This is a genomic window from Streptomyces sp. NPDC049585 (assembly GCF_040675615.1).
Lineage (GTDB): Bacteria > Actinomycetota > Actinomycetes > Streptomycetales > Streptomycetaceae > Streptomyces > Streptomyces luteosporeus.
Genome location: NZ_JBFAPE010000006.1, coordinates 259,240 through 311,438 on the forward strand (window position 1 = coordinate 259,240; position 52,199 = coordinate 311,438).

The following is a 52,199-nucleotide window of genomic DNA, read 5'->3' on the forward strand; positions in this document are numbered from 1 at the left end:
ACGGCTTTGCCGAATGCGCTCGGCCAACGCTGGATCACCGAGTGGCACGGTGAGGGGAAGGGTAGTGGTCAGACCGATTCCACCTACTCCCTCGACGTACCAACCGTACTCCAGCTTCTGCGCCTTCAGGAGGCCATGATTCTCCAGCACTTCCACCATTCGCGCTGCAGTGGCCAACGTTGCTTCCAGACCGGGGATGGCAACATCATCGAATTCCCACCACCATGAGCCACATTCCCGTGGGGCACGAATCAAACGAGACATCGAACTTCCTTACGGGTAAACGTAACCGTCGCCGGGAACAGTGAGGGAGCCGTCCGTGAAGCGAAGATGGAACGCCGCATTGGACTTCCGGGCAGCAATCTCCACCTTCTTCAGCGCCTCCTCGGTGAGTGCAGCCATGGGCTGATGCACGTCAAGAATAGCCACCTTGTATTCAGCACCCGGAGGGGTCAGCTGCTTGGCGGCCTTGCGTACGGCCGAACTGATTCCCTCGATGTTCTGCACGTCCTTCAGCTGATACCCGTAACCGGGCGTGCCATCAGCCTTGAAGGTCGTCACATCCAGATCCAGACCGGTGACGTCATCCTTGATCTCGAAACCTATCTCGTTCGATTTGAGACCGCGCATCTCCAGATCGGTTGCATGCTCAAGAGCCATGGTAGCCGCCGGGCTCATGGTCTTGTCCTTGAACATCTTCAGAATCTCGTCGAAGTTGCGCACGCCGCTCAGGCGCCCACTACTGATGATTTCAGCAGCTCGGTCGCCGAAAGGAGACTTGCGCAGCTGCGTGAGGACCCGCTGCTGATCCGTCGCGTTGAGCTTGGCCCGGGCGAGCTCCTGGGTGACCGCGGCTTCACGCTCGGGGAGCATGGGCCCGCTTTCCCTGGCCGCCGTCTCGGTCCCCTCAGCATGCGGCACCGAAGGGCTCTGCTCGGCAGGATGATGCTGCCCGCCACCTGCGTTGTGGTCGCCTCCATTCGGCGCCCGCTCGTCTCCGCCGGGGGTGGAATCAGTCGCCTGCCCTTCTCCGGGCACATCATGGCCGTGATCGCCCGACGAGGGGTGGGAATCGCCGTGGTCGCCATGGCCACTGCCGTGGCCTCCGCCGCCGCCCTCGCCGTGGTGGGGCGGGTGGGAGCCGCCACCGCCGCCGCCGGACGAGCCGTGGGCGTGGGAGCCGGAGCCGCCGGTCGTCGGGTGGTCCGAGACGTGGCCGCCGCCCGTGTGAGGCGTGGTGTTCGGGCCGTGGTCGGCGCCGCCGCCCGACGGGTGGGCGCCGTCCGAGGGGTGGTGCATGTTGATCGGGTCGGTCGGCGCATGGCCGCCCGCGTGCTCCACGTGGCTGGGGCCGCCCGCGCCCTCCAGGACCTTCGCCGGCTCCTTGGCCGGGACCGTCTCGTGGGCAGGGACGTTCGGCAGGTCCGACTTGTGCGGCTCCTTGGGCGCGTCCGTGTCCTTCACGGGCTGGCCGTGCTCGTCGCGGATGACACCGTCGCCGCCCAGGACCCGGTGGTTGCCCTTGTGGTCCGTGTACGGCATGGAGTTCGGGTCGGGCTTGCCCGCGGGAGCGGTCTCCCCAGAGTGGGCCGGGGTGGAGGGCTTCTCGCCGGGGTTGCCGGCACCCTCGCCGGAGTGGGCGGGGTGCGACGGCGTCTCGCCGGAGTGCGGCGGGGTCGCCGGGGCCTCGTGCCCGTGGGAGGGAGTCGAGGGGGTCTCGCCCGTGTGCGAAGGAGTGGGCGGCGTCTCGTGCGGCGTCGACGGCGTACCGCCCGAGGCGGCCGGCGCCGGGTGGCTGTCGCCCCCGTGCGGCGGGGTCGACGGCGTTCCCGCCGCGTGGGTCTGCCCCGGGTGAGGGGCGTCCACATGCGACGGCGCCGGAGTGCCCGGGCCCGTGAGCGTCGGTTCGTGCATCTGCGGGACGGATATGTCGACCGGGTTGACGCCCTTCGCGCCCGGCAGGTCGCGACCCAGGTCGCCCAGGCCGGATCGGCTCTCCTTCAGACCGTTGAAGAAGTCGCCGACCTTGATCTTGGTGACGCCCGCCGCCTTGCCGACGTACGTCATCGGGTCGGCGATCTCGCCCACCTTGCCCACCGCGCTCAGGACCTTCGCGCCGGCGGCGAACTTGCCGACCTGGCCCGCCTTGCCGAGCTTGAGGGCCGAGCCCGAGCCGATGGTGACGGCGTTGAAGAGGACCGTTCCGAAGGCGCGGGAGGGGTCCTTGCCCCATTCGTCCCAGGCGACCATCGACTTGCCGAAGTTGCGCAGAGCCGCCTTCTGGCGGTCCGTGTCGCTGTGGTCCACCGGGCCGAACATCTTGTCCATGGCCCAGTCGTACGGCGTCATGATGTACGCGCTGACACCGCCGAAGACGTCGCCGATGCCCTTCCAGGTCTGCTTGAACTTGTCCCAGCCGCCGAAGCCGACCATGTCGCCGAGGCCCTTGATGGTGCCCCAGACGCCGTCGACGAAGAAGCCCTTCAGGGCGCCGCCGACGTTGTCCTTCGTCCACTCCCAGGCCGCCCGCCAACCCGTGTACTCACGCTTGTCGACCGTGCCCCACGGCGTCTCGGTGGCGCCCTTGAGGTCGCTTTCCCTGAAGCCGTACATGCCCGGCTTGTGCGAGCCGTCATCGGCGATGAAGTGCGTGCCGTCCTTCACCAACGCCGTGATCTTGTTCGCCGCGTCGCGCTCGGCCTCCTGGAACACCCGCCAGGTGGTACCCACCTCGTCGATCAGATGCTTGTTCTGATCGACTTTTTTCTGGTCCTTCTGCCAGTCGTCGTCATCCTTGTTCTCCTTGATGAACACCTCGGCTTCGTGCCGCAGCCGGTTCATCTTGTCGACCAATGGCTTCGCGGTCGTGGCGAAGGTCGACAGGGCACCACTGACGGTTTCGAGCTTCTTGGCGAAGTCGTCCGCCTTGTCCCGGACAGGGGCCGTGGTCGCGAGGAGTTCGGACGTGTGCGGGGTTTCGAAGGACGGGCCCAGGGCCTGGAAGGCGTTGTGGACGTCCTTGCCGGTACCGCGGATGCTGGACGCGGTCGTCTTGAGCGCCGCCGCCTGCGTCTCCAGTTCGTGGAGGTTGCCCGTGTACGTGGGTATCTTGCCGAGCTCGATCACTTCTTGGCGCCCTTCGGCATGAGCTCCTCAGGAGTCGGCGCCTGCAGGGCCGCATTCTCCTTGTTCTCGGCCATCTCCTGGTCGCCCTTCAGGTACGCCTCGGTGGCCTCCCGCGCGCCCTTGAGGGACTTGCCCGCACGAACGGGGATGAAGCGGAGCTCGTCCTGCGTGCCGTCCGCGAACTCCTTCAACGCCGCACCGATGGGGCCGACAAAACCGCCCTTGGGCGCCGTCGATCCGCCCAGGACCATCGTGCCCGCCGACGTCGCCGCACCCGACAAGTGCTCGCTGTAGGACGTGAACTCTTCCTCGAACTTACCGGCAACTTCACCGGTGTGACTCAAGGCGGCGCGCACGCCGTCCAGTTTGATGTCCCACTTGTCACCCACGCCGTTCCCTCCCCGTTCGTGCTACGTGCTACTGGCTGCTAGCCGATGGCGTCGACGGCGGCCTTCGCCTTGGCCAGCGTCGACTGCGCCGTACCGTCGTTCTTCTCCATCGTCGAGCGCAGGAGATGGATGATCTGCCGCACCTCGGTCGCCGCCTTGTTCCAGCGCACTTCCTTGTCGTGATACGCGTCCGAGACGCCATCTGCCTGGAAGTCCGCCATCGCCGCCTTCACCGCGCCATCACGCTCGGTCAGCACCGTCTCCAAGCGGGAGATGATGCCCTGCAGCGACCCCTGCACCTCAGTGGACGCGCCTACGTCGTAGCTGCGGCGGTCCGCACCTGCACCAGCCATGTCAGTGATCCCCCGTTTCCTTAGCGGCCCGAGAAGCGGGCCGCGTCGAAGTTCGCCGCCGCCATCTGCTGACGCGCGTTGTCCGCCGACTCCTGGTCACCCTGACCGAAGGAGGAGTCCATCCCCGACTGGCCGCCCAGAATCGCGCTCAGCGAGCTGTTCAGAGCCGCCGTCACCTCATCCGAATGCGCCTTGAACTGATCGAACGCCGCCTTGCCCGAACCGTTGAACTTCCCCTCCAACGGCTGCGCCGCCACGATCAGCTGGCGGATCAGTCCGCCGAGGTCATCGCTGGACCCCCGCGTCTTGGACACCAGGCCGGACAGCGTCGTATTGCCCATATCGAACTTCACGAGCACACACCCCCGTCTTCACTCACACCACTTGCCGACTCGAACATGTCTATCAACATCGTTGGCGTGACCACAAAGCACTTCGCTGCCTAGAGACACTCTGTTACGAACGTGTGGCAGTTGCCCCGCCGCCATCGAAGGCGCGCGACGGCGCCACGCCGGCTCCCTCACACCACACGCGCCCCTGTTGCGCCACGATCTCCCCTGCAACCACGTCCAGTTGAACTGCTGCCGGTCTATGCTCGTGCCCGGAGGCGCACATGGTGCGCCCCCTCTCTTGAGGACCGAGTTCCGGACGTTGCCTTCAGGACGCCCGGCTCGGGAGTCCTCCGGTGCATCCACCGGCTATGGGTGCGAGGTAGAGAGGGGGCGCCTATGGGGCGTCACCGCAAGGAGCAGCCGAAGCGGATCTCCCGGGTCACCGCCCGGGGCGTGGCGGAACGAGCTGTCAGGGCAGTACTCACTGCCCTGATCAGCTACGTCGTACGCGAGGGCCTGAATCAGGCCCTGGACCGTGAGGACGGTCCGCTGTCCCACCACAAACATGGGGCAGAGGACCGGTAGCTCCTCGGAAACCCACGGTGCGGTCTAGCCCCCCGCGCCGGGGGTTTCTGTTGAACAGAAAGCTAGCATCGCGGCCCTGCCCGCGCAGCAGGACCGTCCCCGCGTCACCCCACCGCCCCCGCCTCCGCGCGAGCGGCCGGCCGGCCGCAGCGGAATTCGAACCACACCTGCTTGCCCACCAGTTCCAGGTCGTCCCACACCCACCACACGCCCGAGGCGTGCGAGAGGCGACGCACGAGCGCCAGCCCGGGACTGCCGCCGCCGCCCCGCCACGGCAGCCTGTGCGGGTCGTCGTCGCGCACGGACACCCGTACGCGCCCCGGGTGTGCCGTGAGCTCCACGGTGAGCTCCCGTACGCGGGCGTGCCGCACGATGTTCGCGACCGTGTCGGAGACGCAGATGCGGGCGTTCTCGATCAGGCGGCGGTGGTCGGTCGCAACGAGCGCTGCCGTCATGAACTCCCTGGCCATACGGGCGGCTCCGGCGTTCGCCGGGGCGGTGAGCGTGTAGCGCTCCCCTTCCTCCTCCTTCACCGGTCCGCCCCGCTTCCCGATGCGAAGTTGATGCCGTGGGCCGTCAGTACGACGCGGTGCGTGCACTGGCAGCGGGGCGGGCGCGGGGGCCTCGCCCAGGCGGTGAGGCGGCGGATAAGGTTTCGCACGTCGACGCTCCTGAGTGGCGTTGGCCATGCCCCGGGGCCGGTTGCAGCGGTCGCCGGGGCGCTGTGTGCGCGAGCGTAGCAGTAGATGCCTATAGAACACCTAGACGTGAAAGAAATCGAAGACGTACGGATATTGCAGCGAAACGCATAGCTCACATAGCGTTCCGTTGTGATCGAATTCGCGCCTGACATTCCACGCTGGCGGCAGGTGGCCGAGGTCATCCGGCAGCGCATCAAGGACGGCACCTACCCGCCGCGCACGCGAGTGCCGTCGGTCGCCCAGCTCACGGAGGAGTTCGGCATCGCCGGCATGACGGCATACAAGGTGCTGCGCGCGCTGCGGGAGGAAGGGCTGACCTACACCGAGCCCGGCCTCGGGTCCTTCGTATCGAAGGATCTGCCCAAGTAGCTGGGGGCGGTTTTCTCCCCCACCCCGCCCTCCCCCAGCTACCGCTGGGGACCCCCATCCCGAAACCGGGGGCTTCGCCCCCGGACCCCGGGGTGGTTGCGGCCGGTGGGCCCGGGCTCACCCCGTCGGGAGCCCCAGGCCGTAGTACGTGATGTGGTACGGGCCTGCGTACTCCGCCTCGCCGCCCACTATGAGGTCCTGCGGGTCGCGGACGCCCGCCGCTCTTGCCGTCGTCACGATCATCTCCGCCAGTTCGTGGCCTCGCGGCTCCCCCGGGCCGCCGGCGTCCACGCACCAGTCGTCCCCGGCGGCTGCGCGGCCCCAGCCGAGCGTCTCGGGGTTCGGCTCCATGTCGTACGGCGGGAAGCAGGTGATCTCCAGGCGGTCGCTGCAGGAGATCTCGAACAGCAGCGGTGCGCCCTGGCCGGCGCCGCGGCCGTAGATCGGCATCCCAAGAGACAGGCCCAGCGCCGTCGTCTCCGCCGGGAAGGTGGACAGGAAGTCGGCCAGGGCGCGCGTCACTGTCTCCCAGCGCTGTGCGCGCCAGCCGCCGGGGAGGCCGAGGCCCGCGTTGGCGGGGCCGTTGCGGCTGCCGAAGAAGCCGCTGATCGCGTGTTCCTCGCCGTGGCCCTGGCGCCAGAACCAGTTCTCCACCGGGTCGGTCGGCTGCAGCACCAGCTCGGGGCCGGCGGCGCCCGCGCGCAGTTCGAGGGTGTTGGGCCGGCCGCGCCAGCGCAGGTACGGGGTGCCCCAGAGCGGACCGGAGTCGTAGAAGGGGCCCAGGTCGCCGTACACGCCCATGATCGACGCCTCGCCGAGCTCCGCCGTCAGCTCCTCCCTGGCCTCGGCGAAGGCGGCCGCCTGGGCAGCCGCGCCGGTGTCGGCAAGCCTCAGCACCGGTACGGCGAGCTCGACGTACGCCTCGCCGTCCACGTACCGCTCCTCGTACTGCCCCACCGGGCGCAGGCGGGCGTCGGGGCCGACGGCGGCCGCGAGGGCTCGGGCGCCGTCCTCCGTCCAGCCATCCGTGTCGGCCGCAAGGAGGCGCTTCGCCAGCTGTGCAATCGTCTCGTTCACACCGTGATCATGGCAGTGGGCACTGACAAACGGACGGCACCCCCCATTACGGTCGTCGCCTCTTGACTTCCGGCATATAAGGAGGAAACTGGCGATTACACCAGACAACCGGTGAGAGCCACACCCTCGGTGGAGACGTTCACCGATCGAGTGACCCGCATCTCGGCTCAACTGGCTAGGCCCCCGGAAGGGCACGTACGGGGAGACAGGGTTCTCGGCGACGACTGAGTGCTCGTGGAACCTGTGCGGAGCGCCGGGGGCTGTCGCATGTCCCCCGCCGTGCCCTCCGCCGTGCCCCCCGCCCACGGAACCTTCAGGACACCACCCCGTTCCGGTCCACCGTGAACTTGCCGCTCGCCGAGCCGTTGAAGGTGCCCTTCGTGATCCACTCGATCACCGCCGCCTGCAGCGTCTGGTGCGGCCCCGCCCACGACGTGCCCGCGGCCTGACCGTAGGCCGTCTGGCCCGAGGGGGGCATGCAGCGGCTGCCCGAGCAGCCCTCGTTCGGCAGGGCGTGGCTCGCGCACTTGATCTGGACCAGCACCTTGTTCGTCACGGACGCCGGCAGCACGTCGTAGATCCTCGTCGCCGTCGGCGGCGTGATCACGGCGTCGTCCGCGCCCTGCATCACCAGGGCCGGTACGGACAGCTGTCCGGCGACCTCGTCGTTCCAGCCGAAGGTGGAGAAGGTCGGCGACCGCATGAGGCCGTCGGGGTGGTTCGGGTCGGTGCCGCCCCACTTGCGGCCCGGGCCGCCGTCCGTCTGCATCAGCTCCTTCCACTGCTCGTCCAGGCTGCCCAGGATGACGTGACCGGAGCAGTCCGCTTCGCTGGTGCCGGCCTTCAGTGCGGCTCCGGCGTCGAGGGCCTGGCGCGTGCCGAGGACCAGGGGGAAGGTGACGAAGCCGCCCGAGGGCGTCGCCTCCTCCTTCGTCCCGCCGAAGAACGACGACACGAAGACGGCGCGGTCGACCTTGGCGACGTAGGCCGGGCTGTTGGGCAGGAGCGGGTTCGGGTTGGCCGCGTAGAGCGTGCGCCCGACGCGGTTGCCGCCGAGCGAGTAGCCGAGGAGGGTCACCTTGCCGCTTGTCGGCTTGGCCTTGGCGAGGGCGTCGTCGATGGCCTGGCGTACGTCGCGCACCCAGGTGTCGGTGGTCGCGAAGCGCATGCTGCTGGAGTGCGCGTAGCGCTTGCCCGCGAGCGGGTTCGTCGCGAGCCGGGTGCCCTGCTGGTCGAGCGGGAAGATGGGGTTGTGGGTGCGGTCGCAGCCTTCCGCGTACGGGCAGGTGGTGCTGCCCGAGGGGTACGCCCGCAGGCTCGCGTTGTGCGGGTCGTCCAGGCCCTTGGTGAACCGGGTGGATTCGCCGTAGCCGAGCAGGTCCGGCACGAAGGTGTCGATGCCGGCGCGGGCGAGGCCGCCCTGCAGGCTGAGTTTGTTGCCGTCCTGGTCCTTGCCCTTGAGGTCGAAGGCCGGTGACCCGGAGATCGCACGGCCGTGGATGAGGACGGCGGCCCGCGCCGGTGTGCCGGAGCAGCGGCCGTGCTCGTACACCGGCTGGACGCGGTGCATGTGCAGCTTCGCCGCCTGGCCGTTGAACTGCGGGTCCGGCATCGCACCGGACTGCACCGTGAAGTCGAGCGTGTAGTCACTGGTGGTGATGTCGGTCGGTTCCTTGTCGCAGGGGGCCGCGCTCCACAGGCGGTCCGCGGCCACCAGGCCGCCGAGGCCGGCCGCGCCCAGCGCCAGGCAGACGCCGATCACCAGCCACCGGCGGCCCGCGGCCGTTCCGGGGCGCCACCACCGGGCGGCGCCGTGGCCTGTACCGCTGCCGTCGCTCTCCGGGCTGCTGCCGTCCACCACGCTTCTCCTCACCGGTCCGCTGCACGGGTCTGCCTGCAGCGTCCTTCAGCAGTGCGGAAGGCGCACGGCGGGTTCGGCCGAACAGCCCAGCGGCCGTGTCGTCAGAGCTGCCCGGGCGACGCGGCGACCAGGGTCGCGAGCAGCTCCCGCAGCCGCTCCCGTACGGCCGGGTCGGTGACGGTGCCGTCCGGGCCGACCGTCTCCCGGCCGACCGGCAGCTGGACGCAGGCCTGGTCCACGATCGCGGCACCGGTGTAGCCGAGGACCGTACGCAACGTGGCCGACGCTCCCCCGCCGCGCCCGGGCGGCGCCACGTTCAGCCAGGCGACCGGCTTGTCGCAGATCTCGGTGTCGCCGACGGTCCAGTCGAGCAGGTTCTTGAACGCCCCGGGCAGGGTGCCCGCGTACTCGGGCGTGCAGATCAGTACGGCGGTGGCCGACGCGACGGCCGCGCGCATCTCCGCGACGGGCGCGGGCAGCGGGTCGTGGTCGTCGTCGGGGTTGAAGTGCGGGAGGGAGGCGAGGCCTTCGTACAGGACGGTGCGTATGCCCTCCGGCGCGACGGCCTGTGCGGTGCGCAGTGCGGTCTCGTTGGAGGAGCCGGCGCGCAAGCTGCCGGAGATCAGGAGGACTTCGGATGTCGGCATTCGCACAACGTAGCCGGTCGGCCGTCCGTCATTCGCGGCAGATCAGCAGCAGTGCCCTGTCGTCGTTGACGTCCTTGGCGACCGCCTCGATCAGGTGCCACGCGGCCCCGTGGAAACCGGACTTGACGTAGCGGTCGGCTTCCCCGGTGAGGCGGTCCATGCCCTCGGTCAGCTCGCGCTCGTTGGTCTCGACGAGGCCGTCGGTGAAGAGCATGAGGACGTCGCCGGGGCGCAGGGTGCCCTTGACCGGGTCGAACTGGGCGCCGTCGTAGACGCCCAGCAGCGGGCCCTCGGCGGACTTCTCCTCCCAGCGGCCGGAGCCGGCGTTGAGCTGGAGGGCGGGCAGGTGGCCGGCGGAGAGCAGTTCGTAGTCGCCGGTGTCGAGGTCGAGGACGAGGTGGATGGACGTGGCGAAGCCCTCGTCCCAGTCCTGGCGCAGGAGGTAGCCGTTGGCGGCGGGCAGGAAGGCGTGCGGCGGCAGGGAGCCGAGGAGGCCGCCGAACGCGCCGGACAGCAGCAGGGCGCGCGAGGCGGCGTCCATGCCCTTGCCGGAGACGTCGGTCAGGACGACTTCCAGGGTGCGGCCGCCGTTCGTGCGCGCGGCGACGACGAAGTCGCCGGAGAAGGACTGGCCGCCCGCAGGGCGCAGCGCCATCTCCCGGTGCCAGCCGCGCGGCAGTTTGGGCAGCTTGCTCTGCACGCGGATGCGTTCGCGCAGGTCGAAGAGCATGGTGCCGCCGCGCCGCCACGGCACGCCGACCCGACTGCGGAACTGCGCGATGAGCAGGCCGAAGAACCCGATCGCCGCGACGACGAGGATGGTGCCGGGGGTGACCCGGTCCGCGCCGCGGTGGCCGGGGTCGTCCAGCAGCGCCGACTCGACGATCAGGGCCGAGGCGGCGGCCGCGTACAGGCCGAGCAGGCTGGCCGGACGCAGCAGCAGGCCGCCGGCGACGATGGGCAGGACGAGGGCCGCCGGGGCGCACCATTCGGGCTGGCAGACGGTGCCCCAGGCGAGGGCGGGTACGGACAGCAGCAGCGCGGTCAGGGCGACGGAGTCGGAGCCGTCGCCCCGGAAATAGTCGACACCTGCCTTGCGCACGCTCGTGCGGACCCGGTGCAGTGCTTTGCGCATCCGGGCCGTCGGGGTCTCCGCACCGCCAGTCATTGCTTCGGGACCTTATCCACCCATTCGGCGGTGCGTCGATTCGCGCCGCGCCGAGCGGGCTGCCGTGGGGAACGCCGTGCGCGCACCCGGAGAGCAACCATATGCGACATTCGTTCGCCTGCACGGGGATGTGGCGTGGGGCATGGCTATGACGACGGAGCAGCGCCTACTGCGCCCGTCCGAGCGCGGCACGCGGGGCCCGAACGGGGCGGTGGTACGGGCGCAGTGGGCGCCGCCGACACCACGGGGCACTCCTGTCTCGTTCGCAACACAGGGAGCGGGGGCGGGGCTTGCCGGTGCCCGGGGTCGCGCGCAGCGGAAAGGGGCGGTGGAGTGCGCGATGCGTGCGCCCCTGTCGCCGCCTGCTTCTTTTGTGCCTTCTCAACTGCCCCCGGGGGCTGTGCGTCACGCCGGCTGGCAGCGCGGGCACCAGAAGAGGTTGCGGGCCGCGTGCTCCGCGATGCGCACCTCGGTGCTGCAGATGTGGCACGGCAGGCCGGTGCGGCGGTAGACGTACACCTCACCGCCGTGATCGTCCACGCGCGGCGGGCGGCCCATCGCCTCCGGCGTGTGCTCGGGGCGCACGGTGTCGATGCGGTTGTTGCGGACGCCCTCGCGCATCAGGACCACCAGGTCCGCCCAGATCGCGTCCCACTCGGCGCGGGTGAGGTCACGGCCGGCGCGGTACGGGTCGATGCCGTGCCGGAAGAGGACCTCGGCGCGGTAGACGTTGCCGACGCCCGCGACGACCTTCTGGTCCATCAGCAGGGCCGCGATGCTCGTACGGCTGCGGGACAGGCGCCGCCAGGCGCGGTCGGGGTCGTCGCCCTCGCGCAGCGGGTCCGGGCCGAGGCGGCCGTGTATCGCCTGCTTCTCGGCATCGGTGATCAGCGCGCAGGTGGTGGGGCCACGGAGGTCGGCGTACGAGGTGGCGTTCGCCAGGCGCAGGCGGACGGTGTCGGTGGGCGGCGGCATGGCGCCGGCCGGGCCCCAGGTGTACTTGCCGAACAGGCCGAGGTGGATGTGGATCCAGCCGAGGTCGGCGAAGCCGAGGAAGAGGTGCTTGCCGTGGGCTTCGGCCTCTTCCAGGACCCGGCGGTCCAGGAGGGCGGCGCTGTCGGAGAACTTGCCCTGGGGGCTGGTGACGCGGACCTCGCGGTCGGCGAAGGCGTCGTTGTGGTCCGCGGCCAGGCGGTGGATCGTGTGCCCTTCGGGCATGTGGCGTCGTCCTTCGTCGTCAGCCGCGGGCCGGTGGGAGCGGCCCGCCCACCCGTCACCCCGAAACGTCGGCGGGTGGGCGGGGGGACTCGGCTCAGTCCTGCTGGGGGTGGTGGGCCGGGATCTCCGGCAGGTCGCCGGTCTCCTCGTAGCGGGACAGCATCGCGATGCGACGCGTGTGACGCTCGTCACCCGAGTACGGCGTGGCCAGGAAGATCTCGACGAACTTCGTCGCCTCGTCCTGCGAGTGCATCCGGGCGCCGATGCTGACGACGTTGGCGTTGTTGTGCTCGCGGCCGAGGGCCGCGGTCTGCTCGCTCCAGGCGAGGGCGCAGCGGACGCCCTTCACCTTGTTCGCGGCGATCTGCTCGCCGTTGCCCGAGCCGCCGATGACGATGCCGAGGCTGTCCTCGTCGGCGGCGGTGCGCTCGGCGGCGCGGAGGCAGAAGGGGGGGTAGTCGTCCTGGGCGTCGTAGATGTGGGGCCCGCAGTCGACGGGCTCGTGGCCCTGGGCCGTGAGCCACTCGACGAGGTGGTTCTTCAGTTCGTAGCCGGCATGGTCGGAGCCGAGGTACACGCGCATGCGTCCGAGTGTGGCACGAGCCGGGGCGCCCGGAGGTCACCGGGGCTGGTGACGCTGAGTGAATACAACGAAATGGATTCGGGTCTTCCGAAAGACGGCTTCGAAAAGTTCTAATGCGTTGGCTCGTAACCCGAGAACCAAAGGAACAACCCGAAGGAACGTGCACATGAGCGCGACACCGCCGACCACGACGAAGGCGACGACGGCCGGTCACCCCGGCCACGCCCCCGCGTCGGGCGAGGACGGCCTCAAGGCCGGCCTCAAGAACCGGCACCTGTCCATGATCGCCATTGGCGGTGTCATCGGCGCCGGCCTCTTCGTGGGTTCCGCGTCCGGTATCGCCGCCGCCGGCCCCGGCATTCTGATCTCGTACGCCCTGGTGGGCGCGATGGTCGTCTTCGTCATGCGGATGCTCGGCGAGATGGCCGCCGCGAACCCGACCTCCGGCTCCTTCTCGGCCTACGCCGACCGTGCGCTCGGCCGCTGGGCCGGCTTCACGATCGGCTGGCTGTACTGGTTCTTCTGGGTCGTGGTGCTGGCGGTCGAGGCGACCGCGGGCGCGAAGATCCTCGAGGGCTGGGTCCCGGCCGTGCCGCAGTGGGCCTGGGCGCTGATCGTGATGATCGTGCTCACCGCCACCAACCTGGCCTCGGTCAGCTCCTACGGTGAATTCGAGTTCTGGTTCGCGGGCATCAAGGTCGTCGCGATCGCGGCGTTCATCATCGTCGGCGGCCTGGCCGTCTTCGGTGTGCTGCCGGGTTCGGACAACCCGGGCGCGGGCTTCGACTTCCTCACCTCGCACGGCGGGTTCCTGCCGCACGGCCCCGGCGCCATCCTCACCGGTGTGCTGATGGTCGTCTTCTCCTTCATGGGCAGCGAGATCGTCACGCTCGCCGCCGGTGAGTCCGAGGACCCGCAGCGCGCGGTCTCGCAGGCCACCAACAGCGTGATCTGGCGCATCGGCGTCTTCTACCTGGGTTCGATCCTGGTCGTGGTCAGCCTGCTGCCGTGGGACTCCAAGGCGATCGCGGAGAAGGGCAGCTACGTCGCCGCCCTCGACTCGATCGGCATTCCGCACGCCGGCCAGATCATGAACGTCATCGTGCTCACCGCCGTGCTGTCCTGCCTGAACTCCGGTCTGTACACCGCCTCCCGCATGGCCTTCTCGCTCGGTCAGCGCGGCGACGCGCCGAAGGCCTTCGCGAAGACCAATTCCCGCAGCGTGCCGCAGGCGGCCATCATCGGCTCGGTGATCTTCGGCTTCGTGTCGGTGTTCTTCAACTACATGTGGCCGGACACGGTCTTCAAGTTCCTGCTGAACGCCTCCGGCGCGGTCGCCCTGTTCGTGTGGCTCGCCATCTGCTTCACGCAGCTGAAGATGCGCGGGATCATCCTGCGCGAGGACCCGTCGAAGCTGCGCGTGAAGATGTGGCTCTTCCCGTACCTGACCTGGGCGACCATCGCGATGATCGTCTTCGTCCTCGGCTACATGGTCGTCGACGGCGGCGACAACCGCGAGCAGGTGCTGCTCTCCACGCTGGTCGGTGCCGTGGTCCTGGGCATCGGTGTGGTGCTGGACAAGCGCCGCAAGGCCCTGAAGCAGTAGTCGCTCCACCGCGTACTGCGCTCCACCGCGTACTGAAGGAGTCGTTCCGCCCGGCGTTCAGCCGGTGCGGAACGACTCCTTCACGTTTTCGTAGACGTCCAGCGCGGTGGACTCGGCCGGATCGGCGTACCAGACGTTGACCTGGTACGTCCGGCCGCCGTTGGTGAAGCCCAGCTGCCGGCCGTGGTGCGGCTGGTCGCCCTGGAGGAACGCGTACTCCCACACCACCGCCGGGTTCCCGGCGAACGTGGTGCGCTCCAGCCTGATCTTGCGGTAGCCCGGCGTGCCGTGGAACCCCTCCTCGAAGCGCTGCCAGTGGGTCAGCAGGTCCTCCGTCGTACGGCCCTGCTTGGCGGAGAGCTCGATCGTGCCGTCCTTGGCGGTGTACGTGACGTCGCTCGGGCTCTGCTGCGTACGGTTCCAGTCCGCGGGGGGCGCCCAGCTGAAGCCGTCCTCCGTGCGCCGCCCCGGCGAGGGCGCGGCGGAGGCCGCCCCCTTGCTGCGCGACGGGCCCGGCGTCGACGCCCCGGAGGTCGCAGCGGACGCCGTCTCCGAGGCCGTCGCCGAGGGGGTGGTGCCGTCGGCCCCCCGCGTGCCCGGGCCCCCGGCTCCCTGCACGGCCAGGACCAGCGCGACCACCGCCGCCGCGGCCACCACGGCCCCCGTCGCCAGCAGGACCCTGCGCCGCCCCGGCCGGTCGGCCGCCACGGGCTGCACGGGCTGCACGGGCAGGACGGGCGGTCCCGGCGAGGGCGGGGACGGAGGCGCGGGCGGGGGCGGCGGCGGGGCCGGGGGCTGCCGGGCGACGACGGTGGGCAGCGGCTCGGCCAGGACCGCCAGGGCCTCCTCCACCGCGTCCAGGGCCGGCCGCCGGGCGGGCTCCTTCAGCAGCAGGCCGGCCAGCAGCTCGGCCAGCGGGCCCGCGGCGGCCGGGATCACCGGCTCCTCGTAGAGCACGGCGTGCAGCGTGGCCATGGTCGTGGCCCGGGAGAAGGGCGACTGACCGGCGACCGCCGCGCACAGCGTGGCGCCCAGCGACCACAGGTCCGACGGCGGGCCCTGCACCCGGCCCTCGATGCGCTCGGGCGCCATGTAGTCCGGCGAGCCGACGAGCATGCCGGCCATGGTCAGGGCGGCCGCGTCCTGCATGGAGGCGATGCCGAAGTCGGTGAGCACGATCCGCCCGCGGGCGGTGAGCAGGACGTTGCCGGGCTTGATGTCCCGGTGCAGCACGCCGACGGCGTGCACGGCGCGCAGGGCGCGGACCAGGCCCAGGCCGATGCGGGCGGCCTCGCGCGGGTCGCGGGGGCCGTCGCGGCCCAGCACCCGGTCCAGGGAGCGGCCGTCGACCAGCTCCATGACGATCCACAGCCGGCCGTCCTCCTCGGCCACGTCGTAGACCCGGACCACGTTGGGGTGGTCGATGCGGGCGGTGGCCCGGGCCTCGCGCAGGCTGCGCTCGCGCTGCACCGCGCTCTCCTCGCCGACCAGCTCGCCGACGCGGATCTCCTTGGCCGCCACGCTGCGGCCCAGGATCTCGTCGGTGGCGCGCCATACCCGCCCCATTCCACCGCGCCCGATCAATTCCAGGAGCCGGTAGCGACCCACCACCAGTCGCCCCTGCATCTCGCCGCTCGAATTCCCCACCAGGCCCGCCCCCATTGCGGAATTCATTTTCCGCACCTTCGGACATCGGAATCTTGTGGTACCTATTCAAATACTTCTGCGGGGAGTGGAGATAGGGGGGAGCGAAAATGTTCCTGAGTATCAGCAGGGCCCGGCGCCGGTGGTCGCCGGCGCCGGTGGTGGCGGTGGTGGCACTCCTGCTGCCGCTGGTCGCACCGGCGGCATGGGCGGCGTCCGGCGCGGAGCCGACGCCCGGCAGCAGCCAGGGCGGCAGCCCCGGGCCGAGCGCCCCGGCGGGCTACCGGATCAGCACGGAACTGCCCGGTCGGATATCCGTGGACAAAAAATCGGGGAACACCAGTCTGATGGCCACCGTGCGCAATGCGGGACCGAAGGACGCATCCGACGTACGACTGAAGGTGGTGGGTTTCAAGGGAATGCGGATACGTTCCGTCGAGGGCTGTTCCGCCATTGCCGCGGGAGAACTTCCCGAGGGTTCGAACAGCGGGTACTCCTGTGCCGTCGGAAAGCTCGCGGCCGGCGCCAGCCGCAGCTACCGGGTCTCGGCGTCCTTCGACCTGAAGGACCAGGGACAGATCTGCCTGCCGGTGACCCTGGGGGACACGAAGACGCTGCTGTGGCAGCAGGGGCCTGTGCACTTCGGCACCACGGACACCAGCCCGGACGCGCCCGACACCCCGCTGCTGCTCGGCCAGAAGAACGTGCCGAACGGGGCGGCCGCCTCGTCGCCCGCGTCATCGCCCGCGGCGTCCCCGAGCCGGACTGCGGCGCCGAGCCCGACGTCGCCCGCGAGCCCCACTGTGTCCGCCTCGCCGTCGAAGGGCGGCGGCAGCGCCCCCACGCCGGGCGGCTCGTCCGGCCCGACCTCCGGGGGGTCCTACGGCGCGGACGACGGCGAGCTCGCGCACACGGGCGGCTCGGCCGCCGGGCTTGGCGTGCTGGCAGCGGCCGCGGTGGCCCTGCTCGCCGCCGGGTGCGGGATCTTCTGGCTGACGGCCCGCAGGGCCGGACGGCACTGACGCCGTACGTCCGGCTTCCGAACGACAGCGGCCGGGCCCGTACCTCGTTCCCGAGGTACGGGCCCGGCCCGTGATCGCGTGCGGCTCAGCCGCGGCGGCCCAGGAGCTTCCAGGCCGTCGGCAGGGCGCCCATGGCCAGGGCGGCCTTCAGGGCGTCACCGATCAGGAACGGCGTCAGGCCGGCCGCCACCGCCTGCTGCAGCGACATGTGCGTGGCCAGCGCGAGGTAGGGGACGCCGACCGCGTAGATGATCGCGGAGCCCAGCGCCATCGTGCCCGCGGTGCGCAGCACCGAGCGGTCGGCGCCGCGGCGGGCGAGGGCGCCGACGACGGTGGCGGCGAGCAGCATGCCGAGGACGTAGCCGAAGGACGGGAATGCCGCGCCCGAGCGGGCCTCGGCGAACCAGGGCATGCCCGCCATGCCGGCGACGGCGTACAGCGCGAGGGAGAGGAAGCCGCGGCGGGCGCCGAGGGCGGTGCCCACCAGGAGCGCGGCGAAGGTCTGGCCGCTGACCGGGACCGGCGAGCCCGGCACGGGCACGGCGATCTGGGCGGTCAGGCCGGTCAGGGCGGCACCGCCGACGACGAGGGCGGCGTCCCGGACCCGGGCGCGGCCGGCGGAGGTGGCCGGGAGCAGGTCGGCGAGGACCGTACCGGTCCGGGTGACTGGGGCAACGGCGGTGGCCATCGGTACTCCGCAAGATCTTCGGGGACGGTGGGACACGCCGACGTTAGCCCAGCGTCATGCCGCGGGCACCGGGTGGCAGCGACAAAGGCGGGCCGCCCGTGCTGTCGGGTTCCGAGCGCGCGTACGCACCCAGGTGGCGACAAGCCAGGGGATAACGCCGTAAAACGTGATGCTCGTCACGAGAAAAGGGCTCGGGCTTGGCCCGGGGCGGCTGCCCGGGAGACCCTGTCCCCACGCGTTGCGCGCGTTTGCGCTCTTGCACCTGCGCACAGAGCCCGCCGGCGCACACACCGAAAGATCCAGCTCCATGCACGATGCACCGCCTGTTGCAGAGCCGCTCGCCGGCGAGCGGGAACCGCTGGCCGGGGGACTCAAGCAGCGCCACCTGACGATGCTGGGGCTCGGCGGCGTCATCGGCGCCGGCCTGTTCGTGGGCTCGGGCGCCGGCATCGCCGTCGCAGGGCCCGGCATCATCATCTCCTACCTGCTCGCGGGCGCCCTGGCCATGCTGGTCATGCGGATGCTCGGCGAGCTGTCGGCGGCCATGCCGGCGTCCGGATCGTTCTCGGTGCACGCCGAGCGGGCGCTGGGCCGCTGGGCGGGCTTCTCGGTGGGCTGGCTGTACTGGTTCCTGCTCGTGGTGGTGCTCGCCGTCGAGGCGACGGCCGCGGCGCAGATCGCACACGGCTGGGCGCCGGCGGTCCCGCAATGGGGCTGGGTGCTGATTTTCATGATTGTCTTTACGGCTGCCAACCTCGCAGCTGTAAAGAACTTCGGTGAATTCGAGTTCTGGTTCGCGGCCTTGAAGGTCGGCGCGATCGTGCTGTTCCTCGGCCTCGGACTCCTCGCGATCCTCGGTCTGCTGCCCGACACCAAGGCCGTGGGAATGACCAATCTCACGGGACAGGGCGGCTTCCTTCCGCACGGTTGGAGCGGTGTCGTCTCCGGCGTGCTGGCGGTCGTCTTCGCCTTCGGCGGCCTGGAAGTGCTCACCATCGCCGCGGCCGAGTCCGACGACCCGGCGCGCGCGGTGGGCCGGGCGGTGCGCAGCGCGATGTGGCGGATCCTCTTCTTCTACATCGGCTCGATGCTGGTCATCGTGACCCTGCTGCCCTGGTCGTCGCTGAAGCCGGGGCAGAGCCCGTACGTCGCCGTGCTGGACCACCTCGGGGTGCCGGCGGCCGGGCAGATCATGAACGTGGTCGTCTTCGTGGCCCTGCTCTCGGCGCTCAACGCCAATCTCTACGGCTCCTCGCGCATGGTCTTCTCGCTCGCCGAGCGCGGCGAGGCGCCGCGGGCGCTGCTGAAGGTCTCGCGGGGCGGGGTGCCCTGGCGGGCCGTCCTGGCGTCGGTGGCGTTCGGTTTCGCCTCGGTCGTGCTCAACCTGGAATGGCCGGATTCGATCTTCCGGTATCTCCTCAACGCCGTCGGCTCGGTGCTGCTGTTCGTCTGGGGCCTGATCGCGGCCTCCGAGCTGCGGCTGCGCCCGCGCATCGAGCGCGAGATGCCCGACCGGCTCGCCCTGCGCATGTGGGGCTTCCCCTATCTGACCTGGGCGGCGCTGGTCGCCATGGGTGGGGTGCTGGTGCTGATGCTCACCGACGACGAGGCCCGGCCGCAGCTGATGTGGTCCGCCGCGGCGACGGGCGCGGTGGTGCTCGTGGCGCTCCTGCGCGAGGTGCGGCTGCGCCGGACGGCCCGGCACACCGGCTGACCTGCTGAGGATTTTTCGTTTCTGCCGAAATGTCAGGTACGGAAGGTCACATGTCTGTCTGAATATCGGACAGATGCGTGAGGAGTGTTGTCCTCAGCCACACTGCCCTCCACACTGAGGCAACTTTTCCGCTCACACCAACGGGGCTTTTACGATCATGACTGGTATACCCTCCCCGCCGGAGTCCGGGGCCCCCGATACAACGGAGGCGAGAGAGCCGGCCCAGTCGGGTTCCTCGCTGTCGCACGGGCTCAAGCAGCGCCATCTGTCGATGATCGCGCTCGGCGGCGTCATCGGCGCCGGGCTCTTCGTCGGGTCCGGCCAGGGCATCGTCGCCGCCGGTCCCTCGATCGTGCTGGCCTATGCCGCCTCCGGCATCCTCGTGATGCTCGTGATGCGGATGCTCGGCGAGATGTCGGCGGCCAACCCCGCCTCCGGCAGCTTCTCCGTCCACGCCGAGCGGATGATCGGGCCGTGGGCGGGCTTCACCGCGGGTTGGGTGTTCTGGACCCTGCTGTGCGTGGCGGTCGCCGCCGAGGGCATCGGCGCCGCGCACATCATGACCGAATGGTTCCCCTCCACCGACTCGTGGATGTGGGTCGCGCTGTTCATGCTGCTGTTCACCGGCTCGAACCTGGCCGCGGTGGGCAACTTCGGCGAGTTCGAGTTCTGGTTCGCGACGCTGAAGGTCGCCGCCATCGCGGCATTCCTCGTCCTCGGCGTCCTTGCGATCCTCGGCGTCCTGCCCGGCACCGACGCCCCGGGCACCAGCAACCTCACCGGGCACGGCGGCTTCTTCCCCCAGGGCGCGGAGGGGCTGGTCACCGGCCTGCTCGCCTCGGTCTTCGCCTACGGCGGCCTGGAGACGGTCACCATCGCCGCCGCCGAGTCCGAGCACCCGCGCAAGGGCGTGGCCCGGGCCGTGCGCACGGCGATGTGGCGCATCGCCCTGTTCTACGTCGGCTCGCTGCTGGTCGTGGTCACCCTGCTGCCCTGGAACGACAAGTCCGTCACCGACAAGGGCCCCTACGTCGCCGTCCTGAACCACCTGGACATCCCGGGCGCCGGCCAGATCATGAACGTCGTCGTGCTGGTCGCCCTGCTGTCGGCGATGAACGCCAACATCTACGGCTCCTCGCGCATCGCCTACTCCCTCGTCGCCCGCAACCAGGGCCCGCGCCTGCTGGGGAAGATCAGCAGCGGCGGTGTCCCGCGCTACGCGGTGATCGCCTCCGCCACCTTCGGCTTCTTCGCCGTTCTGCTCAGCTACTGGTGGCCCACCACCGTCTTCAAGTGGCTGCTCAACATGGTCGGCGCGGCCACCCTCGTGGTCTGGGGCTTCATCGCCGTCTCCCAGCTGCGCGGGCGCCGGCGCACCCCGCAGGACCAGCTGCTCGTGCGCATGTGGCTCTTCCCGTACCTGACGTGGGCGGCCCTCGCCGGCATCGTCGCCGTCCTGGCGCTGATGCTGCGCGAGGACGACACGCGCATCCAGCTGTACTTCACCGGCGGGCTGACCATCGTCCTCGCCGTCACCGGCTACCTGCGGCAGCGGATGACGGCGGCCCGGCGCGCCGAGGCGGCCGCCGCCGCGAGCTGACGCGCCGTTCGCCGTAGTCGTCCCCGAGGCGGGGTGGGTCCTGATCTTCAGGACCCACCCCGCCTCCTCCTTTGGACCGAAGTCCTCCGGGCCGTACTGATGAGTGATCGCAGTTGCTGATAGCGTCTAGCTGCACATCAGTTGCAATAAGCAGTCGGAGGGCTCGGCATGGCCATCTACACACTTCCTGAACTTCCGTACGACTACTCGGCGCTCGCCCCTGTCATCAGCCCCGAGATCATCGAGCTGCACCACGACAAGCACCACGCCGCGTACGTCAAGGGCGCCAACGACACCCTCGAGCAGCTCGCCGAGGCCCGCGACAAGGACCAGTGGGGCTCGATCAACGGCCTGGAGAAGAACCTCGCGTTCCACCTCTCCGGCCACATCCTGCACAGCATCTACTGGACGAACATGAGCGGCGACGGCGGCGGCGAGCCGCTGGAGAAGGACGGCGTGGGCGAGCTCGCCGACGCCATCGCCGAGTCCTTCGGCTCCTTCGCCAAGTTCAAGACCCAGCTCTCCAAGGCCGCCGCCACCACCCAGGGCTCCGGCTGGGGCGTCCTCGCCTACGAGCCGGTCAGCGGCCGCCTCGTCGTCGAGCAGGTCTACGACCACCAGGGCAACGTCGGTCAGGGCTCGGTGCCCGTCCTCGTCTTCGACGCCTGGGAGCACGCCTTCTACCTGCAGTACAAGAACCAGAAGGTCGACTTCATCGAGGCCATGTGGAAGGTCGTCAACTGGCAGGACGTCGCCGCGCGCTACGCCGCCGCGAAGGCCAAGGGCAACAGCATCCTGCTCGGCGCCTGACCGCCTGACCGTCCGGCCCCCATGACCGCCTGCTCGTGATCGTCTTCTCACCCTTCACGCGGCAGGCACACCGAAGGCCCCCGCGCACCACCACCCGTTGCGCGGGGGCCCTTCAGGCATGCCCGAACGCCTCCCCCGTCACCGCGAACTGCCGGGCCAGCCCCGTCTCGTGCAACCGCGCGAACGGCGTGAACGGCACGCCCAGCTCCGAGCCGCCGCGGTCGAAGTTGTACGCCTTGTGCACGGCGAAGCGGTAGTCGACCGCGAGGCCGCCACTGCCGTCGACACGCACCGTGCCCGTCAGACGGAACTCCACGCAGCGCAGGGCCAGCCACCAGTCGCGGCTCGCGCGACGGCCGATGAACACGTCCCGCCAGCCGCTGTCCGCCGGGTACGCGGCGGGCGCCCGCCCGCACCCGCGCTCCAGCGCCTCGGCACGCCACCGCGCCAGCTGGGCGTCGACGGCCTCCCGCACGACGGGCAGCGCGAGCAGGGCCTCCGCGTCCACGCGGCGCGGGGTGCCGGTGCCGGCCAGGTAGTGACGCAGCATGCCGGCCGCATTGCGCAGCCCGAGCAGTGACCACGTTGCGGCGATCGCCCTGCCGACGGCGAGGGTGAGCAGATCGTACGGGCGTACGGGGAGCTCGGCGTGGGCGGCGTTGCCGCAGGGCGGCTCGGCGTCGGCCCAGCCGCCGTCGCGGCCGATGGGCGGGGAGAGGTCGGTCTGGCCCATACCGGGACATTAAGCGGTCGGCCGGCGCGGTGCCCGTTGGGTGCGGCTTCCGTGGGGCGCCTGCGGCGGGCTGATCCCCAGCCCCGCCCTCTCCCCGTCTCCCGGGGCTCCGCCCCGGACCCCGGTCCTCAATCGCCGGACGGGCTGACTTGTCAGCCCGTCCGGCGATTGAGGAGTGGGGGAAGAGCCGCCCGCAGGGCCCCCGGCCGTCACTCGAAGCTCGGCTCCGCCGTCCTCGTGCGCTTGAGCTCGAAGAAGCCCGGCGTCGACGCCACGAGCAGCGTGCCGTCCCACAGGCGGCCCGCCGCCTCGCCGCGGGGTGCCGGGGTGACGACGGGGCCGAAGAAGGCGACCTCGGACCCGCTGGGGCCCGGCACGGAGATGATCGGGGTGCCGACGTCCTGGCCGACCTTCTCGATGCCCTCCTTGTGCGACAGCCGCAGTTCCTCGTCGTGGGCGGTGCTGCCGGCCGCGTCGGCGAGGCTCGTCGGCAGACCCGCTTCCTCCAGTGCGGCCTCGATCGTGGCGCGGTCGCGCGGCAGGCCCTGGTTGTGGAAGCGGGTGCCGAGGGCGGTGTAGAGGGGGCCGAGCACGTCGTCGCCGTGTTCCTTGGCGGCCGCGATGCACACCCGTACCGCCTCCCAGGCGGTGGTGGTGAGGTACTCGCGGTACTCCTCCGGCACCTCGTCGATCTTGGGTTCGTTGAGGACGGCCAGGCTCATGACGTGCCAGCGCACGTCCACCGGCCGTACCTTCTGGACCTCCAGCATCCAGCGGGAGGTGAGCCAGGCCCACGGGCAGGCGGGGTCGAACCAGAAGTCGGCGGTCACGCGGGGTGCGGGCTGGGGGGTCATGGGCGGTACCTCCGGTGAGAAGTCGGTCTGCCGTTCAACAAACCCGCGCGTGCCATGATTCCTGAAACTACGAGAGGGGAGTCGCGACGTGCCCGGTGAGAACCTGACCCGCGAGGAAGCGGGCCTGCGCGCCCGTCTGCTGAGCGTGGACGCGTACGAGGTGGCGCTGGATCTGCGATCCGCGGTGGGCGAGGGGCGCACCTTCCGGTCGGTGACCACGATCCGCTTCCGCTTTGCGGAGCCGGGCGCGGCGACCTTCGCCGACCTGCTGGCCCCGTCGGTCACCTCGGTCACCCTCAACGGCCGTGCGCTCGACCCCGCGGCCGTCTTCGACGGCAGCCGCATCGCGCTGGCGGACCTGGCCGCCGAGAACGTGCTGGTCGTGGACGCCCAGTGCGCCTACAGCCGTACCGGTGAGGGTATGCACCGCTTCGTCGATCCCGAGGACGGCGAGGTGTACCTGTACACGCAGTACGAGCCGGCGGACGCGCGCCGGGTGTTCGCGAACTTCGAGCAGCCCGACCTGAAGGCGCCCTTCACCTTCACCGTGACCGCCCCCGCCTCCTGGACGGTGCTGAGCAACGGCGCTCAGGACGGCGAACCGGAGACCGCGGACGCCGGTGCGGCGACCTGGCGGTTCGTGCCGACGCGGCCGATCTCGACGTACATCACGGCCGTGGTCGCCGGCCCGTACCACGTCGTGCGCGACCACTACAGCCGTACGCTGCCGGACGGCTCGGTGCTGCAGATCCCGCTGGGCGCCCTGTGCCGCAAGGGGCTGGCGCCCTACTTCGACGCGGAGGACGTCTTCACGGTCACCAAGCAGGGTCTGGACTTCTTCCACGACACGTTCGACTACCCCTACCCCTTCGGCAAGTACGACCAGGCGTTCGTGCCGGAGTACAACCTGGGGGCGATGGAGAACCCGGGCTGTGTGACGTTCCGGGAGGAGTTCGTCTTCCGCGGCAAGGTGACGCAGGCGGCGTACGAGCGGCGGGCCAACGTCATCCTGCACGAGATGGCGCACATGTGGTTCGGCGACCTGGTCACCATGCAGTGGTGGGACGACCTGTGGCTCAAGGAGTCCTTCGCCGACTTCATGGGCTCCTTCTCCCAGGTGGAGGCCACCCGCTTCACCGGCGCCTGGATCACCTTCGCCAACCAGCGCAAGGCGTGGGCGTACCGCGCCGACCAGTGGCCCTCCACGCACCCGGTCACCGCGGACATCCGCGACCTGGAGGACGCCAAGCTCAACTTCGACGGCATCACCTACGCCAAGGGCGCCTCCGTACTCAAGCAGCTGGTGGCCTACGCGGGACGCGACGCCTTCCTCGAAGGCGCCCGGCGCTACTTCAAGCGCCACGCCTACGGCAACACCCGCCTTGCGGACCTGCTGTCGGTGCTGGGCGAGACCTCCGGCCGGGACATGGCCGCCTGGTCCCGCTCCTGGCTGCAGACCGCCGGCGTCAACACGCTCACGCCGCAGGTCACCTACGACGCGGAGGGGCACATCACGGAGCTGGCCGTGCTGCAGGAGGACGACCCGGCCCGGCCCGGGCTGCGCCCGCACCGGCTCGCGGTGGGTCTGTACCGGCGCGAGGCGCCGGGCGGGGCGCTCGTACGCTACGCGCGCGCCGAGACCGACGTCACCGGCCCGCGGACGGTCGTCACCGAGCTCACCGGCGCCGAGCGGCCGGAGCTGATCCTGGTCAACGACGACGACCTGACGTACTGCAAGATCCGCTTCGACGAGGGCTCGCTGGCCACCCTGCACGAGCACCTCGGCGATCTCACGGACCCCCTCGCCCGCGCCCTGTGCTGGTCGGCGCTGTGGAACCTCACGCGCGACGGGCTGCTGCCGGCCCGCGACTACCTGCGGATCGTCGGGCGCTTCGCGGGCGCCGAGAGCGAGATCGGCGTCCTGCAGACGGTGCAGATGTGCGCGAGCGCCGCCCTCGTGCACTACTCGGCCCCCGAGCAGCGCGAGCGGGCGACGCAGGAACTGGCCGCCAGCGCGCTGCGCGAGCTGCGGCAGGCCGAGCCTGGCAGCGGCCACCAGCTGGCGTGGGCGCGGTTCTTCGCGGGGCTGGCGACCGGCGAGGCGGACCTGGAGCTGCTGCGCGGCCTGCTGGAGGGCACCGCGAAGATCGACGGCCTGGACGTCGACCAGGAGCTGCGCTGGACCTTCCTGGCCACGCTGGCCTCCCGCGGCGCGGCCGACGAGGCGTTCCTGGACGCGGAGCTGGCCCGGGACAACACCGCCAGCGGCAAGCGGCACCACGTGCGCTGCCTGGCCTCCCGCCCGTCGGCCGAGGTCAAGGAGCAGGCGTGGGCGGCGGTCGTGGAGTCCGACGCCCTGTCCAACGCGCTGGCCGAGGCCACCATCGCAGGCTTCGACCAGCCCGGGCAGCGGGAGCTGCTGGCGCCCTTCGCGCCGCGCTACTTCGAGGCGATCGAGCGCATCTGGCGTGAGCGGTCGATCGAGACGGGCATGGCGGTGGTGCGCGGGCTCTTCCCGCACCTGCAGGACCACCCGGACACGCTCGCGGCCACCGACGCCTGGCTGGAGGCGCACACGGACGCCCCGCCGGCGCTGCGGCGGCTGGTGCTGGAGGCGCGCGACGACCTGGCCCGGGCGCTGCGCGCCATGGACTGCGACGCGGCTGCGGCCAAGAAGTGACGCTCGTAGCGCGATGGTGGCGTTCCTGACAGGCAGGTGGCATTCCTGACCGACAGGTGGTCTTGTCCCGGATCGTCCACGGAGCGGTAACAGCGCTCTTGGGGCGCGGGCGGGGCGGGAATGGCCGGGGCATGACCTCCAACACCCCCCTCTCCCCCCGCCCCCTGCACCATCTGTCCGACGTCCGCCACCGCGTGATGACGATCCGTCAGCTGAGGGAGCACGGCATCGCCGGGTCCGTCGTCGGCGAGCGGTGCCGGCCCGGAGGCCCCTGGCAGCAGCTGCTGCCGGGGGTCTTCCTGCTGCACGCCGGCCCGGCCACCGGCGAGGAGCGGCTGCACGCCGCACTGCTGTACACCGTGCCGCGGACCCAGGTGCCCCGCCAGCCCGGCCCGCAGGAGCGCGGGCGCGAGCAGAGCGCGGACGCGTACGGGCAGGCGATGATCACCGGGCCGGCGGCGCTGGCGCTGTACCGCTTCACCTCGGTGCCCTCGCTGCTGTCCCTGGAGCACATCGACGTGCTGCTGCCACGCACCCGCCGGCTGCGCTCGGCCGGGTTCGTCCGGCTGGTGCGCACCTCCGCGGTGCCCGGGCCCCGCCCGGTGACGGGCCTGCCGGTGGCCCCGGTGGCCCGGGCGGTGGCCGACACGGTGGCGCGGCTGGAGGACGCCCGGGCCGTCGGGCAGGTGCTGTCGGAGGCGGTGCGCGGCGGGCACTGCGAGGCGACGACGCTGGTGCGCGAGCTGTCGCGGGCCCGGCTGCTGACCCGGCCGCAGGTGGTGGACGCGGTCGAGGCGCTGCTGGCGGAGGGCCGGTCGCTGGCGGAGGACAGGCTGTACGCCATGGTGCGCGAGCACGCGCTGCCGGCGCCGCTGTGGAACGTCGACCTGTGGCTGCCGGGCGGGCCGTGCCTGGGGGCGGCCGACGCCTACTGGCCCGACCACGGGGTGGTGGTGGAGCTCGACGTCCACGGGCCGCACCGGGACGAGGCGGCGGTGTGGTCGGAGGCCGCGCTCAAGCGTGAGCGGCTGGAGCGGCTCGGCATCGCCTACCTGCGGCTGACCCCGCGAGGCCTGCGGGACGCGGCGGCGCTGGCGCAGCAGGCCACGGTGGTGCGTACGGCGCTCGCGGCGGCCGACCGGGAGCTCACCGCGTACGTGGTGGTGCTGCCGAGGTGACGCGCCGGCGGCTCCGGCGCGTCACCTGCTCCCGCGGGGGGCGTCAGCGGCGGCGCAGCAGCAGTTCGGTGTTGCGGTCGGCCGGTTGGCCGGCGAGCGAGGTGTCGGAGCCGGGCGCGTTGAAGGCCAGTTCGCGGTAGAGGGAGGCCAGCCCCGTCTGCGACAGGTCGTGGAAGTCGGTGCGGTACGGGGCGGCCGACTCGATGAGCGTGGTGAACAGGGAGATCGTGCCGTCCCGGTTGTCGGTGACCTCGATGACGCGGGCGAGCTGGGGGTAGTCCACGTGCGAGGCGGTGCAGATCTCCCAGAAGCTTCCGCGGGCGCGGATGCGGTTGCGGTGGCTGTGGCCGTTGATCCAGGCCAGGACGTTGGTGTGGCGCTGCAGGAGGGCGATCACCTCGTCGCCGCCGTGCCGCTTGTCCTTGGGCCGGGCGGGGTCGGGCGTCATGTTGCTCATGCTCCAGCTCGGGTGGTGGCTGAAGACGAGGGCGTACTGGTCCTTGTGGGCGGTCAGGGTGCGCTCCAGCCACTGCAGCTGGGCGGTGCCGAGGGAGCCCTGGTAGTGGCCGCCGGGGTCGGTGGTGTCGATGCTGATGCCGATGACCTTCTCGGAGACGGGGAAGGTGTAGTAGAGGTTGCCCGTCTCCAGGTTGGCGCGGGTGTAGCCGTGGCCGAGCGGCCCGCGGCCGGTGTGCCGGGGGTCGAGGTGGGCTGCGACGTACTGTTTTGCGGTCAGCGGCACCCGGCGCGGGTCGGGCGTGACGGTGCGCATTTCCTTGCTGTGCGCCTTGAGCAGGGACTCCACGCGCCTGCCCCTGGGGTCGGCGCCGTCCGCCTCGCCGGCCATGAGCCACTTGGCCTCGGCGGGCGGGACGTACTGCAGCTTGCGGTTGCCGACGCAGACCTCGGCGATGAAGGAGCCGGCCGCGGGGTAGCAGCCGCCGGAGAGCAGGTCGTGGTTACCGAAGGTGGAGTACCAGGGGATGTTCAGGCCGGGGCTGTTCACGGCGCGGCAGGCGGCGGCCAGGTAGCCGTCGATGCGCGGGTAGCCGAGCTGCTTGTCCTGGTCGCGCACGGAGCTCTCGGGGTGCCAGAAGGTCTTCAGGTTGCTGTTCTGGACGCCCTCGTAGTGGTGCGGGTCGCCGGTCTGGGGGTCGATGCGGCCGCCGCTGAGGGCGGTGAGGAACCACTCGACCTCGATCTTCGCGTTCTCGTCGCCGTTGTCGCCGGTGGTGACGACGAAGGACAGGGGGCTGCCGGTGACCGGGCCGCGGCGCAGCTTGTTCACGCGCTCGACGAGGGAGACGATCCCGGGCAGCGTGAGGGCCTCGTGCGGGCGCCAGGCGCCGGGCTCGCCGGAGCGGAAGAACTCGTAGCGCAGGGGGTGCTGGACGTCCGTCAGGTGCAGATCGGTGAACTGCACGAAGCAGGCCAGCGTGGTGCGCCGGTCCTCGCGCCCGCCGCCGGCCGCGGCCAGTTCGGCGCGCACCTCGCGCGGCCAGCCCGGCCCGTCGCCCAGCCTGCGGTAGCCGCCGCTGCCCCGCGGGGCGGCCACGGAGACGAGGGTGGTGCCGGCGGCGGTGGGCGCGGCCTCGGCGGTGGCCGTCGCCGAGGCGCTCGCCGCCGCCTGGGGGGCGGGCGTCGGGTCGGTGGGGGCGGCGCCGGCCGGGCTGCTGCCGGCGCCCAGGCCGAGGCCCAGGCCCGCGGTCGTGGCGCCCGCGGCGGCCAGGAAGGTGCGGCGGTCCAGCGGCGAGTCTGCGGTCCTGCGGGCTCTGCGGTGCATGGCGGTCTCCCCGAGTGCGAACGCGAAGGCTGGCGATCCGGCGGGCGGCCGGCGGGCCCCGTCGACGGGGATGCTTGGCATCCCGGGTGACCTGGGCGTGAACGGGGCCGCAACGATCGCCGCCGGTCACCTCGCATGGATCTTGGCTACTGCGAATGGACATACACCACTCGTCCCCTCGTGCACTGACGCTCACTCAGCGTTCACCCGCGGGGGAACCGTTGGGCCGGTCAGCGGGGCGATCCTTTGGTCCGTTTGTCCTACAACCATCGGACCGGGAGGGGCTTCCTGACCGCTTCGTGGTGCGTCGCCCTGCTTCATCCCGCCCTGGCCCCTGGCGGGTTTACGCCATCCTTATCCTCACGCCCCGGCAACTCTCCCCAAAACCGCACCACTTCCATCAAAGTGAGCGGTCACCCGGCTCCGATTTCCGGACGCCGCGTCGTCGTGCCCTTTTCGTTCCCTCAGCTCCGCCTTTTGTCACCCGCTTACCACTGACAAGCCCAGGGATGCCCATGCAAGCCACCCCCGAAGGCGCCGCCGGCGCCGTGGACGCACCCCCCGCGCGCGCGAGACGCACGGCCCGAATAGCCGTCGCGGCCAGCCTCGTGGCCGCCCTCACCGCCGCGGGCGCCGCCCCCGCCTTCGCCGCCGACCCCGTGCCCGCCCCGGGCCCGGCCCAACCGGCCAACGACCCCGCCGACAAGCTCGGTTCGCAGGACGCCTCCCTGCTCGCCAAGGCCAAGGCCGAGGGCGACCGTACGGTCACGATGATGATCGCCACCGCCCCGGGCCAGACCGGCCAGGTCGCCCACAAGCTGGACGCGATCGAGGGCGCCTCGGTGGGCCAGGCGTACGACAAGCTCGGCTACGTACGGGCCACGGTGCCCATCGCCAAGGCCGACGACGCCATCGACGAGGCGAAGAAGCTGGCCTCCGTGCACGGCATCGACCTCAAGCAGGAGATACCCCTGCCCGACCCGACGCCCCGCGCGGATTCCGCCCAGGGCGCCCCCCGCCTCGCCAAGAGCCGCACCTACCCGGGGCCCGGCAAGGACACCCCGGCGAAGAACCCGTACCAGCCGGCCTTCGAGACCGGCGCCGTCGACTTCGTCGAGGACCACCCGCAGGCCGACGGCCGCGGCGTGACCATCGGCATCCTCGACTCCGGCATCGACCTGGGCCACCCGGCGCTGCAGAGGACCACCACCGGCGAGCGCAAGATCGTCGACTGGGTGACCGCGACCGACCCGCTCACCGACTCCGACGGCACCTGGCTGCCGATGACGCAGGACGTCTCGGGCCCGTCCTTCTCCTTCAACGGCCGCACCTACACCGCCCCGGCCGGCGGCGGCAGCTACCAGGTCGCGCTGTTCCGCGAGAACGCCACGACCGGCGGCGACATGAAGGGCGACCTCAACCGGGACGGCGACACCACCGACTCCTGGGCCGTGCTGTACGACAAGGCCAAGGGCACCGTCCGCGTCGACCTCGACGACAACGGCGACTTCGGTGACGACGAGGAGATGAAGCCGTACAAGGACGGCTTCCAGGTCGGGTACTTCGGCAAGGACGACCCCAGGACGCCGATCGCCGAGCGCATCCCGTTCGTCGTGCAGATCCGCAAGGACGTGCCGATGGACCCCAAGGGCGGCTCGTGGGTCGGCAAGAAGGCCGACTTCGTCAACATCGGCGTCATCGAGTCCGAGCACGGCACGCACGTCGCCGGCATCACCGCCGCCAACGGCCTGTTCGGCGGGCGGATGAAGGGCGCGGCGCCCGGCGCCAAACTCGTCTCCTCCCGGGCCTGCACCTGGACGGGCGGCTGCACCAACATCGCCCTGACCGAGGGCATGATCGACCTCGTCGTCAACCACGGCGTCGACATCGTCAACATGTCCATCGGCGGGCTGCCCGCGCTCAACGACGGCAACAACGCCCGCTCCGAGCTGTACACGCGCCTCATCGACACCTACGGCGTCCAGCTGGTGATCTCCGCGGGCAACAGCGGCCCCGGCGCCAACACCATCGGCGACCCGGCCCTGGCCGACAAGGTCCTCAGCGTCGGCGCCTCGGTCTCCAAGGAGACCTGGGCGGCCAACTACGGCTCGGAGGTGAAGAACAAGTACGCCATGATGCCCTTCTCCTCCCGCGGCCCGCGCGAGGACGGCGGCTTCACCCCGACCATCACCGCCCCCGGCGCGTCGATCAACACCACGCCGACCTGGGAGCCGGGCGCGCCCGTCAAGGAGGCCGGCTACGACCTGCCGCCCGGCTACGGCATGCTGCAGGGCACCTCGATGGCCTCCCCGCAGGCCGCCGGCGCCGCCGCGCTGCTGATCTCGGCCGCCAAGCAGAAGCACATGTCGCTCACCCCGGCCGACCTGCGCACGGCGCTGACCAGCACCGCGAAGAAGATCAAGGGCGCGCAGGCGTACGAGCAGGGCTCGGGCCTGATCGACATCAACGAGGCCTGGGAGGCCCTGCGCGAGGGCGCCACCGCCCACGACTACACGGTCAAGGCGCCGGTGAACACCGTGCTGGCCGGCAGGCTGAAGACCCCGGGCTTCGGCACCGGCCTGTACGACCGCGAGGGCGGCCTGAAGGCCGGCGAGACGCGCACGTACGACGTGACCGTCACCCGGACCTCCGGCCCGGACCGGCCCGTGTGGCACGAGCTGAAGTGGCGCACCAACGACGGCACGTTCTCGCTCGTCGGTGACGACGAGGTGAAGCTGCCGCTGAACAAGCCGGTCACCGTCAAGGTGAAGGCCAAGGCGAAGGCGGCGGGCATCCACAGCGCGATCCTGACCGTCGACGACGACCGCACCGAGGGCATCGACAAGCAGATCATGACGACCGTCGTGGTCTCCGAGCCGGTCGCCTCCCCCTCGTACACGGTGCAGAAGTCGGGGACGGCCACGCGCAACGCCACCACCTCCTACTTCGTGACCGTGCCCAAGGGCGCGAAGACCCTCGAGGTGGCCCTCGGCGGCCTGGCCGCCGGCAGCCAGACCCGCTTCATCGCGATCAACCCCTACGGCGTGCCGGTCGACCCGACGTCCACGCCGAACTGCTACCCGAACTACCCGAACCCCCAGAACACCTGCCGTCCGGACCTGCGGTCGTACACGAATCCGGTGCCGGGCGTCTGGGAGATCGAGGTGGAGTCCCGTCGCACGTCGCCGCTGCTGGAGAACCCCTACCAGCTGACGATCACCGCGAAGGACGTCACCGGCTGACGCCGGACACGGCGGGGTGGGCGCGGCTGCCGCGCCCACCCCGCTGCGACACGCAGTGATGACTTACGACACGGAGCGATGCCCTGTGGTCGGGCCCACGGCCAAAAAATTGGACTTCCACCCCCGGGTCACCCGCATGATGGAACCGTAGACCCAGGTCAGCCGTCGTCGGACGTACGTGCTGAACGGCAAGTAGGGAGTCCTCGTGAGGATCGGAATCGTCGGAGCCACCGGTCAGGTCGGCGGAGTCATGCGCAAGATCCTGGCCGACCGTGCCGCGTTTAATTCTCTGGGCCCGGTGACCGAGCTGCGCCTGTTCGCCTCGGCCCGCTCCGCCGGTACGACCCTGCCCTACGAGGGCAAGGACATCACCGTCGAGGACGCCGCCACCGCCGACTACACCGGCCTGGACATCGTGATCTTCTCCGCCGGCGGCGCCACCTCCAAGGCGCTGGCCGAGAAGGTCGCCGGCCAGGGCGCCGTGGTGATCGACAACTCCTCCGCCTGGCGCCGCGACCCCGAGGTGCCGCTGGTGGTCTCCGAGGTCAACCCGCACGCGATCAAGCAGCGGCCCAAGGGCATCATCGCCAACCCGAACTGCACCACCATGGCCGCCATGCCGGTGCTCAAGCCGCTGCACGAGGAGGCGGGGCTGACCGCGCTGGTCGCCACCACCTACCAGGCCGTCTCCGGCTCGGGCCTGGCGGGCGTCGCCGAGCTCGACGGCCAGGTGCGCAAGGTCGTCGACCGGGCGGCGGAGCTCACCCACGACGGCGAGGCCGTGGACTTCCCGGAGCCGGGCGTCTACAAGCGCACCATCGCCTTCAACGTGCTGCCGCTGGCCGGCGCGGTCGTCGACGACGGCAGCTTCGAGACGGACGAGGAGCAGAAGCTCCGCAACGAGTCCCGCAAGATCCTGGAGATCCCGGAGCTGAAGGTGTCGGGCACCTGCGTGCGCGTGCCGGTCTTCTCCGGCCACTCGCTGCAGGTCAACGCCCGCTTCGCGCGTCCGCTGAGCGTCGAGCGCGCCTACGAGCTGCTCAGGGACGCCCCCGGCGTGGAGCTGTCGGAGATCCCGACCCCGCTGCAGGCGGCCGGCAAGGACGTCTCCTACGTGGGCCGCATCCGCGTCGACGAGACCGTCGAGCACGGCCTGGCGCTGTTCCTCTCCAGCGACAACCTGCGCAAGGGCGCGGCGCTGAACGCCGTCCAGATCGCCGAGCTGGTCGCGGCCGAGCTGCGCGGCTGATCCGTACGCACGAGCAAGGGGGCGGGCCCGGTGCGGGCCCGCCCCCTTGGCGCATCCGCCGTCAGCGTACGCACCGCCACGCAGCGCGACGGGCGTGGAAGGATGGCCGGACCATCGCGACGTTGAAGGAGATGCCCACGTGCCCGGTACGAATCTGACCCGCGAGGAAGCGCAGGAGCGGGCGCGGCTGCTCACCCTGGACGCGTACGAGGTCGAGCTCGACCTCTCCGGCGCGCAGGAGGGCGGCACCTTCCGCTCCGAGACCGTCGTGCGCTTCGATGCCGCCGAAGCCGCCGACACCTTCATCGACCTGGTGGCACCCACCGTGCACGAGGTCGTGCTGAACGGCACCGCGCTGGAGCCGGCCGAGGTCTTCGCCGACAGCCGGATCGCGCTGCCGGGCCTTCTCGCCGGCCGCAACGAGCTGCGGGTGGTCGCCGACTGCGCGTACACCAATACCGGTGAGGGCCTGCACCGCTTCGTCGACCCGGTCGACCAGCAGGCGTACCTGTACACGCAGTTCGAGGTGCCCGACGCCCGCCGCGTCTTCGCCTCCTTCGAGCAGCCCGACCTGAAGGCGACGTTCCGCTTCACCGTGAAGGCCCCCGAGGGCTGGACCGTGATCTCCAACTCGCCCACCCCCGAGCGCCCGGCCGACGACGTCTGGCGCTTCGAGCCGACGCCGCGCATCTCCACGTACATCACCGCGCTGATCGCCGGCCCGTACCACTCGGTGCACAGCAGCTACGAGAAGGACGGGCAGGTCGTGCCGCTGGGCATCTACTGCCGTCCGTCGCTGGCGGAGTTCCTCGACGCGGACGCCATCTTCGAGGTCACCCGGCAGGGCTTCGACTGGTTCCAGGAGAAGTTCGACTACGCGTACCCCTTCGCCAAGTACGACCAGCTCTTCGTGCCGGAGTTCAACGCGGGCGCGATGGAGAACGCGGGCGCGGTCACCATTCGCGACCAGTACGTCTTCCGCTCGAAGGTCACCGACGCCGCCTACGAGGTGCGCGCCGAGACGATCCTGCACGAGCTGGCCCACATGTGGTTCGGCGACCTGGTCACCATGGAGTGGTGGAACGACCTGTGGCTGAACGAGTCGTTCGCCACCTACACCTCCATCGCCTGCCAGGCCGCCGCCCCCGGCAGCCGCTGGCCGCACTCGTGGACCACCTTCGCCAACTCCATGAAGACGTGGGCCTACCGGCAGGACCAGCTGCCCTCCACCCACCCGATCATGGCCGAGATCCGCGACCTGGACGACGTCCTCGTCAACTTCGACGGCATCACCTACGCCAAGGGCGCCTCCGTCCTCAAGCAGCTGGTGGCCTACGTCGGCGAGGACGCCTTCTTCCGCGGCGTGCAGGCGTACTTCAAGGCGCACGCCTACGGCAACACGCGCCTGTCCGACCTGCTGGGTGCGCTGGAGAAGACCAGCGGCCGCGACCTGAGCACCTGGTCGAAGAAGTGGCTGGAGACCGCCGGCATCAACATCCTGCGCCCGGAGGTCACCACCGACGAGGCCGGCGCCATCACCTCCTTCGCCGTCCGCCAGGAGGCTCCCGCCCTGCCCGCCGGCGCCAAGGGCGAGCCGACCCTGCGCCCGCACCGCATCGCCGTCGGCCTGTACGAGCTGCGGGGCGGCAAGCTGGTGCGCACCGACCGCATCGAGCTCGACGTCGACGGCGAGCGCACCGAGGTCCCGCAGCTGGTGGGCAGGCAGCGCCCGGCCGTGATCCTGCTCAACGACGACGACCTGTCGTACGCCAAGGTGCGCCTGGACGCCGAGTCGCTGGCCACCGTCACCCAGCACCTGGGCGACTTCGAGCAGTCGCTGCCGCGCGCCCTGTGCTGGGCCTCGGCCTGGGACATGACCCGCGACGGCGAGATGGCCACCCGCGACTACCTGGACCTGGTGCTCTCGGGCATCGACAAGGAGTCCGACATCGGCGTGGTGCAGTCGCTGCAGCGCCAGGTCAAGACCGCCCTCGACCTGTACGCCGCCCCCGCCTGGCGCGAGAGCGGCCTCGCGAAGTGGAGCGAGGCCGCCCTCGCCCACCTGCGCGCGGCCGCCGCCGGCAGCGACCACCAGCTGGCCTGGGCACGGGCCTTCGCCGCCACCGCCCGCACCGACGAGCAGCTCGACCTCGTGGCCGGGCTGCTGGAGGGCACCGAGACGATCGAGGGCCTGGCCGTCGACACCGAGCTGCGCTGGGACCTGCTCGGCCGGCTGGCCGCCACCGGCCGCGCGGACGAGAAGGCCATCGAGGCCGAGCTGGAGCGCGACCGCACCTCCGCCGGCGAGCAGCACGCCGCCTGGGCCCGCGCCGCGCGCCCGACGGCCGCGGCCAAGGCCGAGGCATGGGCGTCCGTGATCGAGTCCGACACACTGCCCAACGCCGTCCAGGAGTCGGTCATCGGCGGCTTCCAGCAGGCGGACCAGCGCGAGCTGCTCGCCGGCTACGCCGAGAAGTACTTCGCGTCGGTCAAGGACGTCTGGAACAACCGCAGCCACGAGATGGCCCAGCAGATCGCGATCGGCCTGTACCCCGTGCTGCAGGTCTCCGAGGCCACGCTGGCCGCCACGGACGCCTGGCTGGCCTCGGCCGAGCCGAACGCCGCCCTGCGCCGCCTGGTCACCGAGGCCCGCTCGGGCGTCGAGCGCGCCCTGAAGGCCCAGGCCGCGGACGCCGCGGCGACGGCGTAGCCGGCACCTCGCCGGCGAGAACGCCGGACGGGCCGGTCGGCCCGTCCGGCGTTCTCCTCAGCCCTGACGGGCGGCGGCCCGGCGGGCCAGGATCGCCGCGCGCCGCTCGTCGAACTTGCGCGCCTGCGTGTCCAGGTCGCCCAGGAACAGCCCCAGCTCCTCCTGCGCCTGCAGGCCCTCCGGCCCGAGGCCGTCGATCTCCAGGACCTTCAAAAAGCGCAGCACCGGCTGCAGCACGTCGTCGTGGTGGATGCGCAGGTTGTAGATGCCGCCCAGGGCGATCTGCGCGGCGGCGCGCTCGAAGCCGGGGATGCCGTGGCCGGGCATCCGGAAGCCGGTGACCACGTCGCGCACGGCGCTCATGGTCTGGTCGGGCGCCAGCTCGAAGGCCTTCGCCAGCAGGTTGCGGTAGAAGACCATGTGCAGGTTCTCGTCGGTGGCGATGCGCGCGAGCATGCGGTCGCAGACCGGGTCGCCGGAGTGGTGGCCGGTGTTGCGGTGCGAGATGCGGGTGGCCAGTTCCTGGAAGGCGACGTAGGCGACCGAGTGCAGCATGCTGTGGCGGTTGTCGGACTCGAAGCCCTCGCTCATGTGCGCCATGCGGAAGCGCTCGAGCTCCACCGGATCGACGGCGCGCGAGGTGAGCAGGTAGTCGCGCATCACGATGCCGTGCCGGCCCTCCTCGGCCGTCCAGCGGTGCACCCAGGTGCCCCAGGCGCCGTCGCGGCCGAAGAGGGTGGCGATCTCGTGGTGGTAGCTGGGCAGGTTGTCCTCGGTCAGCAGGTTGACGACCAGGGCGATGCGGCCGATGTCGGTGACCTTCGACTGCTCGGGCGCCCAGGCCTCACCGCCCAGGGGGCCGTCGAAGTTCCGGCCGTCGCTCCAGGGCACGTACTCGTGCGGCATCCATTCCTTGGCCACCTTCAGGTGCCGGTTGAGCTCGGCCTCGACGACCTCTTCGAGGGCGTACAGCAGGCGAGCGTCGCTGAGGACGGCACGGCCGTCGTGGGCGGGGGCGAGGGTCACGTGCGGCTCCTGGGCGATCATCACCTACGGCTCCGTAGGTTACGACACCGTAAGTTAGCGGTCCGGCAAACGCCAAAGCCAGTGGGTCCTACACATAAAAGGCCGGCAAAAAGGGCAGCGAAAAGGCCGGCACCATACGGTGCCGGCCTTCCGGGAAGCGATGCGGGGTGAGGACCCTTAGCGCGTGGCGCGCGGGTAGTGCGTCTGCGCGGCGTGGGTACGGGCGTTGTCGGAGTTCCGGGACAGCACCATGGTCAGTCCCGCGATGACCAGGAACAGCACGATCGGGGCCGCCACGTACAGGCCGAGCGTGTTCAGCACGCTCAGGCCCGGGCCCGGGTCGTCGCCGTCGTCGCGGGTGAGCGCGAACGCGGGGGACGACATCAGCAGCATCAGCATCGTGCCGGCAGAGATCGCACCGGCGCGCACGGCGTTCTTGTTGACCTTATTGCTCACGGCCTCAAGCTATCGGACCCCCGCACGGGCCGCGCGCCCGGGGTGGCCTATCGGGGGCCGCGGGCCGCCACCACGTCCTCCATGAGCGCGTGCAGCCGGGGCGAGGCCACCAGTTCCTCCAGGGACAGCGGGCGGCCGTGGGCGTCGGCGACGGGCAGCCGCCAGTTCGGGTACTGGTCCCAGGTGCCCGGAAGGTTCTGCGGCCGGCGGTCGCCGACGGTGTCCGGCAGCCAGATCCCGACCAGCCGGGCCGGGGTGCGCAGCAGGAAGCGGTGCACGGCCCGTACGGCCGCCTCCTCGTCCCCCGGCCCCTCCGGCAGCAGCCCCAGACGCACGAAGCCGGCCAGCCACTCGGCCACGTCCATGGCGTCCTCGCGCTGCTCCTCCTGGAGCGGGCGGGCCAGCAGCCCCAGGCGGTGGCGCAGCTCCACGTGCTCGCCGGTCAGCCGGGCGGCGGTGCTGGGCAGGTCGTGGGTGGTGGCCGTCGCCAGGCAGGCGGAGCGCCATTTCTCGGGGGGCAGCGGCTCCTCGGTCTCCTTTCCCCCGCTGTTTCCCCCGTTGCCCTCTTTGTCGTCGGAGTTCCCGTAGGTGCGCTCGAACCACAGCACCGAGGTACCGAGCACGCCGCGCTCCTGAAGCGTCTCGCGCACCCCCGGCTCGACCGTGCCCAGGTCCTCGCCGATGACGACGGCCCCCGCACGGTGCGCCTCCAGGGCCAGGACCGCGAGCATCGCCTCGTGGTCGTAGCGCACATAGGCGCCGCGCCGCGGCTCGTACCCCTGGGGCACCCACCACAGCCGGAACAGCCCCATCACGTGGTCGATGCGCAGGGCGCCCGCGTGCCGCAGCAGGTGACGCAGCAGCTCGCGGTACGGGGCGTGGCCGGTGGCGGCGAGGGCGTCGGGCCGCCAGGGCGGCAGACCCCAGTCCTGGCCGTGCGGGCTGAAGGCGTCGGGGGGCGCGCCCACCGACATGCCGGCGGCGAAGGTCTCCTGCTGGGCCCAGGTGTCGGAGCCGGTGGGGTGGACGCCGACGGCGAGGTCGTGGACGAGGCCGATGCGCATGCCGGCCTCGCGGGCGGTGCGCTGGGCGGCGGCCAGCTGCCGGTCGGTGAGCCAGGCGAGCCAGCAGTGGAAGTCGACGCGGTCCAGCAGCTCGCCGCGGGCCCGGGCGGTGCGGGCCGAGCGCGGGTCGCGCAGGCCCGCCGGCCAGCTGCGCCAGTCGGGGCCGTGCACTTCGGCCAGGGCGCACCAGGTGGCGTGGTCGTCGAGGGCCTGGCCCTGGGCGGCGAGGAAGTCGTGGTAGGCGGCGCGCCGGCCGGGGCCCAGCGGGACGGTGCGCACCAGCTCCAGGGCGCGCCGCTTGAGGTCCCACACGGCGTCCCGGTCGATGAGGGCCGAGCGGACCAGCACGTCCTCGCGCAGGGCCGCGGCCCGCTCCAGCAGGTGCTCGGCCTCCTGCCGGGCGGCGCCGGCGAGGTGGGCGAACTCGGGCACCTCCTCGATGCGCAGGTGGACGGGATCGGGGAAGCGGCGGGAGGAGGGGCGGTAGGGCGAGGGGTCGGTGGGCGGGCCGGGCACGGCCGAGTGCAGCGGGTTGACCTGCAGGAAGTCGCAGCCGAAGGTGCGGCCGGACCAGGCGGCGAGCTCCGCGAGGTCGCCGAGGTCGCCCATGCCCCAGGAGCGGGCGGACAGCAACGAGTACAGCTGGACCATGAAGCCGATGCCCCGGCCGGTGGGCCCGGGCAGCTGCCGGGGGGCGACGATCAGGGGCGCGCTCGCGGTGCGCCCGTCAAGGGTGCGGGCGCGCAGCAGGTGGCCGCCGAGCGGCAGCGCCTGTTCGCCGGGGTCGTCCCAGGGCAGGGTGCGGCCGTCCTCGGTCTCCACGCGCAGCACGGTGCCCTCGGGGAGCGGGGGCGGCAGCCCTGCCGTGCCGCGGACGACGACGGTGGGGGGCAGTAACCGGCCGCGGGCGGCGGCCTCGTGCGCTTCGAGGGCGTCGCGCACGGCCCGGGGGGTGGAGGCGTCGACGCCGAGGGCGGCGAGGACGGCGACGATCGTGTCCTCGGCCACCTTGACGGTGCGGCCGGGGCCTGCCTCGTAGGAGGCGGCGACGCCGTGCAGTTCGGCCAGGCGCGCTCTGTCCATCAAGACCTCCGCGGTCGGCCCCGGTGCCGGACGCCTGATGCCCTACCCATGTGCGGCGGCCGCCGACACCTTGCGTTCCCTCATGTCGCTTTGACGCCTCTTCGGGCGGCTTCCGGATCGGTTCCGGACCTGGTCCCGTTCGCGGCGCCGGGGGCATTACCGGCAGTTCGGGCAGGCGCGTTGACAGCTCACGGACCTGGTGATGGGCTCGACGCTCCACGGCGCGACGGCTAGGCGCGATGGCTAGGGGCGAGGAGCAGCAGACGGTGCGTTTCCCGGTCGAGGACCCCTCGTACGAAGGCGGCGGTGCGGCGGTGCCCGGCCGCGCGGTGGGCACCGGTCGGCTGGGCCGGCCCCGCCGGGCGGGGGTCACGGTGCTGGCAGCCGCCCTGCTGGGCGGGCTGCTGGGCAACGCCGCGGACGCCCTCGCCGATCCCCGGCCCGGCGACGAGCGGGCGGCGACGGCCGGTTCGCCGGACGCCCCGGACCGCGAGAGCGCGGGCGCGCTGCCGGCGGTGTGGCCACGGCCCCAGTCGATGCGCGCCCAGGGCTCGTTCGTCCGAGTGGGTGACGAAGTCACCCTGATGGCGGAGCCGGGCACCGACCCGTACGCGCTGCAGGCGCTCAAGGACGTCCTGCGCGACGCGGGCGCGCGCACGGTCGTCGACGCCGCGCCGGGCGGCACCCCGCCGCCCGGCGGGCTGATCGTGCACGCCGGCGGACGGAGCGCCGAGGGCGCCCTGAAGGCGCTGGGCGCGCCGGCCGCGGGCGACCTGCCGGCGGGCGGCTACCGGCTGGCCACCGGCGTCGTCGACGGGCGGCCGGCGGTGGCGCTGGCGGGCGTGGGCGACGACGGGCTCTTCCACGCGGCCCAGACGCTGCGGCAGCTGGCCGTCGAGCGGGACGGCGGCAAGGGCTTCGCCGGCGCGCTGATCCGCGACTGGCCGACCACGGCGGTGCGCGGGCTGACCGAGGGCTTCTACGGGCAGCCGTGGTCGGCGCAGCAGCGCCTGGAGCAGCTGGACTTCATGGGCCGCACCAAGCAGAACCGCTACCTGTACGCCCCCGGCGACGACCCCTACCGGCAGGCCCGCTGGCGCGATCCCTACCCGGCCGGGCGGCGCGCGGAGTTCCGGGCGCTGGCCGAGCGGGCGCGGCGCAACCACGTGACGCTGGGCTGGGCCGTGGCGCCGGGGCAGGCCATGTGCTTCTCCTCCGCCGCCGACCTGCGGGCCCTCAAGCGCAAGGTGGACGCGATGTGGGCGCTGGGGGTGCGCGCCTTCCAGCTGCAGTTCCAGGACGTCAGCTACAGCGAGTGGCACTGCGAGGCGGACGCCGAGCAGTTCGGCTCCGGGCCGAAGGCGGCGGCGAAGGCGCAGGCGAAGGTGGCCGGCGAGCTGGCCCGGCACCTGGCCGCCAAGGGCCCGGAGGCGGCCCCGCTGTCCCTGCTGCCCACCGAGTACTACCAGGACGGGCGCACCGCCTTCCGGCGGGCCCTGGCGGAGAAGCTCGACAAGCGCGTCGAGGTGGCGTGGACGGGTGTGGGCGTGGTGCCCCGCACCATCACCGGCGGTGAACTGGCGGAGGCCCGGACGGCCTTCGGGCATCCGCTGGTGACCATGGACAACTACCCGGTCAACGACTTCGCGCAGGACCGTATCTTCCTCGGCCCGTACACCGGCCGCGAGCCGGCCGTGGCCGCGGGCTCCGCCGCGCTGCTGGCCAACGCGGCGGCGCAGCCCACCGCCTCGCGCATCCCGCTGTTCACCGCCGCCGACTTCGCCTGGAACCCGCGCGGCTACCGACCGGAGGAGTCCTGGCGGGCGGCCGTGGCCGACCTCGCCTCGCTCGCGGGCGGCGACGCGGCGGCCCGTGACGCGCTGTTCGCGCTCGCCGGCAACGACGCGTCCTCGGTGCTCGGCGGCGAGGAGTCGGCGTACCTGCGGCCGCTGCTGGACGACTTCCGCGACGCGCTGTCCGGCACCGACGCCGGCCGGATCGAGCAGGCCGCGGGCCGGCTGCGGGAGGCCTTTCGCACCATGGCCGGCGCCCCCGAGCGGCTCGGGCCGGCCCTCGGCGGCGAGGTGGGGCCCTGGCTGGAGCAGCTGGGCCGGCACGGACAGGCCGGGCTGCAGGCCGTCGACATGCTCACCGCCCAGGCGCGCGGCGACGGCACGGCGGCCTGGCGGGCCCAACTGGCGGTGCAGAAGCTGCGCGAGCGGATCAGCGCGGAACGCGCGACCGTGGGACAGGGCGTCCTCGTGCCCTTCCTCGACCAGGCGCTGGCCCGCGCCAACGGCTGGACCGGGGTCGACCGGCCGGTACGCACCGCGGGCGCGGCCACCGACGGCGACGCCGCGACCGCCGTGACCCCGGCGGCGGGCACGCCCCTGGCCGTACGGCTGCCCCGGCCGCGGCCGCTGACGGAGGTCACCCTGCTGACGGCGGACGCGCCGGGCGCCGGCGGCGTCGTGGAGGCGCACGACCCGGTGCGCGGCTGGCAGCAGCTGGGGGCCGTCGCGGACGGCGGCTGGACGCAGCTGCCCGGCAAGGGGCTGCGGGCGGACGGCCTGCGGGTGGTGTGGGAGCAGGGCGCGCAGCCGCCGGCCGTGCACGAGATCGCCCCCTGGTTCGACGACAGCCCCCGGGCCGAACTCGAACTGGCGAACGACGGTCAGGCCGAGGCGGAGATCGGCGGCCGGCCGGCCGTCATCGGCATCCGTGTGATCAACCAGCGGCCGGAGACGATCCGCGAGGCCCTGGCCGTCCAGGCTCCCAAGGGGGTGACCGTCACCGCCCCCGCCGAGGTCACGGCGGTCCGGGCGGGCGTCACCACGGCCCGCATCGAGGTGTCGGTGCCCGCGGGGACCCCGGCCGGCACCTTCACCGTGCCCGTACGGCTGGCGGGCCGCGAGCGGACCGTGACGGTCCGGGCGTACCCGGCGCTCGCCGGCGAGGACCTGGCGCGCGCCGGACGCACCACGCCGGCCGACGGCGACGTGTGGTGGCAGCTCGAAGCGACCCGCCCGGTGCGGCTGGGGCGCCTGGTGCCGCACTGGCAGGGCGGACGGCCGGGCCGCTACCGCGTCGAGGTGTCCGGGGACGGGCGCGGATGGCGCGAGGTGCCGTTCACGACGGACGCCGGGGGCGGGCTGCGCCTGGACGCGCCCGGCACGCGCTTCGTGCGCCTGCGCGGCGACGGCGGCTACGCGGTGGGGCAGGTGGAGGCGTACGCGCTGCGGTGACGCCTGCTGCGGGCCTCGCCCGGCGTCCTCAAGCGCCGGACGGGCTGACAGCCCGTCCGGCGTGGGGCAAGCAGAAGGCCCGGTGACGGCCTACGCGGAGACGCCGTCGATCCGGGCCATCGCATCCTCCGCGCCGTACGCCTTGAGGTAGGGCAGCCAGCGCGGATCCCTGTGGCCCGTGCCGATGATGCGCCACGCCAGCCCCGTCGGCGGAGCCGGTTGGTGGCGCAGGCGCCAGCCGAGCTCCGAGACGTGCCGGTCGGCCTTGACGTGATTGCAGCGGCGGCATGCGGCCACCACGTTCTCCCAGTTGTGCTGGCCGCCACGACTGCGCGGTACGACGTGGTCGACGCTGGTTGCGACACCACCGCAGTACGCGCAGCGCCCGCCGTCGCGGGCGAACAGGGCGCGGCGGGTGAGCGGCACGGGCCCCCGAAAGGGCACCCGCACGAAGCGCTTCAGCCTCACGACGCTGGGCGCGGGGATGGTGCAGCTTGCACTGTGCAGATAGGCGCCCGTGTCCTCGAGGCTGACGGCCTTCTCATTGAGGACGAGTATGAGCGCGCGGCGGAGCGGTACGACGCCGAGCGGCTCGTACGACGCGTTGAGGACCAGGACATGCGGCACGGGTGCCTCCTTGTACGCCGGCGGCGCGTGGCTCGCGCCGGGACGATCTCCTGCAAGTGTCCCCTTACCCCTGGCACGCGCGCCACCATGACCAGGTAACGGGTCTCGGGTGTTTTTGAACAAGACCTGTCCCATCTCGAACACAACAGCGGGCGAGCGGCCCCCTCCCGTTACTCTGGGAGGCTGCCCCGCTCCCTCCAGGAGGCTTCTGCTGTGTTCTGGTCCGCCCTGCCGGCCGGTGATTCCCCGACCCCCCGTACCTCGTCGCTGGACGAGGCGCAGCGCACGGCGAACGACGCCGCGGGCTGGGTCGAGGAGAACTGGTCCATCTGGCTCAGCAACGGCCTGCGCATCGTGTTGATCCTCGTGATCGCGGTGGCGATGCGCTCCTTGATCCGCCGTGCCATCACCAAGCTGATAGCGCGGATGAACCGCACCGCGCAGGCGGTGGACGGCACGGCTCTGGGAAGCCTGCTGGTCAACGCCGAGCGGCGGCGGCAGCGGTCGGAGGCCATCGGGTCGGTGCTGCGCAGCGTGGCCTCGTTCCTGATCATGGGCACGGCGGCGCTGACGGTGCTGTCCGTACTGAAGATCAACCTGGCACCGCTGCTGGCGAGTGCGGGTGTGGCGGGTGTGGCCATCGGTTTCGGCGCGCGGAACCTGGTGACGGACTTCCTCTCCGGCGTCTTCATGATCCTTGAGGACCAGTACGGCGTGGGCGACGAGATCGACGCCGGTGTGGCCACGGGCACGGTCGTCGAGGTGGGCCTGCGCGTGACCAAGCTGCGCGGCGCCAACGGCGCGATCTGGTACGTGCGCAACGGCGAGGTCAAGCGCATCGGCAACCTCAGCCAGGGCTGGGCCCTGGCCGAGGTCGACGTCACCCTGCGCTACGACGAGGACCTGGACCGGGCCCGTACGGTCATCGCCGCGGCCGGCGAGGAGCTGGCGCGGCAGGCGCCGTGGACGGAGCGGATCTGGGAGCCGGTGCGGGTCATGGGCCTGGACTCGGTGACGCTGGAGACGGTCGTGGTGCGGGTGCAGGCGAAGGCCATGCCGGGGCACTCCGCCGACGTCGAGCGGGAGCTGCGCTGGCGGATCAAGCAGGCCCTGGACGCGGCCGGCATCCGCATGGGCGCCGCGGCGCAGGGCCGGGAGGAGGACGTCCCCGCCCCGGACCTCGCGACCGCGGTGGCGCCGCCGTCGGTGCTGGGCAATCCGGCCTCGCCGCAGTCCCAGGCGACGGCGCCGATACCGCCGGGGGCGACGCTCGGCAAGTAGTGCCTCACGCCTCCTGCAGGACCTTCTCCAGGAACTCGTCGAGGTGCGTGCGCATGCGCTGGAGCCGTTCCTCCAGCGACAGGCTCTCCTTGTAGCGCATCGTCAGCAGCGGCACCTTCTTGCCGCGCACGTACAGCGGGCAGGCCAGGTCGGCGCACATGTAGGCGCCGACCGTGTTCCCCTCGCGCCCGGAGGCACCCACGCGGCGGGCGGCCAGCAGGGAGACGCCCGAGCCGGGGTGTCCGGTCAGGCACAGCGAGCACATGGTGGTCTTGGTGAAGCTGCGGGGCCCGCCCTGCGGGACGCGCAGGGTCACGCCCACCAGGTCGCCGCCGCGCTCGACGACGAGGTAGCCGCGGTCGGGCGCGCCCGGATCACGCCAGCCGAGGAAGTCCAGGTCCTCCCAGGGCAGCTCGGCCAGCCCGCGGGGCAGGTTGATGCGGCGTGCCTCGCCCTTGGAGCAGTTGACGAAGCTGGCGCGTATGGCGTGGTCGCCGAGTGGTTCCATGCGCAGAACGTAACAAGGCGTGACGAAGGGGCGCATGCGATTTTCCGGCGGGCACCGGGCTGCGGAAGATCGTTGCAGAGGCCACTCTTGACGCCGGCGCGAGCCGGGCCCTAACGTCCCCGATATCGGTTGGAAGGTTTCCTTACAGATCTGCCGAGGGGTGGGACTCGACGTCATGGGCCAGGCGGGAATCCCCGGGACGCCACGCGTCCTGCGGGCCATGAACGACCGGGCCGCGCTGGAGCTGCTCGTCGACCTCGGACCGCTCACACGCACCCGGCTGGGCGAGCTCACCGGCCTGTCCAAGCCCACCGCCTCCCAGCTCCTCGGCCGGCTGGAGGCCGCCGGACTGGTACGCGGCGTCGGCAGCGTCACCGGCCGCCCGGGTCCCAACGCCCAGCTCTACGAGGTCAATCCCTCCGTCGCCCACGTGGCCGCCCTCGCCGTCGACGAGGAGGGCATCACCGCCGCCGTCGCCGACATCACCGGCACCCTGCTCGGCGAGCACCACGTCCGCGCCCGGGCCCTGGACGAGGACGTCGCCCGGCGCACCGGCGAGCTGGTCACCGAGGCCGTCCGGGGCGCGCTGGCCGCCGCCGGGCTGGGCACCGGCGACCTGCACCGCACCGTCATCGGCACGCCCGGTGCCCTCGACCCGCGCACCCGCGTCCTGCGCTACGCCCCTCACCTGCCCGGCTGGCAGGGCCCCGGCGTGTGCGAGGAGCTGGCCGGGCGGCTGGGCACGCCCGTCGTCATCGAGAACGACGTCAACCTGGCCGCGGTCGCCGAGCGCCACGCGGGCGCCGCCCGGGGCGAGGACGACTTCGTCCTGGCGTGGATCGACGAGGGCGTGGGCGCCGCCGTCGTCCTCGGCGGCCGGCCCCTGCGCGGGGCCACCGGCGGCGCCGGGGAGATCGGCTACATGCCGCTGCCGGGGGCACCACTGGCCCGCGGCGGCCCCGAGGCCACCGTCGCGCCGGACGGCGGGGGCGGATTCCAGCAGCTCGTGGGCTCGCCCACGGTGCTGCGGCTCGCGCGGGAAGCGGGCCTGGCCGCCGGGAGCGTGCACGAGGCACTCGATGCGGCGGCGCGCACGCCGGGCGCGGGCGACGCGCTGTTCGCCGAGCTCGCCGAGCGCATCGCCACCGGGCTCGCGGCGGTGGTCGCCGTCGTCGACCCGGGGCTGGTGGTGCTGACCGGGGAGGTCTGCCGGGCCGGCGGCGAACGGCTGCGCGCCCTGGTCGAATCCCGGCTGGACGATCTCGCCCTGCCCCGCCCGCAGCTGCGCCTGAGCACCGTCGAAGGCCGCCCCGTCCTCGTCGGCGCGCTGTGCACCGCTCTCGCCGACGCCCGCGACGCCGTCTTCGACACGGCCTGACCCGGCAGGAGGAGGCCCTATGCCACGGTCGCCCCTGCGCTCACGGTTACGGACGCCCGGTGCGGTCGTCCTGCTGCTCCTGCCGGTGCTGTGGGTGCTCTCGGGCTGCGCCGCACCGGCCGCCGGCAGCGCCGACGACGATCCCACCCGGCCCGTCACCCTGCGCCTGTGGCACGGCTGGTCGCAGAAGGACGAGGTGAAGGCGGTCGACGAGGCCCTCGCCCGGTTCCGCCGCAGCCACCCGAACATCCGCGTGGAGGCCACCGGCAACGTCGGTGACGCCACCGTCAACCAGGCCCTGCGCGCCGGCGGCCCGGGCGCGCCGGACGTCGTGGCCTCCTTCAGCACCGACAACGTCGGCCAGTACTGCTCGTCGGGCATGTGGACCGACCTCGGCCCCTTCCTGCGCCGCTCCGGCATCGCGAAGGAGGCGGTCTTCCCGCGCGTGATGCTCGACTACACCGCCTACCGGGGCACCCAGTGCGCGCTGCCGCTGCTCGCCGACGCCTACGGCCTGTACTACGACAAGGACGCCTTCGAGCAGGCGGGCCTCTCCCGTCCCCCGCGCACCCTGTCGGAGTTCAAGGCGGCCGCCGTCCGGCTCACCGAGCGCACCACCGACGGCGGATACCGGCGGGTGGGCTTCATGCCGGACTTCCGGCTGTACGAGAACAGCCCGGACCGCCTCTTCGCCCAGTGGGGGCCCGCCTACTTCGACGGCGACGGCAGCGCCCGGCTCTCGCGGGAGCCGGCGACCACCGCCTTCCTCCGCTTCCAGCGGGAGCTGATCGACGCCCTCGGCGGCTACGGGCCGCTGGAGAGGTTCCGCACCACCTTCGGCGAGGAGATGTCCTCGCAGCACGCCTTCCGCACCGGGAAGCTGGCCATGCACCTGGACGGGGAGTGGCGCACCCGGATGCTGGAGGCGGACCGCCCCGGCTTCCGCTGGGCGACGGCGCCCCTGCCCGTACCGGACGACCGGCCCGAGACGTACGGGCGCGGCCTGCTGACCGGCACCGTGGTGGGCATCGCGCACAGCAGCCGGCACCAGAACGCGGCCTGGGAGCTGGTGAGGTTCCTGACGACCGACACCGATCAGGTGGTCGCGTTCGCGAACGCGCTCGGCAACGTGCCCTCCACCAAGGCCGCGCTCGCCTCGCCCCGGCTGCGGGCCGGCCCGGGCTTTCGCACCTTCCTCGACATCGCCCGGCACCCGCTGAGCGTCGCCCTGCCGCCCTCGGTCAACGGCGGGATGTACGTGGTGGCGCTGCGCGAGTTCGGCTACGCCGTCGAGGCCGGCCGGGTGCGCGACCTCGGCAAGGGGCTGCGGCAGCTCGACCGGCAGATCGACGACGACACCCTCCAGTCCGCCGACTGACGAAAGGGCAGGGATGAACCGTCCGGACCCCGCCCGCCGGGCCCGGCTGCGCCGGCGCCTGCGCACCGCGGGCTTCCTCTCCCCCTGGCTGGCCGGCTTCGGCGTCTTCTTCGCCTATCCGCTCGCGGCCACCGTCTACTTCTCCTTCATGCACTACAACCAGATCCGCCCGCCGACCTTCGTGGGGTTGCGCAACTGGTCGTACGTGCTGGAGCGGATGCCGCTGTTCTGGCCGGCCCTGGGGAACACCCTGTGGCTGGTGGTGGTCATGGTGACGCTGCGGGTGGTCTTCGGCCTGGGCATCGGGCTGCTGGCCACCCGGATCAAGCTCGGCAAGGGCCTGCTGCGCACCCTGTTCTATCTGCCGTGCCTGGCGCCGCCGGTGGCTGCGACGGTCGCCTTCGTCTTCCTGCTGAACCCCGGCACGGGCCCCGTGAACGGCATCCTCTCCGCCCTCGGCCTGCCCTCCCCCGGCTGGTTCACCGACCCGGCCTGGGCCAAGCCCTCGCTGGTGCTGCTGTCGCTGTGGGGCATCGGCGACCTCATGGTCGTCTTCCTCGCCGCCCTGCTCGACGTCCCGCGCGAGCAGTACGAGGCGGCCGAGCTGGACGGGGCCGGGCCACTGGCGACCTTCCGCTACGTCACCTGGCCGTCGATCACCCCCGTGGTGACCTTCGCGGTGGTGACGGGCGTGGTGCAGACGATGCAGTACTACACGCAGGCGCTGGTGGCCGGACGGATGGCGTCCGGCGTGAGCATCGGCCCCGGCACGGTCGTGCAGCCCGGCTATCCCGACCACTCCACCCTCACCGTGCCGCAGCTCGTCTACTCGCTGGGCTTCCAGAACTTCAACACCGGCGCGGCGTGCGTGCTCTCGCTCGTGCTCTTCGCCCTGGCCATGTCGGTCACCGCCCTGCTGATGCGCCGGCGCGGCGGGCTGCTGCGGGTGGAGGACTGACGGCCGTGACGACCGCCAAAAGACCCGGGGCCGTGCTGCACTGGATAGCCGTGCACACCACGGCCGTCGCCGCTGCGCTGTTCTTCACGCTGCCCTTCGTCTTCGTGCTGCTGACGTCGGTGATGAGCGACGAACAGGCGCTCAGCGGCGAGCTGTGGCCCCACCAGTGGCAGTGGTCGAACTACGCCGAGGTCTTCCGCACCCCCGGCTTCCTGACCTGGTGGCGCAACTCGCTGCTGTACGCCGGGCTCGGCACCCTGCTGACCGTGTGCTCCTCCGTCCCGGTCGCCTACGCACTCGCGAAGTTCCGCTTCCGGGGACGGCGCCCGGCACTGCTCCTGGTGATCGCCACCATGATGCTGCCGCCCCAGGTGGTCGTGGTGCCCATGTACCTGGTGTGGGCCCAGCAACTGCACCTGTCGGGGTCCCTGTGGCCGCTGATCGTCCCGCTGGCGTTCGGGGACGCGTACTCCATCTTCCTGCTGCGCCAGTTCCTGCTCACCATCCCCACCGAATACCTCGACGCGGCGAAGGTCGACGGCTGCGGCGAGGTGCGCACGCTGCTGCGCGTCGTGGTGCCGATGGCCCGCCCGGGCATCGCGGCGGTCGCCCTGTTCCAGTTCTTCTTCTGCTGGAACGACTACTTCGGACCGCAGATCTACGCCGCCCAGAACCCCGGCGCCTGGACGCTCAGCTACGGGCTGGAGTCCTTCAAGAGCGCCCACGGCGTCGACTGGAACCTCACCATGGCCGCCACCGCCCTGGTGACGGCCCCGGTCGTCATCGTCTTCTTCTTCGCCCAGAAAGCCTTCGTCGAAGGCATCACACTGACAGGAGTCAAGGGTTGAAGCTCGCAGTAGTGGGGGGCGGCTCCACGTACACCCCCGAACTCGCCGACGGATTCGCGCGTCTGCACGCGACGCTGCCCGTGGACGAGCTGGTCCTGGTGGACCCCGACGCCGACCGGCTGGAGCGCGTCGGCGGCCTGGCCCGGCGCATCCTCGCCCGGCAGGGCCACCCCGGACGCGTGAGCTGGACGAGCGACCTCCAGGCCGGCACCGACGGCGCCGACGCCGTCCTGCTGCAACTGCGGGTGGGCGGGCAGTCGGCCCGCGAACAGGACGAGACCTGGCCGCTGGAGTGCGGCTGCGTCGGCCAGGAGACCACCGGCGCGGGCGGGCTCGCCAAGGCACTGCGCACGGTGCCGGTGGTGCTGGACATCGCCGAGCAGGTCCGCCGGCGCAACCCGCAGGCCTGGATCGTCGACTTCACCAACCCCGTCGGCATCGTCACCCGCGCCCTGCTCGCCGCCGGGCACCGCGCGGTGGGGCTGTGCAACGTCGCCATCGGCTTCCAGCGGAAGTTCGCCGGACTGCTGGGCGTCGCCCCCGAGGACGTGACGCTGGAACACGTGGGCCTGAACCACCTCACTTGGGAGCGGGCCGTACGCATCGGCGGCCGGGACGTGCTGCCCCAGCTGCTCGCCGAGCACGGCGAGACGATCGCCGCCGACCTGCGCCTGCCGCGCGCCCTGCTGGACCGCCTCGGCGTGGTCCCCTCGTACTACCTGCGCTACTTCTACCGGCACGACGAGGCGGTGGAGGAACTGCGCGGCGGCCCCTCCCGGGCCGCGCAGGTCGCCGAGATGGAACGACAGCTGCTCGCGATGTACGCCGATCCCGGCCTGGACGAGAAGCCGGAGCTGCTCGCCTCCCGCGGCGGGGCGTTCTACTCGGAAGCAGCAGTCGCACTCACCGCCTCGCTGCTGCGGGACACCGGCGACGTCCAGGTGGTCAACACCTTCAACCGGGGCACGCTGCCCTTCCTGCCCGACGACGCGGTGATCGAGGTCCCGGCCGCGGTGGGCGCCGAGGGCGCGCACCCTCTGCCCGTACGCCCCCTGGAGCCGCTGTACGCCGGGCTGGTGGCGGCCGTGACGGCGTACGAGCACCTGGCGCTCGAAGCGGCGCTCAAGGGCGGCCGGGGGCGCGTCTTCGAAGCCCTGCTCGCCCACCCGCTGATCGGCCAGTACGCGCAGGCGGAACGCCTGACGGACCTGCTCCTCGCCCACAACCGGGAGCACCTGGCGTGGGCGTGATCGTGGCGGTCGACGCCGGCAACAGCAAGACGGACGCGGCCGTCGTCGCCGCGGACGGCACCGTCCTGGGCAGCGCGCGCGGCGGCGGCTTCCAGCCGCAGACCGCCGGCGTCGAACGCGCCGTCGACGTCCTGCAGGCGGCCGTCACCGGCGCGCTCGCCGCCGCCCGGGCCACACGGCCCGGCCCCCTGCGCATCGGACACGTCAGCGCCTGCCTCGCCAACGCCGACTTCCCGGCGGAGGAGGAGCTGCTCGCCGCCGAGCTCGCACGGCGCGTGCGCCCCGCGGGCGGACAGGGCGGACCACCCTCCGTCGAAGTCGCCAACGACACCTTCGCCCTGCTGCGGGCCGGGCTGCCCGACGGCGGCGAACCGGCCGGCGTCGCCGTGGTCTGCGGCGCCGGCATCAACTGCTGCGGACTCGCCCCCGGCGGCCGCCGGGCCCGCTTCGCCGCGATCGGCCGCATCTCCGGGGACTGGGGAGGCGGCCTGCACCTGGCCGAAGAAGCCCTGTGGTGGGCGGCCCGCGCGGCCGACGGGCGCGGCGGGCCCACCGCCCTGGCCCACGCCCTGCCCGCCCACTTCGGGCTGCCCGGCATGGCCGAACTCATCGAGGCCCTGCACCTGGGCCGCATCGACCCCGCCCGCCGCCACGAGCTCACACCCGTGCTCTTCGCGGTCGCGGACGGCGGCGACGCGGTGGCGCGGGCGCTGGTCGAGCGCCAGGCCGAGGAGGTCGTGGCGATGGCGGTCACTGCGCTGAGGCGGCTGGAGCTGCTCGATGCGGCGGTGCCGGTGGTCCTGGGAGGCGGAGTGCTGACGGCACGCCATGCGCTGCTGGACGAGGGCATCGCGGGGCTGCTGGCGCGGCGGGCGCCGCGGGCGGTGACGCGGGTCGTGACCGCACCGCCGGTGCTGGGGGCGGCGCTGCTGGCCCTCGACCGCGCGGCCGCGCCGACGCGCGCGTACGCCCGCCTGCGGAGCCACTACGCGTAGGGCCCCCGCCTACGGCGGGCTCGTCAGGGTGCCGTGCTTCGCCCGGGCCTCGGGCCGGCGCGTCGACTGCGGGCCGTCGGTGGCCGATCGCGCAGTTCCCCGCGCCCCTACGGGGCGCCCCGTAGGGGCGCGGGGACGCCTCCCCGCGCGGTGAGGTCGTCATCGCCCAGTGGGAACCCC

The 52,199-nt window shown here is 72.0% G+C and carries 40 protein-coding genes and 1 pseudogene (1 of these 41 running past the window's edge); 19 read left to right on the forward strand and 22 right to left on the reverse strand.

Going from position 1 to position 52,199, the window contains the following annotated elements; all coding sequences use genetic code 11:
- From AB0K17_RS10330 to AB0K17_RS10355, 6 genes are all read right to left on the reverse strand, one after another.
- Window positions 1-264 carry the 5' portion of a hypothetical protein gene (locus tag AB0K17_RS10330; protein WP_365982746.1) on the reverse strand. Its footprint begins 381 nt before the window's first position, so the window shows 264 of its 645 coding nt (coding positions 1-264); the start codon lies at window positions 262-264; its stop codon lies off the left edge, out of view.
- A 9-nt stretch (window positions 265-273) separates the two neighbouring features.
- Window positions 274-3,126 (reverse strand): hypothetical protein, encoded by a 2,853-nt coding sequence (locus AB0K17_RS10335; protein WP_365982747.1) that lies wholly within the window; start codon window positions 3,124-3,126, stop codon window positions 274-276.
- Complete coding sequence (locus tag AB0K17_RS10340) at window positions 3,123-3,515, reverse strand: DUF6507 family protein (RefSeq protein WP_365968895.1); 393 nt, start codon at window positions 3,513-3,515, stop codon at window positions 3,123-3,125. The genes AB0K17_RS10335 and AB0K17_RS10340 overlap by 4 nt, the downstream gene beginning before the upstream one ends.
- Before the next feature lie 38 nt (window positions 3,516-3,553).
- Entirely contained in the window at window positions 3,554-3,868 is a 315-nt protein-coding gene (locus AB0K17_RS10345) for a pore-forming ESAT-6 family protein (protein ID WP_365968882.1), read from the reverse strand.
- Between the two features lie 20 nt (window positions 3,869-3,888).
- Window positions 3,889-4,221: a hypothetical protein gene (locus AB0K17_RS10350; protein WP_344434363.1), complete on the reverse strand. Its 333-nt coding sequence runs from the start codon at window positions 4,219-4,221 to the stop codon at window positions 3,889-3,891.
- A gap of 668 nt (window positions 4,222-4,889) precedes the next feature.
- On the reverse strand, window positions 4,890-5,318 hold the full coding sequence (locus AB0K17_RS10355; protein ID WP_365982748.1) for an ATP-binding protein: 429 nt from the start codon (window positions 5,316-5,318) through the stop codon (window positions 4,890-4,892).
- Window positions 5,319-5,615: 297 nt separating this feature from the next.
- Between AB0K17_RS10355 and AB0K17_RS10360 the strand changes: the two genes are divergently transcribed.
- The gene (locus AB0K17_RS10360) at window positions 5,616-5,855 is read left to right on the forward strand and encodes a winged helix-turn-helix domain-containing protein (RefSeq protein ID WP_365968897.1); all 240 of its coding nucleotides are present in this window, start codon (window positions 5,616-5,618) and stop codon (window positions 5,853-5,855) included.
- 117 nt (window positions 5,856-5,972) lie between these two features.
- Here AB0K17_RS10360 and AB0K17_RS10365 read toward each other — a convergent pair whose 3' ends face one another.
- From AB0K17_RS10365 to AB0K17_RS10390, 6 genes are all read right to left on the reverse strand, one after another.
- A complete protein-coding gene (locus tag AB0K17_RS10365) occupies window positions 5,973-6,932 on the reverse strand; it encodes a hypothetical protein (RefSeq protein ID WP_365968898.1) in 960 nt (319 codons plus the stop codon).
- A gap of 313 nt (window positions 6,933-7,245) precedes the next feature.
- Window positions 7,246-8,790 carry an alpha/beta hydrolase gene (locus AB0K17_RS10370; RefSeq protein WP_365982749.1) on the reverse strand — a complete coding sequence of 515 codons (1,545 nt, stop codon included), beginning with the start codon at window positions 8,788-8,790 and terminating at the stop codon, window positions 7,246-7,248.
- Window positions 8,791-8,894: 104 nt separating this feature from the next.
- The gene (locus tag AB0K17_RS10375) at window positions 8,895-9,440 is read right to left on the reverse strand and encodes an NADPH-dependent FMN reductase (protein ID WP_365982750.1); all 546 of its coding nucleotides are present in this window, start codon (window positions 9,438-9,440) and stop codon (window positions 8,895-8,897) included.
- Between the two features lie 28 nt (window positions 9,441-9,468).
- Window positions 9,469-10,608, reverse strand: a complete 1,140-nt coding sequence (locus AB0K17_RS10380) for a PP2C family protein-serine/threonine phosphatase (RefSeq protein ID WP_365982751.1) — start codon at window positions 10,606-10,608, stop codon at window positions 9,469-9,471.
- A gap of 405 nt (window positions 10,609-11,013) precedes the next feature.
- Entirely contained in the window at window positions 11,014-11,826 is an 813-nt protein-coding gene (locus AB0K17_RS10385) for a DNA-formamidopyrimidine glycosylase family protein (RefSeq protein WP_365982752.1), read from the reverse strand.
- Between the two features lie 94 nt (window positions 11,827-11,920).
- Window positions 11,921-12,409, reverse strand: a complete 489-nt coding sequence (locus AB0K17_RS10390; RefSeq protein WP_344434372.1) for a ribose-5-phosphate isomerase — start codon at window positions 12,407-12,409, stop codon at window positions 11,921-11,923.
- A gap of 166 nt (window positions 12,410-12,575) precedes the next feature.
- Here AB0K17_RS10390 and AB0K17_RS10395 point away from each other — a divergent pair, with 166 nt between their 5' ends.
- A complete protein-coding gene (locus tag AB0K17_RS10395) occupies window positions 12,576-14,015 on the forward strand; it encodes an amino acid permease (protein ID WP_365968903.1) in 1,440 nt (479 codons plus the stop codon).
- A gap of 57 nt (window positions 14,016-14,072) precedes the next feature.
- Here the strand turns inward: AB0K17_RS10395 and AB0K17_RS10400 are convergent, their stop codons facing one another.
- Window positions 14,073-15,689: a serine/threonine-protein kinase gene (locus AB0K17_RS10400; RefSeq protein ID WP_365982753.1), complete on the reverse strand. Its 1,617-nt coding sequence runs from the start codon at window positions 15,687-15,689 to the stop codon at window positions 14,073-14,075.
- 80 nt (window positions 15,690-15,769) lie between these two features.
- On the opposite strand from AB0K17_RS10400, the gene AB0K17_RS10405 reads away from it, so the two are divergent.
- Entirely contained in the window at window positions 15,770-16,681 is a 912-nt protein-coding gene (locus AB0K17_RS10405) for a hypothetical protein (protein ID WP_365982754.1), read from the forward strand.
- 85 nt (window positions 16,682-16,766) lie between these two features.
- Here the strand turns inward: AB0K17_RS10405 and AB0K17_RS10410 are convergent, their stop codons facing one another.
- Complete coding sequence (locus AB0K17_RS10410) at window positions 16,767-17,369, reverse strand: biotin transporter BioY (protein ID WP_344434376.1); 603 nt, start codon at window positions 17,367-17,369, stop codon at window positions 16,767-16,769.
- Window positions 17,370-17,676: 307 nt separating this feature from the next.
- Between AB0K17_RS10410 and AB0K17_RS10415 the strand changes: the two genes are divergently transcribed.
- The 3 genes from AB0K17_RS10415 (at window position 17,677) to AB0K17_RS10425 (ending at window position 21,493) form a co-directional block, all read left to right on the forward strand.
- Complete coding sequence (locus AB0K17_RS10415) at window positions 17,677-19,083, forward strand: amino acid permease (RefSeq protein ID WP_365968906.1); 1,407 nt, start codon at window positions 17,677-17,679, stop codon at window positions 19,081-19,083.
- A 271-nt stretch (window positions 19,084-19,354) separates the two neighbouring features.
- Window positions 19,355-20,683, forward strand: coding sequence for an amino acid permease (locus AB0K17_RS10420; protein ID WP_365982772.1), 1,329 nt, complete (start codon window positions 19,355-19,357; stop codon window positions 20,681-20,683).
- 168 nt (window positions 20,684-20,851) lie between these two features.
- Complete coding sequence (locus tag AB0K17_RS10425; RefSeq protein ID WP_344434378.1) at window positions 20,852-21,493, forward strand: superoxide dismutase; 642 nt, start codon at window positions 20,852-20,854, stop codon at window positions 21,491-21,493.
- A 112-nt stretch (window positions 21,494-21,605) separates the two neighbouring features.
- On the opposite strand, the gene AB0K17_RS10430 is transcribed toward AB0K17_RS10425, so the two are convergent.
- Together AB0K17_RS10430 and AB0K17_RS10435 are read right to left on the reverse strand one after the other, a co-directional pair.
- The gene (locus AB0K17_RS10430) at window positions 21,606-22,226 is read right to left on the reverse strand and encodes a hypothetical protein (RefSeq protein ID WP_365982755.1); all 621 of its coding nucleotides are present in this window, start codon (window positions 22,224-22,226) and stop codon (window positions 21,606-21,608) included.
- A 209-nt stretch (window positions 22,227-22,435) separates the two neighbouring features.
- Window positions 22,436-23,080, reverse strand: coding sequence for a DsbA family protein (locus AB0K17_RS10435; RefSeq protein WP_365982756.1), 645 nt, complete (start codon window positions 23,078-23,080; stop codon window positions 22,436-22,438).
- Window positions 23,081-23,168: 88 nt separating this feature from the next.
- On the opposite strand from AB0K17_RS10435, the gene pepN (AB0K17_RS10440) reads away from it, so the two are divergent.
- Both pepN (AB0K17_RS10440) and AB0K17_RS10445 read left to right on the forward strand, forming a co-directional pair.
- Window positions 23,169-25,760 (forward strand): aminopeptidase N, encoded by a 2,592-nt coding sequence (gene pepN, locus AB0K17_RS10440; protein WP_365982757.1) that lies wholly within the window; start codon window positions 23,169-23,171, stop codon window positions 25,758-25,760.
- A 131-nt stretch (window positions 25,761-25,891) separates the two neighbouring features.
- A complete protein-coding gene (locus AB0K17_RS10445) occupies window positions 25,892-26,938 on the forward strand; it encodes a hypothetical protein (protein WP_365982758.1) in 1,047 nt (348 codons plus the stop codon).
- A 43-nt stretch (window positions 26,939-26,981) separates the two neighbouring features.
- Here the strand turns inward: AB0K17_RS10445 and AB0K17_RS10450 are convergent, their stop codons facing one another.
- Window positions 26,982-28,721, reverse strand: a complete 1,740-nt coding sequence (locus AB0K17_RS10450; RefSeq protein WP_365982759.1) for a TIGR03767 family metallophosphoesterase — start codon at window positions 28,719-28,721, stop codon at window positions 26,982-26,984.
- A gap of 515 nt (window positions 28,722-29,236) precedes the next feature.
- Here AB0K17_RS10450 and AB0K17_RS10455 point away from each other — a divergent pair.
- The 3 genes and pseudogenes from AB0K17_RS10455 to pepN (AB0K17_RS10465) form a co-directional block, all read left to right on the forward strand.
- Window positions 29,237-31,936 (forward strand): annotated as a pseudogene (locus tag AB0K17_RS10455) (S8 family serine peptidase); the annotation flags it as partial.
- 232 nt (window positions 31,937-32,168) lie between these two features.
- Window positions 32,169-33,212, forward strand: a complete 1,044-nt coding sequence (locus AB0K17_RS10460) for an aspartate-semialdehyde dehydrogenase (RefSeq protein WP_365982760.1) — start codon at window positions 32,169-32,171, stop codon at window positions 33,210-33,212.
- Window positions 33,213-33,351: 139 nt separating this feature from the next.
- Window positions 33,352-35,922: an aminopeptidase N gene (gene pepN / locus AB0K17_RS10465; RefSeq protein ID WP_365967681.1), complete on the forward strand. Its 2,571-nt coding sequence runs from the start codon at window positions 33,352-33,354 to the stop codon at window positions 35,920-35,922.
- A 57-nt stretch (window positions 35,923-35,979) separates the two neighbouring features.
- Here pepN (AB0K17_RS10465) and AB0K17_RS10470 read toward each other — a convergent pair whose 3' ends face one another.
- The 3 genes from AB0K17_RS10470 to malQ all read right to left on the reverse strand — a co-directional run bounded on the left by AB0K17_RS10470 (window position 35,980) and on the right by malQ (window position 39,551).
- Window positions 35,980-36,948 (reverse strand): acyl-ACP desaturase, encoded by a 969-nt coding sequence (locus tag AB0K17_RS10470; RefSeq protein ID WP_365982773.1) that lies wholly within the window; start codon window positions 36,946-36,948, stop codon window positions 35,980-35,982.
- A gap of 177 nt (window positions 36,949-37,125) precedes the next feature.
- Window positions 37,126-37,404, reverse strand: coding sequence for a hypothetical protein (locus tag AB0K17_RS10475; RefSeq protein WP_344434387.1), 279 nt, complete (start codon window positions 37,402-37,404; stop codon window positions 37,126-37,128).
- Between the two features lie 47 nt (window positions 37,405-37,451).
- The gene (malQ, locus tag AB0K17_RS10480) at window positions 37,452-39,551 is read right to left on the reverse strand and encodes a 4-alpha-glucanotransferase (protein ID WP_365982761.1); all 2,100 of its coding nucleotides are present in this window, start codon (window positions 39,549-39,551) and stop codon (window positions 37,452-37,454) included.
- Between the two features lie 329 nt (window positions 39,552-39,880).
- On the opposite strand from malQ, the gene AB0K17_RS10485 reads away from it, so the two are divergent.
- Window positions 39,881-42,796, forward strand: coding sequence for a beta-N-acetylglucosaminidase domain-containing protein (locus AB0K17_RS10485; protein WP_365982774.1), 2,916 nt, complete (start codon window positions 39,881-39,883; stop codon window positions 42,794-42,796).
- 90 nt (window positions 42,797-42,886) lie between these two features.
- Here the strand turns inward: AB0K17_RS10485 and AB0K17_RS10490 are convergent, their stop codons facing one another.
- Window positions 42,887-43,423, reverse strand: a complete 537-nt coding sequence (locus AB0K17_RS10490; RefSeq protein ID WP_365967679.1) for an HNH endonuclease — start codon at window positions 43,421-43,423, stop codon at window positions 42,887-42,889.
- Between the two features lie 213 nt (window positions 43,424-43,636).
- Here AB0K17_RS10490 and AB0K17_RS10495 point away from each other — a divergent pair, with 213 nt between their 5' ends.
- A complete protein-coding gene (locus AB0K17_RS10495) occupies window positions 43,637-44,704 on the forward strand; it encodes a mechanosensitive ion channel family protein (RefSeq protein WP_365967678.1) in 1,068 nt (355 codons plus the stop codon).
- 4 nt (window positions 44,705-44,708) lie between these two features.
- On the opposite strand, the gene AB0K17_RS10500 is transcribed toward AB0K17_RS10495, so the two are convergent.
- Window positions 44,709-45,212, reverse strand: a complete 504-nt coding sequence (locus AB0K17_RS10500; RefSeq protein ID WP_365967676.1) for an FBP domain-containing protein — start codon at window positions 45,210-45,212, stop codon at window positions 44,709-44,711.
- Between the two features lie 220 nt (window positions 45,213-45,432).
- Here AB0K17_RS10500 and AB0K17_RS10505 point away from each other — a divergent pair, with 220 nt between their 5' ends.
- The 6 genes from AB0K17_RS10505 to AB0K17_RS10530 are packed head-to-tail and all read left to right on the forward strand — an operon-like array spanning window position 45,433 to window position 52,019.
- Window positions 45,433-46,590 (forward strand): ROK family transcriptional regulator, encoded by a 1,158-nt coding sequence (locus tag AB0K17_RS10505; RefSeq protein WP_365982762.1) that lies wholly within the window; start codon window positions 45,433-45,435, stop codon window positions 46,588-46,590.
- Between the two features lie 19 nt (window positions 46,591-46,609).
- Window positions 46,610-47,968 carry an extracellular solute-binding protein gene (locus AB0K17_RS10510; RefSeq protein WP_365982763.1) on the forward strand — a complete coding sequence of 453 codons (1,359 nt, stop codon included), beginning with the start codon at window positions 46,610-46,612 and terminating at the stop codon, window positions 47,966-47,968.
- Between the two features lie 13 nt (window positions 47,969-47,981).
- The gene (locus AB0K17_RS10515; protein WP_365982764.1) at window positions 47,982-48,926 is read left to right on the forward strand and encodes a sugar ABC transporter permease; all 945 of its coding nucleotides are present in this window, start codon (window positions 47,982-47,984) and stop codon (window positions 48,924-48,926) included.
- Complete coding sequence (locus AB0K17_RS10520) at window positions 48,923-49,774, forward strand: carbohydrate ABC transporter permease (protein ID WP_365967689.1); 852 nt, start codon at window positions 48,923-48,925, stop codon at window positions 49,772-49,774. The genes AB0K17_RS10515 and AB0K17_RS10520 overlap by 4 nt, the downstream gene beginning before the upstream one ends.
- A complete protein-coding gene (locus tag AB0K17_RS10525; protein WP_365982765.1) occupies window positions 49,771-51,024 on the forward strand; it encodes a 6-phospho-beta-glucosidase in 1,254 nt (417 codons plus the stop codon). The genes AB0K17_RS10520 and AB0K17_RS10525 overlap by 4 nt, the downstream gene beginning before the upstream one ends.
- Window positions 51,015-52,019, forward strand: a complete 1,005-nt coding sequence (locus tag AB0K17_RS10530; RefSeq protein ID WP_365982766.1) for a BadF/BadG/BcrA/BcrD ATPase family protein — start codon at window positions 51,015-51,017, stop codon at window positions 52,017-52,019. The genes AB0K17_RS10525 and AB0K17_RS10530 overlap by 10 nt, the downstream gene beginning before the upstream one ends.
- The last annotated feature ends 180 nt before the right edge of the window (window positions 52,020-52,199 follow it).

Coding starts and splice junctions, on each gene's coding strand:
- AB0K17_RS10345 (WP_365968882.1), bottom strand. CDS start 3,868: ATGGCTGGTGCAGGTGCGGACCGCCGCAGCTACGACGTAGGCGCGTCC.
- AB0K17_RS10375 (WP_365982750.1), bottom strand. CDS start 9,440: ATGCCGACATCCGAAGTCCTCCTGATCTCCGGCAGCTTGCGCGCCGGC.
- AB0K17_RS10380 (WP_365982751.1), bottom strand. CDS start 10,608: ATGACTGGCGGTGCGGAGACCCCGACGGCCCGGATGCGCAAAGCACTG.
- AB0K17_RS10385 (WP_365982752.1), bottom strand. CDS start 11,826: ATGCCCGAAGGGCACACGATCCACCGCCTGGCCGCGGACCACAACGAC.
- AB0K17_RS10390 (WP_344434372.1), bottom strand. CDS start 12,409: ATGCGCGTGTACCTCGGCTCCGACCATGCCGGCTACGAACTGAAGAAC.
- AB0K17_RS10395 (WP_365968903.1), top strand. CDS start 12,576: ATGAGCGCGACACCGCCGACCACGACGAAGGCGACGACGGCCGGTCAC.
- AB0K17_RS10400 (WP_365982753.1), bottom strand. CDS start 15,689: ATGAATTCCGCAATGGGGGCGGGCCTGGTGGGGAATTCGAGCGGCGAG.
- AB0K17_RS10405 (WP_365982754.1), top strand. CDS start 15,770: ATGTTCCTGAGTATCAGCAGGGCCCGGCGCCGGTGGTCGCCGGCGCCG.
- AB0K17_RS10410 (WP_344434376.1), bottom strand. CDS start 17,369: ATGGCCACCGCCGTTGCCCCAGTCACCCGGACCGGTACGGTCCTCGCC.
- AB0K17_RS10415 (WP_365968906.1), top strand. CDS start 17,677: ATGCACGATGCACCGCCTGTTGCAGAGCCGCTCGCCGGCGAGCGGGAA.
- AB0K17_RS10420 (WP_365982772.1), top strand. CDS start 19,355: ATGATCGCGCTCGGCGGCGTCATCGGCGCCGGGCTCTTCGTCGGGTCC.
- AB0K17_RS10425 (WP_344434378.1), top strand. CDS start 20,852: ATGGCCATCTACACACTTCCTGAACTTCCGTACGACTACTCGGCGCTC.
- AB0K17_RS10430 (WP_365982755.1), bottom strand. CDS start 22,226: ATGGGCCAGACCGACCTCTCCCCGCCCATCGGCCGCGACGGCGGCTGG.
- AB0K17_RS10435 (WP_365982756.1), bottom strand. CDS start 23,080: ATGACCCCCCAGCCCGCACCCCGCGTGACCGCCGACTTCTGGTTCGAC.
- AB0K17_RS10445 (WP_365982758.1), top strand. CDS start 25,892: ATGACCTCCAACACCCCCCTCTCCCCCCGCCCCCTGCACCATCTGTCC.
- AB0K17_RS10450 (WP_365982759.1), bottom strand. CDS start 28,721: ATGCACCGCAGAGCCCGCAGGACCGCAGACTCGCCGCTGGACCGCCGC.
- malQ (WP_365982761.1), bottom strand. CDS start 39,551: ATGGACAGAGCGCGCCTGGCCGAACTGCACGGCGTCGCCGCCTCCTAC.
- AB0K17_RS10500 (WP_365967676.1), bottom strand. CDS start 45,212: ATGGAACCACTCGGCGACCACGCCATACGCGCCAGCTTCGTCAACTGC.
- AB0K17_RS10505 (WP_365982762.1), top strand. CDS start 45,433: ATGAACGACCGGGCCGCGCTGGAGCTGCTCGTCGACCTCGGACCGCTC.
- AB0K17_RS10510 (WP_365982763.1), top strand. CDS start 46,610: ATGCCACGGTCGCCCCTGCGCTCACGGTTACGGACGCCCGGTGCGGTC.
- AB0K17_RS10515 (WP_365982764.1), top strand. CDS start 47,982: ATGAACCGTCCGGACCCCGCCCGCCGGGCCCGGCTGCGCCGGCGCCTG.